We start from the raw sequence: 56,060 nt of genomic DNA, 5'->3' as shown, positions 1-56,060 counted from the left end.
TGTCCGCCGACCAGATCCAGGTCGGCGGCGGCGATCTGCGCCTGTACGTCCGACGGCCTCTCGGCCGCCTCCTGACGGACCTTCTGCGGATCCATACCCTGCACCCGCTGCAGCAACTCGGCCTGCGCGAGACCGAGCAGGGCCTCGGGGTGGGCCGGGTCGTCGGCCAGCACGTTGCGGTAGGCCTGGACGGCCCCGCCCAGGTCGCCGGCGTCCAGCGCCAGCGCGGCGGCGTTCAGGGCCGCGTCGTACGGCCCCGCCGTGGGAGCCGTCTGCGGGGCACCGCCCGGCTCGGCGTCCGGGTCGACGGTCAGACCGGTCAGGCCGAAGCGCTCCTCGGCGACCGCCACCAGCTGGTCCAGCGTCTGCCGGATCTGCTGCTCGTCGGCCGCCCCCTGGAACAGCGGCAGCGCCTGCCCGGCGACGACCGCGAAGACGGCCGGGACGCCCTGGATCCCGAACTGCTGCATCAGCATCTGGTTGGCGTCGACGTCGATCCGGGCGAGGAGGAAGCGCCCGCTGTACTCGACGGCCAGCCGCTCCAGGACCGGGCTCAGCTGCTTGCAGGGCTGACACCACTCGGCCCAGAAGTCGATGACGACGGGTACTTCGGCGGAGCGCTGGAGGACGTCGCGCTCGAAGCCCGCCTCATCGACGTCGATGACGAGGTCGGCCGGCGAGACGGCCCCCGTCCCGCCCCGTCGGGCGGCTTCGGCGCGCGCCTGCTCGGCCTTGGCCTTGGCCTCTTGGGCCGCCTTCACCGCGGCGAGGTCGACGACTCCGCTCATGGACATGTTCCGTGGCTGCATGCGTCTATCCTCCCCCGATCCCGCGCCGGAACGAAAAATGCGTCGTAGCGGCGCCGGGTCCCCACCCCACGCCCGTGGTCGTCGCCCGTGTACGTCCCGCACGAGCTTTCGCTACGACCCGTAGCGTAATGCCATCGGGGCGGCCGGCGACACCCCGCCCCGGTGATCTCCCTCACGGCACCACAGGATCCGCCGGTTATGGTCGATGACATGCAGAGCCGCACCCCCGCCGGCCGTCCCGGACGCCCGCGCAGCGCCACCGCGGACGCCGCGATCCTGGCCGCGACCCGGGAGGTTCTCGTCGACCTCGGCTGGTCCAAGCTCACGCTGGGGGACGTCGCCACGCGCGCGGGGGTCGCGAAGACCACGCTCTACCGTCGCTGGGCCGGCAAGAACGAACTCGTCGTGGACGCCGTCGCGGAACTCTTCGACGAACTGCGGCTGCCCGACTGCGGCAGCCTCGCCGACGACATCGAGGGCGTCGTCCTCCAGTTCGCGGCCATCCTCGCCCGGCCCGAGGCGAAGAGCGGCCTGATGGCGGTGATCGCCGAGTCCACCCGCGACGACGCCCTGCGCGAACGCATCCGCGCCTCCATCGTGGACCGTCAGATGCGCTTGGTCCTGGAGGGCCGCGCCCGGGCACAGCAGCGCGGCGAACTCCCCCCGGAACCCGATCCGCGGGAGTCCGCCCGCACCGTCGACCTGATTTTCGACGTGGTGGCCGGCGCGGTCGTCCACCGCACCCTGGTGAGCGGCAAACCGGCGGACGGGGAATGGGTCCACAGCTTCACCCGGGTCCTGCTCCACGGCTTGGCGGAGGCCCCGGGGGACGACTAGGCCGTGTCGTCGCCGCGGGCGGATCCCGCGGGCCGGCATCGCGTGCCGACGCCGCACTGCCCGCCGGCTGTCGGGCCGGCGGGCAGTGTGGCGGGAACGGGCTCGTCAGAAGCCCGGGGGCTCCGTGTACACGCCCCACTCGTCGCGCAGTACGCCGCAGATCTCGCCCAGCGTCGCCTCCGCGCGTACGGCGTCCAGCATCGGTTCGATCATGTTGGCGCCGGAGCGGGCGGCGGCCAGCATGCCGTCCAGGGCGCCGCGCACCACCGCCTCGTCGCGCGCGGCCTTGCGTCCGGCGAGCGCCCGCACCTGCTCCCGCTCCACCTCGTGGCTGACGCGCAGGATCTCCAGGTCTCCGGTCACCGAGCCGGTGGCGACGTTGACGCCCACGACCCGCTTGTCGCCCTTCTCCAGGGACTGCTGGTAGCGGAACGCCGACTCGGCGATCTCACCGGTGAACCAGCCGTCCTCGATGCCGCGCAGGATGCCGGAGGTGATCGGGCCGATCGGGTGCCGCCCGTCCGGGTGGGCCCGCAGGCCCCGCTCCCTGATCTGCTCGAAGATCTTCTCCGCGTCCGCCTCGATCCGGTCGGTCAGCTGCTCGACGTACCAGGAGCCGCCCAGCGGGTCGGCCACGTTGGCGACCCCGGTCTCCTCCATCAGCACCTGCTGCGTGCGCAGGGCGATCTCGGCCGCCTGCTCGCTGGGCAGGGCCAGGGTCTCGTCCAGGGCGTTGGTGTGCAGCGAGTTGGTCCCGCCGAGCACGGCGGCCAGCGCCTCCACGGCCGTACGCACCACGTTGTTGTAGGGCTGCTGCGCGGTCAGCGAGACGCCGGCGGTCTGGGTGTGGAAGCGCAGCCACTGCGCCTTGTCGCTCTTCGCGCCGTACACGTCCCGCATCCAGCGCGCCCAGATGCGCCGGGCGGCCCGGAACTTGGCGATCTCCTCGAAGAAGTCGACGTGCGCGTCGAAGAAGAAGGACAGGCCGGGTGCGAAGACGTCGACGTCCAGTCCGCGGCTGAGGCCCAGTTCGACGTACCCGAAGCCGTCCGCGAGCGTGTACGCCAGTTCCTGCGCGGCCGTGGCCCCGGCCTCGCGGATGTGGTAGCCGGAGACGGACAGCGGCTTGTACGCCGGGATGCCCGCCGCGCAGTGCTCCATCAGGTCGCCGATCAGCCGCAGATGGGGCTCCGGCTGGAAGAGCCACTCCTTCTGGGCGATGTACTCCTTGAAGATGTCGGTCTGGAGCGTTCCGTTGAGCACGCCCGGATCGACGCCCTGGCGCTCGGCGGCGACCAGGTACATGCAGAAGACGGGCACGGCGGGCCCGCTGATGGTCATGGAGGTCGTGACGTCCCCGAGCGGGATGTCCTTGAACAGCACCTCCATGTCGGCGGCCGAGTCGATGGCGACCCCGCAGTGCCCGACCTCGCCGAGCGAGCGCGGGTCGTCGGAGTCGCGGCCCATCAGCGTCGGCATGTCGAAGGCGACGGACAGGCCCCCGCCGCCGGCGGCGAGGATCATCTTGTACCGCTCGTTGGTCTGCTGGGCGTTGCCGAACCCGGCGAACTGGCGGATCGTCCAGGTACGGCCGCGGTAGCCGGTCGGGTGGAGCCCGCGCGTGAAGGGGTACTCCCCGGGCCAGCCGATCCGGTCGAAACCCTCGTACGTGTCGCCCGGGCGGGGCCCGTACACCGGCTCCACGGGGTCGCCGGAGAGCGTGGTGAAGTCCGCGTCGCGCTTGCGCGCGGCGTCGTAGCGGGCCTGCCAGCGACGGCGGCCCTCCTCGATGGCGTGAGCGTCCATACCCTTGAATTTACTAGGACGTCCTAGTAAATGTCGATGGCTGGCCGCCGTACGGCAGCCGTACGGCGGTGTGCGCCATGTCTCGGTGCGGGGCGCGCCGCGCCCCGGTGCGCGGGGCGCCACGCCATGGTCCGCGGTGCGCTACGCCTTGGCGACGGCAGGGGCGCGGTCGCCGACCTGGGCGTCCAGCTCGCGGCTGATCTTCCGCTCGACGAAGAAGGCGGCCGTCGGAATGGTGCCCGCGAGCAGCACCCACAGCTGCTTGCCGACCGGCCACTTCGCCTTGGAGCCCAGGTCGAAGGCGAAGATCAGGTAGACGACGTACAGCCAGCCGTGGGCGATGGCGACGACCCGGGTGAAGTCGGCGGCACCGTCGACGCCCAGCCCGTACTTCGCGATCATGCTCAGGCACAGCAGCACCAGCAGGACGCCGGTGGTGTAGGCCATGACGCGGTAGCGGGTCAGCACGCTCTTTTTCATGGAGTCGAGCGTAACCACCCGTTCCGGGAGATCTTGCCCCGGGTCACTCCTCGTCGAAGTCACGCGCCGCGATCCGCAGGGGCCGGAGCATCGCGAAGATCTCCTGGCACTCCTCCGCGTCGTACACGCCGAGTCCGAAGTCCATGGCCATCAGGTCGCGGGTGGCCGCGTCGACCACCTCGCGGCCCTTGTCGGTGATGACGGCGAGGGTCCCGCGGCCGTCGTTGGGGTTGGGCCGCTTGGCGACCAGCCCCGACCGCACCAGCCGGTCGACGGTGTTCGTCACCGACGTGGGGTGCACCATCAGCCGCTCGCCGATCTTGGACATCGGCAGCTCACCGGCCTTGGAGAAGGTGAGCAGTACCAGTGCCTCGTACCGGGCGAACGTCAGCCCGTACGGCTTGACCACCGCGTCCACCTCGGCGAGCAGGATCTGCTGCGCCCGCATGATCGACGTGATCGCGGCCATGGACGGCACGTTTCCCCAGCGCTGCTTCCAGAGCTGGTCGGCGCGGTCGATGGGGTCGAACGGAAGGCTGAGAGGCTTCGGCACGTCGTCAGACCCTACCGGCCGGTCATATGCCGGTCAGCTCCGTCTCGGCTTTCGGTCACCCGGGCCCGGAATGTCGTCTGCGCCTCAGCGTCCGGACCGCCGCAAGCGGTGCCGTACCGCCCGCTGTGCCACCGGCCCGAGGTCCTCCAGCGCGGCCACCAGCGCGCCGAGCTGCTCCAGCGCGCCGAGCGCCGCGTGCGCGCCCTGGTCGTCGACCCCCTCGTACAGCTCGATCCCGACGAAGGACGCCGCGACCGCCCGTGCCAGGCCCGCCGGGTCGACGAACTCGCCTAACGGCGTCGGAGCGAGCAGACGGGTGAGCACCCGCTCGATCTCGGTGATCCACAGCCGCAGCCCGTCGGCGGTGGCCGGTCCCAGCGCGGGGTGCGTCGGCGCCCCGGCCAGCAGCTGGCCGAGCAGGGCCACATGCCCCCCGGCCCGTTCCCGCTCGTGGATCTCCCGCCCGAGAGTGAGCAGCTCGGACAGGGAGGAGACACCGGCGAGCCGTTCCCGGTAGCCGGCCACGGCCTTCTCCGCCCCGTACCGGCAGGCCGCGGCGAGCAGTTCGTCCACCGATCCGAAGTGGTAGAAGACCAGCGCCTGATTGACTCCGGCCGCAGCCGCCACCGTCCGCGCCGACGTCCTGGCGATGCCCTGGTCGGTGAGCGTCCGCAGGGCACCCTCCAGCAGCTTCGACTTGGTCTCCTGCGCCTTCGCCGTCTCCGGGCTCATGCGCGCGCCTCCTCCCGCACCGGCCGCAGCCCGGGCCGCACCCCGTGGACGCGTACATCCGTGTACGACGCCGTGAAGGATCCCTCGTAGCCGAAGAGCGGCCCGGCGTACCGGTTCACCACCCGGACCCGGATGCGGAAGCGGCCGGCCGCCTCGTCGTAGGACTCCCGCACCTCGGCCGTGGCGCCGATGATCTCGGGGACGCGGACGTCCACCGGGCCCTCCCGGAACCGGTGCTCGCCCGAGCGGATGAGCAGCGAACCGTCGGGTTCGGCACGCAGGTGCAGGTCGCTGGCGAGGTGCTGGTGGGTGCCGAGGTAGTCGAGGATCCGGTCGCCCCGGGGGCTCAGCACCATCTGCGCGTCGAAGCGGCGGGTGCGGCCGGGCAGGTCGAAGGTGCGCACGAAGCTCACCGTCTCACGGCCGAAGGTGTCGGCGTAGGGCACGTTCTCGATGACGAACGGGATGTTCCGGCCGGCCCGGGGGACCAGGATGTTGCGTACGGCGCCCAGGGCCAGGAACGGCCGCACGAACGCCGGGCCGTGCCAGATCCGGTCCATCACGCCCCGGCCCGTGCAGGCCTCACCGCTCGCCAGGCCCACCGAGAAGCGGCGGCGCAGCGCGGGGTGGAGGCGGTCGAAGTCGGCGCCCAGCACGCTCTGGAAGATCGACGTCATCCGTGCTTCTCCAGGGTGCGCAGGAGACGGGGTGCCCGGGTGCGCGTGGCGGGGGCGCGCAGGCAGCGCCGGGCGGCCGGGGTCCCGGCGAGCGGGGCCTTGAACAGGGCGAGGGAGACGCCGACGACCAGCAGCAGCGGGCACAGGTAGGCCATGGCGTCCGTGAGGGGGCCGAGCGGGCCGGGGAGGGCGCCCTGCCCGAGTCCGGTCAGGCACAGGGCGAGCAGCAGCGTGCGGACCGTGAGTTCGGCGAGCCAGTGGACGAGGGCGCGCTCGGGGGTGATGCCCCGCTCCAGCCAGAGCCGGAGGCGGTCGAAGGACCAGGCGGTCGCCCAGCCCATGAGCGGACGCAGGAACAGGCGGTCGGCGAGGGTGCCGAGGGCTCCCCAGCGGGGGCGGTAGTCGTAGCCGGTGAGGAAACGGACGCCGTGGGCGTCGGGCACGTAGCGCCAGTAGCCGCTGCCCTCGGCGATCAGTGACAGGGGGTGCGGGGAGGAGAAGCGCAGGGCGGAGGTCCGGGTGCCGTCGGGGCGCTCCCGTTCGCCGGCCGCGACCCCGGTGCCGGAGACGGTGAGGAACGGCAGCACGCGGGTGGCGTAGCGGAAGCGCTGCGGCTCGCCCTCCGTGCGCGGGAGGTGGTGGATCTCGGTGAAGCGCAGGTCCCAGCGCTGGTGAGACGCCGGGTCCTGAGTGCGGGCCCATAGCTCTTCGAGATCGGCGCGGATGTGCGTCTCTAGGTACAGACCCATGTGTTCCCCCACGTCAGCATGGTGTTTGAGCGACCGCTCAAACCGTCTGCCGCTGAACGTACCGCTCTTTGAGCGATCGCTCAAACCCCTGTGCACGAAAAACCCCGGCCGGTGCGGGCCGGGGTGGGTGTGCGCGGGGAGGGCGGGGTTACCGCGCCAGGTGCCGCTCGACGGTCTCGACCTTGGAGGTCAGTCCGTCGGTCACACCGGGCCGGATGTCCGCCTTGAGGACGAGCGAGACGCGCGGCGCGCGCCGCTCGACGGCGGCGACGGCGCGCCTGACGACGTCCATGACCTCGTCCCACTCCCCCTCGACGGAGGTGAACATGGCGTCGGTGCGATGAGGCAGGCCCGAGGCGCGGACCACGCGGACGGCGTCGGCGACGTACTCCCCCACGTCCTCGCCGACACCGAGGGGCGTCACGGAGAAGGCGACGATCATGCGTTCACTCCTTCGCGGCGGGCGCGGGCGGCGATGACGGCGTCCTCGGCCTCGCGGCGCAGCTTGCGCTCGGCGAAGAAGCCGCCGGTGGGCAGCACCGAGAGGACGAAGTAGAGGGCGGCGGTCCCGAGCGGCCACTTGGTGCGGTTCCAGGCGTCCGCCCAGAAGAGGACGTACAGCACGAAGAGGACGCCGTGGATCGCGCCCATGACGGGGACCGCGTTGAAGTCCGTGGTCCGCTTCAGCACCGAGCACAGGAGCAGGACCAGGAAGGACACGGCCTCAGGGGCCGAGACCAGGCGGAGACGGCGGAGGGCGGTGGCGGTCTTGATGTCCACGGGTCACCTTCGATGGGAGTAATCGTTTGTGAACGCACGCACAAGCGTCCCCCCATTGTGGCAAACGGCGCCCCTAGGGGTCCGGCCAGGGTGGGTGTCCACCCATAGGCCCTGTTCGGTCCACCCGCCCGGCGGCTACTTTCGCAGCGTGGCGATGTTCCGGCTCCAGGGGAGCAAGGTGCTCGCCGTCGACATGACCGATGACGCCGTGAAGGCGAAGAACGGCTCGATGGTCGCGTACGACGGGCGGATGACCTTCAAGAAGCTGAGTGGTGGCGGCGAGGGGCTGCGCGGGATGGTGACCCGGCGGCTCACCGGCGAGCAGATGACGGTGATGGAGGTGAGAGGGCACGGGACCTGCTGGCTGGCGGACCGGGCCTCCGAGATCAACCTGGTCGCCCTGCGGGGCGACAAGCTGTACGTCGAGTCGGGCAACCTGCTGGCGACGGACAGCCGGCTGCGGACGGGCACGACCTTCACGGGCCTGCGCGGCGCCTCGCAGGGCACCGGGCTGTTCACGACGACCGTGGAGGGGCACGGCCAGGCGGCGATCCTCTCGGACGGGCCGGCGGTCGTGCTCCGGGTCACCCCGCAGTACCCGCTGGCCGTGGACCCGGGCGCCTACGTCGCCCACCAGGGCGAGTTGCGGCAGTCCTTCCAGTCCGGTGTGACGTTCCGCACCCTCCTCGGGGAGGGCGGCGGCGAAGCCTTCCAGATCCGCTTCGAGGGCGACGGCCTGGTGTACGTGCAGCCGAGCGAGCGCAACACGATCGCGGGGGACCTGTGAGATGACGTTCCGGGAGATCAACTCCAAGATGGTCGAGGCGACCGTGCTGCCGGGGCGGCGGCTGTTCAGCCAGCGCGGGGCGATGCTCGCCTACAAGGGGGACGTGGCCTTCACGCCCAGCGTCCAGGGCGGCCAGGGCGGGGTGATGTCCATGATCGGGCGCCGGGTGGCCGGCGAGGCGACCCCGCTGATGACCGTGGAGGGCAGTGGCACGGTGTTCTTCGGGCACGGCGGTCATCACGTGCACGTCATCGGCCTCACCGGCGACACGCTGTACGTGGAGGCCGACCGGTTGCTCGCCTTCGAGGGCACGCTGCGGCAGGGCACGATGTTCATGGGCGCCCAGGGCGGGGTGATGGGCCTGGTGCGCGGCCAGGTCACCGGGCAGGGCCTGTTCACGACGACCCTCCAGGGGCACGGCTCGGTGGCCGTGATGGCGCACGGCGGCGTCTTCGCGCTCCCGGTCACCCCCGAGCGCCCGGTCCATGTGGACCCGCAGGCCTACGTCGCCCACCACGGCGAGGTCCGCAACAGACTGTCCACCGCGCTCGGCTGGCGCGACATGGTGGGCCGGGGTTCCGGTGAGGCCTTCCAGCTGGAGCTGAGCGGCAGCGGCACGGTCTACGTCCAGGCATCGGAGGAGAAGCTGTGAGCACCCACGCAACGGCGGGCGACGGGCCGGTCGTGTACGACCCGATGACGCTGCCCGCCGACGACAACGTGAACGCGTACACCTTCTGTGTCGAGCTGAAGAGCGGCCAGTGGTTCCTCCAGAAGGGGAAGATGATCGCCTACTACGGGGCGATCGAGTTCGACGGCATCGGGCACGGGCGACTCGACCGGCTTGTCCGTACGTCGTTTCATTCGCCACTGCACGCGAGCGACTGGGTCGTGGCGGCGGGCTCCGGGAAGATGCTGCTGGCCGACCGGGCCTTCGACGTCAACTCCTTCGACCTGGACGACGGGAACTTGACCATTCGCGCGGGCAATCTGCTTGCTTTTCAGCCAACTCTTGCGCTCAAACAATCGATCGTGCCGGGTTTCCTGACCCTTATCGGAACCGGGAAGTTCGTGGCCGCATCTAACGGGCCGGTGGTGTTCATGGAACCTCCGATCCGGGTCGACCCTCAGGCGCTCGTCGGGTGGGCCGACTGCCCGTCTCCGTGCCATCACTACGACCACGGGTATCTGACGGGTGTACTGGGCGGTCTACGTGCGATGACGGGCTTCGGCGGGGTTTCCGGCGAGGAGCACCAGTTCGAGTTCGCCGGCGCGGGGACGGTGTTGCTGCAGTCGACGGAGACCCTCATGGCCGAGGTCGCCACGGGGGCGGTTCCGCCCGATCCGGGGGTCCCCGGAGGTGGCGGAGTGACACCGTCCGGGCACGGTCCGCAATCGTCGGCCGCACCGCGCCTTCCCGGACAGCTCGGAGACCTCCAGCGTCGCTTCGGGCTGTGAGCGGTAGTCTGCGGAGTGTGACATCGAACGCGTGCGCACAGTCACACCATCCGAATTAGTTCGCCATTCAACTTCTTAGGTAGACTTCATTCATGGAGACCGAGACGGCCACGCGCTGGCTGACCGATGCGGAGCAGTGCGCCTGGCGCACCCACCTGGAGGTCAACAGGCTGTTGACGTACCAGCTAGAGAAGGATCTCCAGCCGTTCGGCCTGACAATGAACGACTACGAGATCCTGGTGAACCTGTCCGAGTCGGACGACGTACGGATGCGGATGAGCGACCTCGCCTCCGCGACCCTCCAGTCCAAGAGCCGGCTCTCGCACCAGATCACGCGGATGGAGAACGCGAATCTGGTGCGCCGGGAGAACTGCGAGTCCGACCGGCGGGGACTGTACGCCGTGCTGACCGAGCACGGCATGGAGACGATGCAGAAGGTCGCACCGCACCACGTGTCCTCGGTACGGCGGCACTTCATCGATCTGCTGTCCCAGGATGCCCTGATCGACCTGGACAAGGCGCTCCGGCCGATCGCCGAGCACCTGAGAGGTCAGCGGGGACGCCCCTGAGCCTCCCGGGAGACTCAGGGGGGTGACAGCAGGGCGGAGGGTGGGGTGCGCGGCCCGTTCCTATCGCGGTGCCGCCGCACCCGCTTCCGCGCACCCGCGGACCGCACAGGCGAACCGGCCGCTCCCGCTTCCACCGGACACGTATCCACGCGGCTCGCCGCCACCGGTCCCGCTCCGCCGGACGCGCTGCCGCTGCCCCCGGCCCCGCCGGCCGGGCTGCCGCTGACCCTGGCCCCGCCGGCCGCGCCTCGGCTGATCCCGGCCCCACCGACCCCGCTCCGGCCGACCACGCCTCCGCTGACCCGAGCCCCGCCGATCCCGCTCCGGCCGGACGCGCTGCCGCCGGTCCCGCTCCGACCGGACGCGCTTCGGCCGGACCCGTATCCACGCAACCCGGCCCCGCCGATCCCGTGACACCCGGACCCGCGCCGGACGAACCCGCCTGCGCGGAGCCCACCTCCCCGCAGCGCGCTCTCAGCGAACCCACCTCCGTGGAACCCGTCCCCACGGACACCGGCCCCGCCGATCCCGCTCCGACCGGACCCGTTGCCGCCGATCCCGTTCCCGCCGGACGCGCGCGGAGCCCGCTTCCACCACCCCGCGGCTCGCTCTCAGCGAACCCACCCCCACGGGACCCCACCTCCGCCGGACCCGCGTCAGCCGAACTCGTCTCCACGGACACCGGCCCCGCCGATCCCGCTCCGGCCGAACCCGCCTGCGCCGAGGCCACCTTCACGCAGCCCGCGCCACCTCCCAGCAGCTCGCTCTCACCGAACCCACGTCCGCGGAACCCACCCCCGCCGGACCCGCGTCAGCCGAACCCGTCTCCACGCGCCCCGGCCCCACCGGGCCCGCGACACCCGGACCCGCGCCGGCCGAACCAGCCTGCGCCGAGCCCACCTTCACGCAGCCCGCTTCCACCCTCCCCGCGGCTCACTCTCACCGAACCCACCCCCGCCGGACCCGCGTCAGCCGAACCCGTCTCCACGCGACCCGGCCCCACCGGGCCCGCGACACCCGGACCCGCTGCCGCCCATCCCGTTCCCGCCGGACGCGCCTCCGCCGACCCCGGCCCCGCCGAACCCGCTCCGGCCGATCCCGCTCCGGCCGGACCCGCTGCCGCTGGTCACGCCTCAGCTGATCCCGTCTCCGCCGTGGACGCCTCCGCGCGGCTCGCTCGCGCTGGCGACCTCCCGGCGCAGCGCGCTCGCGTGGAGCCCGCCTCAGCCGGATCCGTACCGGCCGAACCCGTCTCCGCCTCTGCCGGGCCCTCCCTCGCGGAGTCCGTGTCCGTTCCCGCCGCCCAGGTGGCGCGGCCGGTCGCGGCCAGGGCGGACAGGAGGGCGATGACGCCCGCCAGGGCGAAGCACACCGCCGAGGACAGCCGGCCGGCCAGCAGCCCGGCCACCAGCGCTCCCGCCGAACTACCGGCGTTCACGCCCATGTTCACCCATGCCCCGGCCTGGGTGCGAGCGCCCTCGGGGGCCGTTTCGTCGGCCAGGAGGTACGCCGTCGTCAGGGCCGGGGCGACGAACGCGCCCGCGACGAGCATGGCCCCGGTGAGCGTCCACAGGCCCGGCGCCAGACCTGCCGGGACGAGCACCAGGCCGAGGCCCGCCGCGAACCGGCACAGGCGGACGCGGGTGGACGCGCGCCACCGCACCGCCCCGTGGGCCAGTCCGCCCAGCGCGCTTCCCGCGGAGAGCGCGCCCAGCACCCAGGGGACGAGTGCGGTGTCGTAGGAGCGTTCCGTGGCGAAGGCCATTACCAGCAGTTCGACGGCGCTCAGGGAGAGCCCCGTGCCCAGGGCGACGACGACCGGGGGCAGCGCCTGGCGCAGACCGCCGTGCCGACGCCGGCCGGGAGCGGGAGAGGGGCCGGGCAGGGCCGGGGACCTGACGAAGACGCAGGTGCCGGCCACGTTCAGGACCGCGCTGAGCAGGATGCCGGCGGCCGGCGGGGCGAAGCCCACGAGGACGCCGACCAGCGCCGGGCCGGAGACGAACAGCAGTTCCTCGGCGACCCCGTCGAGGCTGTAGGCCCGCCGCAGCAGGTCCCGGTCCTCGACCAGCCGGGACCACAGCGCGCGCATGGTCGGACCGAGCGGGGGCGCGCACGCACCGGCCAGGGCCACGGAGACGGCGATGAGCGGCGCCGGTGCGCCGGGCCGCCAGGTGAGGACCGCGAGGACGCACAGCAGGGCGCCGTACAGCGCCGACATGGGCAGCAGAGCCCGGCGCGGGCCGTGGCGGTCGATCAGCGCGGCCCGCAGCGGCATGAGGAAGACGGTCGTGGCGCCGAAGAGGGCCAGCACGGCGCCGGAGACGGCGTAGGACCCGGTGGCCCGGGTGACGGACAGCAGCAGCGCCAGGCCGACCGTGCCGTAGGACAGGCGGGCGGTCAGGGCGGCGGTGAAGGTGCGGCGCGCATGGGGGACGCGCAGGACGGCGGCGTACGAGGGCCGCGGAGGGTGCGTGGACACGCGGACGTTCCTCCGGAAGAGGCGGAAGAGGGGACACCGAGGGCGGCGGTGGCCGGTGGCCGGTCACCGCGCATCCGGTGCGCTCTACGCCAGGAGGAGGAACGACATGGGGAGCAGGCTAGCGGTTCGGGGGCAGGGGCGGCAGGGGTCAGCCCTGCGTCAGGCCCGCGACCAGCTCGTCCGCCGCCCGGTACGGGTCCAGTTCGCCGGTGACGATCCGCTCGGCGAGGGCGCTGAGACGGCGGTCGCCGTGCAGGTCGCCGATGCGTTCCCGCAGTGCCGTGACGGCGATGGTCTCCACCTCGTGGGCCGCGCGGGCCCGGCGGCGCTCGCCGAGGACGCCGCGTTCCTCCATCCACGCCCGGTGCTTCTCCAGGGCCTGCACGACCTCGTCGACGCCCTCGGCGCGGGCCGCGACCGTCTTGACGATCGGCGGGCGCCAGTCGCCGGGGCCACGGGACTCGCCCAGGCCCAGCATGTGGTTCAGCTCGCGGGCGGTGGCGTCGGCGCCGTCCCGGTCGGCCTTGTTGACGACGTACACGTCACCGATCTCCAGGATGCCGGCCTTCGCCGCCTGGATGCCGTCGCCCATGCCGGGGGCCAGCAGGACGACGGAGGTGTCCGCCTGGGAGGCGATCTCGACCTCCGACTGGCCGACGCCGACGGTCTCGACCAGGACCACGTCGCAGCCCGCCGCGTCCAGCACCCGGATGGCCTGGGGCGCCGCCCAGGCCAGGCCGCCGAGATGGCCGCGGGTCGCCATCGAGCGGATGTAGACGCCGGGGTCGGAGGCGTGCTCCGACATCCGGACCCGGTCGCCGAGCAGCGCGCCGCCGGAGAACGGCGAGGACGGGTCGACGGCCAGGACGCCGACCCGCCTGCCCTGCTTGCGGTACGCGGTGACGAGCGCGGAGGTGGAGGTGGACTTGCCGACGCCCGGTGAGCCCGTCAGGCCCACCACATAGGCGTTGCCGGTCAGCGGCGCCAGGGCCGCCATGACCTCCCTGAGCTGCGGGGACGCCCCCTCCACCAGCGAGATCAGCCGGGCCACGGCCCGCGGCCGGCCCTCTCTCGCCTGGGCGACCAGCGTGGCGACGTCCTGCATCACAGCTCCGTTCACTTCACCGACGTACCGGAACACGGCCCTACCGGACCTCAGGCCCTCGGCACCCGCACGATCAGCGCGTCACCCTGGCCGCCGCCGCCGCACAGCGCCGCCGCGCCGACGCCGCCGCCGCGGCGCTTCAGCTCCAGCGCCAAGTGGAGCACGAGACGGGCGCCCGACATGCCGATCGGGTGGCCGAGCGCGATGGCGCCGCCGTTGACGTTCACCTTTTCCGTGGACACGCCGAGGTCCTTCATTGACTGCACGGCGACCGCGGCGAAGGCCTCGTTGATCTCGATGAGGTCGAGGTCGGAGACGTCCAGGCCCTCCTTCTTCAGGGCGTGGCGGATGGCGTTGGACGGCTGGGACTGGAGGGAGTTGTCCGGGCCGGCCACGTTGCCGTGGGCGCCGATCTCGGCGAGCCACGTGAGGCCCAGCTCCTCCGCCTTGGCCTTGCTCATCACGACCACGGCCGCCGCACCGTCCGAGATCTGCGAGGCGGAGCCGGCGGTGATGGTGCCGTCCTTGGCGAAGGCCGGGCGCAGCCTGCCCAGGGACTCCGCGGTGGTGTCGCCGCGGATGCCCTCGTCCTTGCTGAACAGCACCGGGTCGCCCTTGCGCTGCGGGATCTCCACCGGTGTGATCTCGGCCTCGTACAGGCCGTTCTTCTGCGCGGCGGCGGCCCGCTGGTGGGACAGGGCGGCGATCTCGTCCTGCTCGGCGCGGCCGATGCCGAGCCGGGTGTTGTGCTTCTCGGTGGACTCGCCCATGGCGATTCCCTCGAAGGAGTCGGTCAGGCCGTCGTGGGCCATCGCGTCGAGCATCTCGACGGCGCCGTACTTGAAGCCCTCGCGGGAGTTCGGCAGCAGGTGCGGGGCGTTGGTCATGGACTCCTGGCCGCCGGCGACGACGATGTCGAACTCGCCGGCCCGGATCAGCTGGTCGGCCAGCGCGATCGCGTCGAGGCCGGACAGGCACACCTTGTTGATGGTGAGCGCCGGGACGTTCATCGGGATGCCGGCCTTGACCGCCGCCTGGCGGGCCGGGATCTGGCCCGCGCCGGCTTGCAGCACCTGGCCCATGATCACGTACTGCACCTGGTCGCCGCCGATCCCCGCACGGTCGAGGGCGGCCTTGATCGCGAAGCCGCCCAGGTCGGCTCCGGAGAAGGACTTCAGCGAGCCCAGCAGCCGCCCCATGGGCGTACGTGCGCCCGCGACGATCACCGAGCTGGTCGTTCCAGAAGACATGAGGTGCGATCCCCTTCCAGCTGACGAGCAGCCGAGGAGTGAACGAGGGTTTACTTCGAATGTACTGAGCCGGTGAGCACGCCGTCACCGGCCTGTCGGTGTGATCGCGCGCACGTTGCGTAACCACCCCGGGAGCGCTGCACTGAATCCATGCTGACGCGAATCGACCACATCGGGATCGCCTGCCACGACCTCGACACGACTGTCGAGTTCTACCGGGCCACGTACGGCTTCGAGGTGTTCCACACCGAGGTCAACGAGGAACAGGGCGTGCGCGAGGCCATGCTCAAGATCAACGAGACGTCGGACGGCGGCGCCTCCTACCTCCAGCTGCTGGAGCCGACCCGCGAGGACTCCGCGGTCGGCAAGTGGCTCGCGAAGAACGGGGAGGGCGTCCACCACATCGCTTTCGGTACGGCGGATGTGGACGGCGACGCCGCCGACATCCGCGGCAAGGGCGTACGCGTGCTGTACGAGGAGCCACGACGCGGCTCCATGGGGTCCCGGATCACCTTCCTGCACCCCAAGGACTGCCACGGTGTCCTGACAGAACTGGTCACTTCGGCCCCTGTTGAGTCGCCCGAGCACTGACCCCCGTACATAAGGGCCGGTAGGGTTGGGGGCGGTCGTCCCCGCACCCGGGGGCGACCGCATGCCGGGGTCCGGGTTTCGGGGGACGAGCGTCGGGGCGGCAGCCCGTGCTCCGCCGTTGATCTGACACCATTCCCCGGGGGTCCCGTCCGGCCGATGGACGGGGCTCGTTGCAGAAGCTGACCAGGGGACGGATGGGACCGCGCAGTGCGGGGCTACGAGAGCCAGGAGCGAGAGCCGGCGGCTGACGTCGACCACCTCTCTCGGTTCGAGGCCGAGATGAAGCGGCTGAGGACCGAGCGGGAAAAGGCGATCCAGCACGCCGAGGACCTCGGCTACCAGGTCGAGGTGCTGCGCGCCAAGCTGCACGAGGCGCGCCGCACCCTCATGACCCGGCCCGCCTACGACACGGGCGATCTCGGCTACCAGGCCGAGCAGTTGCTCCGCAATGCCCAGATGCAGGCCGAGCAGCTGCGCCAGGACGCCGAGCGGGAGCTGAGCCAGGCCCGGGCGCAGACCCAGCGCATCCTCCAGGAGCACGCCGAGCAGGCCGCCCGGCTGCAGGCCGAGCTGCACCAGGAGGCGGTGACCCGGCGCCAGCAGCTCGACCAGGAGCTGGCCGAACGCAGGGCCACCGTCGAGTCGCACGTCAACGAGAACGTGGCCTGGGCCGAGCAGTTGCGGGCCCGGACCGAGGCGCAGGCCCGCCGGCTGCTCGACGAGTCCCGCGCGGAGGCCGAGCAGGCCATGGCGACCGCCCGCGCGGAGGCCGAACGGCTGACCCGGGAGGCCCGGGAGCGGCTCCAGAGCGACGCCGAGAGCGCCCGCGCGGAGGCCGAGCAGATCCTGCGCCGCGCCCGCACGGACGCCGAGCGGCTGCTGAACGCCGCCTCCAACCAGGCCCAGGAGGCTACCGAGCACGCCGAGCAGCTGCGCACCGCCACGGTCACCGAGTCGGACAGCGCCCGCCGGCAGGCCGCCGAGCTGAGCCGGGCCGCCGAGGAGCGGATGACGGCGGCCGAGGAGGCGCTGCGCAAGGCGCAGGCCGAGGCCGACAAGGTGGTCACGGAGGCGAAGGAGGCCGCCGCCAAGGCCCTCGCGAGCGCCGAGGCCGCCAACGAGACGCGCACGCGCACCGCCAAGGAGCAGGTCGCCCGGCTGGTCGAGGAGGCCACCAAGGAGGCCGAGCACACCCGGTCCGAGGCCGAGCAGCTGGTCGCCGACGCGCGGGCCCAGGCCGAGAAGCTCGTCGCCGAGGCCGCCGAGAAGGCCCGCTCGATCACCGCCGAGGAGACCGCCACCCAGCTGTCCAAGGCGGCCAGGACCGCCGAGGACGTCCTGAACAAGGCCTCGGAGGACGCCCGGAGGACCACCAGGGCCGCCGCCGAGGAGGCCGAGCGGATCCGCAGCGAGGCCGAGGCCGAGGCGGACCGGCTGCGCGCCGAGGCGCACGACATCGCCGAGCAGCTCAAGGGCGCGGCGAAGGACGACACCAAGGAGTACCGCGCCAAGACGGTCGGGCTCCAGGAGGAGGCCCGCCGGCTGCGCGGCGAGGCCGAGCAGCTGCGCGCCGACGCCGTCACCGAGGGCGAGTCGATCCGCGCCGAGGCCCGCCGCGAGGCGGTCGCGCAGATCGAGGAGGCGGCCAGGACCGCCGAGGAACTGCTGGCCAAGGCCAAGGCGGACGCCGACGAGCTGCGGCAGTCCGCGACCGCCGACAGCGAGAAGGTCCGCACCGAGGCCATCGAGCGTGCCACGGCACTGCGCCGGCAGGCCGAGGAGACCCTGGAGCGTGCCCGCAAGGAGGCCGAGCGGCTGCGCGCCGAGGCCGCCGAGCAGGCCGAGACGGTCGGCGCGGACGCCGAGAAGGCCGCCCGCGAGCTGCGCGAGGAGACCGAGAAGGGCCTGGAGGCCCGCCGTACCGAGGCCGCCGAGGAGCTGGGCCGCCTCCAGACGGAGGCGCAGGAGCGGCTGGCGGGGGCCGAGAAGGCGCTGGCCGACGCCCGCGAGGAGGCCGCCCGGATCCGCCGGGAGGCCGCCGAGGAGGCCGAGCGGCTGCGTACCGAGGCCGCCGAGCGGATCCGTACGCTCCAGCAGCAGGCCGAGGCGGAGGCGGACCGGCTCCGCGACGAGGCCGCGTCCGACGCGTCCGCCTCCCGCGCCGAGGGCGAGGCCATCGCCGTACGGCTGCGTTCCGAGGCCGCCGCCGAGGCCGAGCGGCTGAAGGTGGAGGCCCAGGACACCGCCGACCGGGTGCGCGCGGAGGCGCAGGCCGCCGCCGAGCGGCTGGGCACCGAGGCGTCCGAGACGCTGGCCGCCGCCCAGGAGGAGGCCGCCCGGCGCCGCCGCGAGGCCGAGGAGCTCCTCGGCGCGGCCCGCGAGGAGGCCGGCCAGGAGCGGCAGCGGGCCCGCGAGCAGAGCGAGGAGCTGCTCGCGTCGGCGCGCACGCGGGTCGAGGAGGCCCAGGCGGAGGCGACCCGGCTGGTCGAGGAGGCCGACCGGCGCGCCACCGAGATGGTCGCCGCCGCCGAACAGCACGCCCAGCAGGTACGGGACTCCGTCGCCGGGCTGCACGAGCAGGCGCAGGAGGAGATCGCCGGGCTGCGTTCGGCCGCCGAGCACGTGGCGGACCGTACGAAGCGGGAGGCCCAGGAGGAGGCGGACCGGGTCCGCGCCGACGCCTACGCCGAGCGGGAGCGGGCCGGCGAGGACGCCTCCCGGGTGCGGCGCGAGGCGCACGAGGAGACTCAGGCCGCGAAGGCGCTGGCCGAGCGGACGGTCGCGGAGGCGATCGCGGAGGCCGAGCGGCTGCGCTCGGACGCGGGCGAGTACGCCCAGCGGGCGCGCACCGAGGCGTCGGACGCCCTGGCCGAGGCCGACCAGGCGGCGGCCCGTACCCGGGCGGACGCCCGCGAGGACGCCAACCGCATCCGTTCGGACGCGGCCACCCAGGCGGACACGCTCATCACCGAGGTCCGCAACGAGGCCGAACGGCTCCAGACCGAGACGGCCGCCGAGGCCGAGCGGGTGCGCACCGAGGCGCTGACCGAGGCCGAGCGGCTGCGCACGGAGACGGCCGCCGAGGCCGACCGGGTGCGCACCGAGGCGCTCACGGAGGCGGAGCGGCTGCGCGCCGAGGCCCTCGCCGAGGCCGACCGGGTCCGGTCGGAGGCCGTCGCGGGCGCCGAGCAGCTCATCGGGGACGCCACCGGCGACGCCGAGCGGCTGCGCGCCGAGGCCGCCGAGACCGTCGGTTCCGCGCAGACGCACGCCGAGCGGCTGCGGGCGGAGGCCGAGCGGCTCAGGACGGACGCGGAGACCGAGGCCGAACGGCTCGTCAACTCCGCGCGCGAGGAGGCGGAACGGACTCTGGACGAGGCCCGCGCGGAGGCCAACAAGCGGCGTTCGGAGGCGGCGGAGCAGGTCGACACGCTCATCACGGAGACCGCGGCCGAGGCCGACAAGCTGCTCACCGAGGCGCAGCAGCAGGCGCTGAAGACCACCACGGACGCCGAGTCGCAGGCCGACACGATGGTCGGCGCGGCCCGCAGCGAGGCCGAGCGGATCGTCTCCACGGCGACCGTCGAGGGCAACTCACTGGTGGAGAAGGCCCGTACGGACGCGGACGAGCTGCTGGTCGGCGCCCGCCGGGACGCCACCGCGATCAGGGAGCGCGCGGAGGAGCTGCGCGACCGCGTCACCACCGAGATCGAGGAACTGCACGAGCGGGCCAGGCGTGAGGCCGCCGAGACGATGAAGTCGACCGGCGACCGCTGCGACGCGCTCATCAAGGCCGCCGAGGAGCAGCTGGCGAAGGCCGAGGCGAAGGCCAAGCAGCTGGTGTCGGACGCCGATTCGGAGGCGGGCAAGGTGCGCATCGCCGCGGTCAGGAAGGCGGAGGGGCTCCTCAAGGAGGCCGAGCAGAAGAAGGCCCGCCTCATCAAGGAGGCCGAGGAGCTGAAGGCGGAGGCGATCCGCGAGGCCCGGCGCACGGTGGAGGAGGGCAAGCGCGAGCTGGAGATCCTGGTGCGCCGGCGCGAGGACATCAACACCGAGATCTCCCGAGTCCAGGACGTCCTGGAGGCGCTGGAGTCCTTCGAGGCCCCGGTGGCCGGCAAGGACGGCGGAGTCAAGGCGGGCGCCACCGTGGGTGCCCCCCGATCGGGTGGCAAGTCGTCGGACGGCTAGCGGGAAGGGTGGATTCCGGTGTCTTCTGGCGGCTTTGCCCGGGTCCTGGGCCGGCCGTACGCCGGTCAGCCACCCGAAAGTGGTGCCATTCTCCAGATCAAAACCGTATCCGCTCGATGACACACCGCTTCGGCCCCTAGGATTCCCCTTATCACCTCACCGGTCTCATTCGACAGGAACCCCATGAGCGACACTTCCCCCTACGGCTTCGAGCTTGTGCGGCGTGGGTACGACCGCGCTCAGGTGGACGAACGTATCTCCAAGCTCGTCTCCGACCGTGACAGCGCTCTCTCCCGTATCACCGCCCTGGAGAAGCGCATCGAGGAGCTCCACCTCGAAACGCAGAACGCCCAGGCCCAGGTCAGCGACGCCGAGCCGTCGTACGCGGGTCTCGGCGCGCGGGTCGAGAAGATCCTGCGCCTGGCCGAGGAAGAGGCCAAGGAGCTGCGTGAGGAGGCCCGGCGCGCGGCCGAGCAGCACCGCGACCTCGCCGAGTCGGCGGCCCAGCAGGTCCGCAACGACGCCGAGTCCTACGCCACCGAGCGCAAGGCCAAGGCCGAGGACGAGGGCGTCCGGATCGTCGAGAAGGCCAAGTCCGACGCCTCCCAGCTGCGTTCCGACGCGCAGAAGGACGCGCAGTCCAAGCGGGAGGAGGCGGACGCCCTCTTCGAGGAGACCCGCGCCAAGGCCGCGCAGGCCGCCGCCGACTTCGAGACGAACCTCGCCAAGCGCCGCGAGCAGTCCGAGCGCGATCTGGCCTCCCGTCAGCAGAAGGCCGAGAAGCGCCTCGCCGAGATCGAGCACCGCGCCGAGCAGCTCCGCCTGGAGGCGGAGAAGCTGCGTACCGACGCCGAGCGCCGCGCCCGCCAGACGGTGGAGACGGCCCAGCGCCAGGCCGAGGACATCGTGGCCGACGCCAACGCCAAGGCCGACCGCATCCGTTCGGAGTCCGAGCGGGAGCTGGCGGCACTCACCAACCGCCGCGACAGCATCAACGCCCAGCTGACGAACGTCCGCGAGATGCTCGCCACGCTGACCGGCGCCGCGGTGGCCGCGGCCGGCACGTCCACCGACGACGAGCCGGTCTCCCGGGGTGTGCCGGCACAGCAGTCCCGTTGAGTCCGGGGGGCCGTACCGCACAGTGAGGCCGTGAGGGGCGGTGGGGACCTTCCCACCGCCCCTTTCGCCTTCCCACCGCCTCTTTCGCCATCCCACCGCCTCTTTCGCCCTCCCACCGCCCCTTTCGCGCTCCCGCGCGCCGTCGCGCGGGTAGCCTGGAGCACGAGGACCGGGCCTCGCGGAAGGGGGCGACGGTATGGCGGTCAGTGAACGCGACCTCGAGGACGCCGTCCGCGGCCTGCTCGACCGCAGGGCCCCGGGGGCGTCCGTCTGCCCCTCGGACGTGGCCCGCGCGGTCCACCCGCGCGCGGACGAGGGATGGCGGGAGCTGATGGAGCCCGTCCGCCGGGCCGCGGCCCGGCTCGCCGCCCGGGGTGAGGTGGAGATCACCCAGCACGGCACGCCCGTCGATCCCGCCCGCGCCCGCGGTCCCGTCCGCATCCGCCGCCCCGCCTGACGGAAGTCGTCCGGCCCGACGGAAGTCGCCCCGACACCGCATCCGGCGTCACCTCCGTCCCCCGCGCCGCCCCTGGCCGGGCGGGACTCGCGGTGGACGCACAGACACCGCGCGTGACGTCCCGGCTTTACCCGCTCTTGAGCGGAACCGTCAGCGCCCCGATATCCTCCTAACCCTTACGGGGGCGTGTGCCCCGCTGTCCTGAACCTTTTGATGGGTGCGGAGCATGATCGAGGCTGTCGGCCTGACCAAGCGCTACGGCGACAAGACCGCCGTGTACAACCTTTCCTTCCAGGTGCGGCCCGGCGCCGTCACCGGCTTCCTCGGCCCCAACGGCTCGGGCAAGTCCACGACGATGCGGATGATCCTCGGTCTGGACAACCCCACGTCCGGTGCGGTGACGATCGGCGGCTATCCCTACCGCAGGCTGCCCAACGCCCCCCGGCAGGTCGGCGCGCTGCTCGACGCCAAGGCCGTGCACGGTGGCCGCAGTGCCCGCAACCATCTGCTGAGCCTCGCCCAGCTGTCGGGCATCCCGGCCCGCCGGGTGGACGAGGTGCTCGGGGTCGTCGGCCTCCAGGACGTGGCCAGGCGGCGCTCCAAGGGCTTCTCGCTCGGCATGGGGCAGCGCCTCGGCATCGCCGCCGCACTGCTCGGCGACCCCCAGGTGCTGCTCTTCGACGAGCCGGTCAACGGCCTCGACCCCGAGGGCATCCTCTGGGTGCGCAACCTGATGCGCGCGCTCGCCGCCGAGGGCCGTACGGTCTTCGTCTCCTCCCATCTGATGAGCGAGATGGCGCTGACCGCCGACCACCTCATCGTCATCGGGCGCGGACAGCTGCTCGCCGACATGAGCGTGCGGGACTTCATCTCGGCCAACTCCGCCGACTTCGCGCGCGTCCGCACCCCCGACACGGACCCCCAGCTGCGCGAGAAGCTGACCTCCGCGCTCACCGGGGCGGGCGGGCACGTCATGCCCGAGCAGGACGGCGCGCTGCGCGTCACCGGGCTGCCACTGCCCCGTATCAGCGACCTGGCCCACGAGACGGACGTACGGCTGTGGGAGCTGTCGCCGCACCAGGCCTCGCTGGAGGAGGCGTACATGCGGATGACGCAGGGCGCCGTGGACTACCGCTCCACGATCGACCAGAAGGCGGGCCTCCAGCAGCCGCTGCCGCCCGGCGCCCAGCCGCCCATGCCGGTCCCCGGCCAGGGCCAGCCCGGCTGGTACGCCCCGCCGCCGCCCCAGCAGGGCGGCCGGCCGTTCGCGCCGGCGGCGTACGGCGCCCCGGGCGCGGGCACCGCCAACCCGTACGCCCAGCAGCCCGCGCAGGCACAGCCGTCCGCGCCGGCCCCGGCGGCCCCGGCCTCGCAGGCCCCGGTCAGCCCGCCCGCGCCGCAGCAGGCGCCCGCCGACGCGGCCCCCGCGCCCGCCGCCGATGCCGCGCCGGCCGCCTCCGTCACCGCCGACCCGACCCAGCCCGAGGACGCCCGATGAGCACCCCGCAGCCCCCGATGCCACAGGCCCCCGCCGCCGTGCCCCACTGGCAGGCGGCGCCCGGTGGGCCGTACCCCGGCTACACCTCGCCCATCCCGGTCGTGCGCACCCACCTCGGACACGCGCTGGCCTCCGAGTGGACGAAGATCAGGTCGGTGCGGTCGACCATGTGGACGCTCGGCGTCTTCGTGCTGCTCGTCCTCGGTATCGGTCTGCTGGCCGGCGCCCTGGTCGACGCCCACTCCGACTCCTCGAGCATGTCCGGCGAGAACCCGCTGTCCTTCGGCCTCTTCGGCCTGCTCCTCGGCAGCATCTGCATCATGACGCTCGGCGTGCTGACCACGGCCTCCGAGTACGGCACCGGCATGATCCGTACGACGATGACCGCGTGCCCCAGCCGGGCCCGGGTGCTCGCCGCCAAGTCGATCGTGTTCTTCACGGTCGCGTTCGTCGTCACCCTGGTCTCGTCCGGCTTCGTGGCCATGGTCCAGGCGTCCATGCTGGCGGACACCGGCGCCCGGTCCCCCTCCGGGGGCGAGTGGTTCAAGGCCACCGTCGGCATCAGCCTCTACATCGCCCTGCTGGGGCTGTTCTCGCTGCTCGTCGGCTCGGTCATCCGGCACTCGGCGGGCGCCGTCACCCTCATGATCGGCGTACTGCTCGCGCCGCTGGTGCTCGCGCTGTTCATGGCGACGGAGTCCCTCAGCAAGGTGCGCGAATGGCTCTTCGAGTACTCGATCCCGAACCAGCTGAGCGTCTTCTACGCCAACTCCCTGAGCGAGTCCGGCCCCTCGGGCTGGGACCCGCTGTGGATCATGCTGGGCCTGACCGCGGTGATGTACGCGGGCGCGTACGCGCTGCTGCGGAGCCGGGACGTGTGAGCCACCGGTATCCGAGACCCAGGGGGCCGAGACCCCCGGCCGACGGGCCGGCCTAGAACCTCGGAGCGTTACGGGACCGCTGCACCCGCGTGGTGCGGCGGTCCTTCGCGTTCCAGCACGCCTTGTGCCAGTGCCGGCGTTCGTCGACGCCCGAATACTCCGGCCAGGCCACCACATGCGGCACCGCGGAGGGGATCAGCTGGTCACAGCCCGGGCAGCGGTACATCTTGCCCTGCGCGCTCGCCCCGGCGACCTGCCGCACGCTCCACTGCTCGCCCTGCCAGTCCTCGCTGGACTGCCAGCCGCCGTACCGGCCGGCGCGGTCGTCCTCGGCGCTCCGGCCCGGTGATCCGGCTGCGTTCGGTCGGTTACGACGCGGAGACACGGGACACCTCTCGGGGCTATACAGGAAGCACGGGCCGCCTCCAGCCTACGCGCCGCCGGGCCGGGTACGCGTAGGGAACCAACCCGTACAAGTCCCCCTCCAGGGCCACCCATTCTAAAGACAATCCGCAAATCTTTCCGCGAGGCCGTGTCCTGCGCACGTGTCAGACGGTTATGCCGGGCGGGGGAGCTCCGGGTCGGAGCCAAGGAAGCAGGAATGCGATGCGCGTAGGTAGTTTTGTGCTGGCGGCCCAGTTCCCGGGCCAGGGCCCCGGGGAGGCCCTGCACCGGGCGGTCCGCTCCGCGGAGGTCGCCGAGCAGGCCGGGCTGGACGCGGTCTGGCTGGCCGAGCACCACTTCGTGCCCTACGGCACATGCCCGTCCGCCGTCACCCTGGCCGCGCTGCTGCTCGGCCGCACCGACCGCATCCAGGTCGGCACAGCGGTCAGCGTACTGCCCACCGCCCACCCCGTCGCCCTCGGCGAACAGGCGGCACTGCTGCACCTGACGAGCGGCGGACGGTTCACGCTCGGCGTCGGACGCGGCGGCCCCTGGGTGGACCTGGAGGTGTTCGGCACGGGCCTCCAGGCGTACGAACACGGGTTCCCGGAGTCCCTCGATCTGCTGCTGCGCTGGCTGACCGAGCCGTCGGTCGGGGCCTCGGGCGCACGGTTCTCCTTCCGCGAGGTGCCGGTCGTCCCCCGCCCCTGCGAGGCCCTGACGGACACCCCCGGCCCCGAGGTCGTCCTCGCCTGCACCTCGCCGGGGAGCGTACGGCTGGCCGCCGAGCGCGGGCTGCCGATGCTCCTCGGCATGCACGTCGGTGACGAGGAGAAGGCCGAGATGGTCGCCCTGTGGCAGCGCTGCGCCCGTGCGGCCGGAAGGACGGGCGAGGAGATCGCGGCCGCCGCCCATGTGTCGGCCGGCGTCTGCCAGCTCGCCGACCGGCGCACGGACGCGGTGGAGACCCTGACGAAGGCGATGCCGGACTGGCTGAGCCAGGGCCTCCAGGCGCACGTGACGGTGGACGGACGGGCGCGCGCGATGCGCGACCCGCACGCCTACACCGAACTGCTCTGCGGGCTGCACCCGGTCGGCACCCCCCGGCTCGCCGCCGACCGGCTCGCGGCCACCTCCGAACGCACCGGCATCTCCCGCTTCGCCCTCCTGACGGAGGGCTCCGGCGATCTCGCGGCCACGGAGGAGAACCTACGGCGCCTCGGCGCCGAGGTGCTGCCCCAGGTGCGCTGAGCCGCTTAGCACGCGCAGGCCACCTGGGGGGCTTGCCGCCCCGGGACGGGAAGGGTGCTCCCGTGGGTGGAGCGGCAAGCGGACGGCTCACCGAAGCGGCCGTACCGAGGCGTGCGTCAGCAGTCCCGGAACTCCGGCGACTGGTTCAGCAACTGGCTGCGTACCGAGGTGAAGCGGGCCAACGTCTCGTCCACCGAGGCGTCCAGCGGGAACACCGCCACCCGGTGGCAGTTCTGGAAGGCCAGCCGCACACCGAAGTGCCGCTGAAGCGCGCCGCGTATGGCATCACTCGCGAGCGCACGCAGCAGCTGACCGCGTGCCCGCTCGTCCGGCGGAGGCGTCTGGTTGTCGGCGAAGGAGCCACCGTCCACCTTCAGCTGGGCCACCAGGGAGCTGATCATCTCCCATGCGTAGGGCAGGGAGGTCCGGACGCAGTCGACGAATGCTGCTTCGTCGACCTCGCCTCGCTCGGCCTGTTCGAGTAGGGCCGGTGAGACGTCGAGCGACATGGGTTCTCCTCTCGCACCCCCGAAGAGCAGGGGTTGCCGGACAGGTAAGGGAGTTCACGATCCGGAACACGCTCAGTACATGCGCCGCGACCTCCCGTTCTCTACGGTAGGCAACGGTCGGTGACCACACCAGCAGAATGCGTATATGGGGCGGTCCCGTTGCGCCCACAATCGGCCAGGGATGAACAAGAGTTTCCAGGGACAAAGGGGACGATCCACTGGGAGCGGGGCGGGTGGATCGCGAGCACCTGCGGGTGTCGAGTAGCGTTGCCGACCATGCGTCTCGTCATTGCCCGATGCTCGGTCGACTACGCCGGCCGGCTCACCGCCCATCTGCCCTCGGCGCCCCGACTCATCCTGGTCAAGGCGGACGGCAGCGTCTCCATCCACGCCGACGACCGGGCCTACAAGCCGCTCAACTGGATGTCGCCGCCCTGCGCCCTGAAGGAGGGCAAGGGCGAGGACGAGGGCGTGTGGACCGTCGTCAACAAGGCGGGCGAGAAACTGATCATCACGATGGAGGAGATCCTCCACGACTCCTCGCACGAACTCGGCGTGGACCCGGGTCTGATCAAGGACGGCGTGGAAGCGCACCTCCAGGAGCTGCTCGCCGACCGCATCGAGACGCTCGGCGAGGGCTACTCGCTCATCCGCCGTGAGTACATGACCGCGATCGGCCCGGTGGACATCCTCTGCCGGGACGCCGACGGGCAGACCGTCGCCGTCGAGATCAAGCGGCGGGGCGAGATCGACGGCGTGGAGCAACTCACGCGGTACCTGGAGCTGTTGAACCGCGACCCGCACCTCGCCCCGGTCCGCGGTGTGTTCGCCGCCCAGGAGATCAAGCCCCAGGCCCGCGTCCTCGCCACCGACCGCGGCATCAACTGCCAGATCCTGGACTACAACGCCCTGCGCGGCATCGAGGACGACAAGCTCCGCCTCTTCTGACCCGGTTCACCCGACTCCGCCGCGCGTCCGCGGCACGCTCCCGCGCCGCCCGCGCTCCGGCGCTACCGCGCGTCTGCGGTCACCGCCCGCGGCGCGTTCCGGCGCGATTGCCGTTGCCCTTGCGGAGGAGGGCCGCCCCTCTCTCCCCGCCGCGACGGCGGGGCGAGAGGCAGCGGCGGGGAGAGGGCGGTGTCCGGCGTCAGATCATCGTGTCGGTCGTCTCCGGTGCGCTTCCCGACGCCGACGCACTGCTCGACGTTCCTCCTGCGGAGCCGCCCGTCGTGCCGCCTCCGCCGCCGCCCGTCGTGCCGCCCCCGGTGGACCCGTCCGTCGAGCCACCGCCGGTCGTACCGCCGTCGGTGCCCGTCGTACCGGTGGAGCCTCCCGTACCGGTGGTGCCGGTGGAACCGGTCGTGCCTGTCGTGCCGCCGGTGGGCGTGCCTCCCGTGGACGTACCGCCCGTGGGGCCACCGGACGTGCTCCCCGTCGTACCGCCGGTCGTGCTCCCGGTCGTACCCCCTGTCGTCCCGCCGGAGGACGGGGCGCTCGAGCCGCCGCCCGGCCGGGGGGACCTGGACGGGGTGCCGGAGGGAGTGCCGGAGCCGGTCGGGTCGGCACTCTCCGACGGCCGGGGGGTGTCCGCCGGCGGCGTGGGGTCGTCGGCGGTGCCGTACGTGCCGTCGGGACCCGGTGACGTGGGCCGGGCGCCGGCCGAGCCGGTGCGGCCGGTGCCGCCGTTCCCGTCGCTGTCCACCGGGTCCGCGACGACCCCGCCGTCGTCGGCGCCCTGGCTCGCGGACGGGTTGACGCCGCCCCTGCCGGCCGGGTCGCGCCCGGTGTCGTCGGGGGACGTCATGCCGAGCGTGACGACCGTGCCGAGGACGGCGGCGAGGAGTGCGCCGGAGCCGGCCGCGACCATGTTGCGGCGGGCCACGCGCTGGAAACGGCCGCCCCGTGGCGCAGGCTGCGGCGCGGGCTGCGGCGCGGGCAGCGCGAGCCGCTGGGTGGCCGAGGCGGCACCGGCGGGGCCGTACGGCGGCCAGGCCGGCTCCCCGCGCTCCGTCTCCGGAGGCTCCGGTGCCGGCGGCCCGGGCACGTCGCCCGTGCGGTCGGCGAGCAGCGCCAGCGCCCGGCGACCGGCGACCGCGCCCCGCTTGTCGGCGAGGGCGCCGCGCAGCCCGCCGGAGGCCTCCAGTTCGGCGCGGGCCCGGTCGAACTGTCCGGTGCAGAGCGCGAGGATGCCCAGCTCGTGGTGGAAATAGGCTTGTTCGGACACCTCGCCGGCCATCCGGGAGGCTTCCGCGCCGGACCGCAGGGCCCGTTCCCAGGCGCTCCAGTGGAGTCCGGCGGCGAAGGCGGGCGCGGCGGTGCGGGCGAGCCGTACGGCGGTGCTCTCCTCCTCCTCGGCGGGCGGGGACGTCTGGGGTACGACGGCGGCGAGCGCGGCCAGCACCGCGTCGGCCTCCGCGCACACCCGCTCCGGGGTGACCGAGGGGTGCCCGGCCCACCAGGCGTAGTGCTGGGCGGCGGTGACGGCCCGGTCGGCGGCGTCGTCGGCGTATCCGGCGGCTTCCAGCTGGGTCTGTAGGCCGGCCGCGAGGCGGTAGCGGGAGCCGGCCGGGGAGACCAGGCCGCAGGCGGCCAGTTCGGCGAGGGCGGCGTCCGCGTGCGTGTCGCCGACCAGGGCGGGCAGGTGCGCCTGGTGCGGCACCTCGCCGCCGAGGGCGACGGCGAAGCGGAGGGCGGCGCGGGCGGAGGTGCCGAGCCGGGAGGCGAGCAGCGGGGCGGGGGCCGCGGCCTCGCCGAGGGACGGCAGGGGTATGTGCTCGTGCTCCGTGTCCGGCTCCGGGTCGGCGGCGGCCCGTACGTCCTCGAAGACGCCGTACTCGTCGACCGCTCCGGTGGCGGCCCGCAGCTGGTCGCGCTGCCTCAGGAGGGCGCCCGCCTGTACGAAGCGCAGGGGCAGTCCCTCGGACTCGAACCAGAGGTCGCCGGCCCAGTTGGCCTCCTCCTCGGTGAGGACCCGGCCGACGGTGCGCTCCAGGATCTCCACGCCGCCGGCGCGGTCGAGGCCGGTGAGGAAGACCTCCTCGATGTCCGACTCGGCGGAGGGCGCGGGCACGTCCGGGGTGGCGCCGAGCAGGAAGGCGCACTCGGGGGTGGCGTCGAGCAGTTCGTCGAGGGCGGCGCCGCCGAACTCGAGGTCGTCCAGGACGACGACCGCGCCGATCTCGCCGACGCAGGCGAGCAGTTCGTCCTGGTCGGGGCGGTGACGGGGGGCGTGGTGGACGGCGTGGAACAGGTCGTGGAGGAGGTCGCCGGCCGTGCGGTGGTGGCCGTTCAGGCGCACCACACCGTCGGGGGCGAGGTCCAGGCAGTCCTCGGCGACCAGGTCGAGCAGGGCGGTGCGGCCGGAGCCGGCCGGGCCGGTGAGGCGGACGGAGCGGCCGCGGGCCAGGAGGCGGACCAGGCGTTCGCGTTCGTCCTGGCGTTCCAGCAGGGAGAGGGGCGGTTCGGCGGGGCCGGGCGGGGCCGGCGGCCGGGCCGCGCGTTCGGTGCCGGCGCGCTCGTCGGCGGTGCGTTTGCGGGGCCGGCCGGGCCGGTCGGCCGGCGGGCAGGGCTCTATCTCGCTGCCGTCGACGGGGTTGACGGTCAGCTGGAGGTCGCCGGTGACGAGTTGGGCCATCCGGGCGGGTGCCGCTGCGCCCGGGGCGAAGTCGGCGGTGAGGGATTCCCGGGGCGGGCGGCGGCTGTGCGCCGCTCCGTGCTCCTCGGGTCCGGGGTTCGTCGGGTCCATGGGTTCAAGCCCCCCAGTAGCGTCGTGCACGTGTCCGGCCCTCCCGGCCGTGTCGCACACCGCGCTGTCGCTTCTGGTCCGGGCCCGCTCGGCCGAGTGTCGCGAGGCAGCGGGCGACCGAACCCTAAACCGTCACCCGGTGTCTCCGACAGGGCGGGGTGCCGTGCGGTCCGAGACGTCACGGTCTCGTGAGGATTGCCCCCGACGGGTGCCGCGGCGGCCGTGTCCGGGTGTCCCCCGTCGGCCGGTTCAATCCCGTGCGCGGCTCACACGCGGGGAAGCGACTCCACTCCGATGCCGCCCTCGATGGCGAGGATGCGGTGCAGCCGGGTGGCCACCAGCAGGCGCTGCATCTGCGGAGGTACGTCCCGCAGCACCAGGCGGCGCCCGCAGCGGCCGGCCCGCCGGTGGGCGCCCATGATCACCCCGAGTCCGGTGGCGTCCCAGGAGTCCAGTTCGGACAGGTCGAGCACCAGGTCGCCGACTCCGTCGTCGACGGCCGAGTGCAGGGCCGTACGGGCGTCCGCCGCGCTGCGGACGTCGAGGCGGCCCCCGACGACCAGCTCGGCGTGGTCGCCCCTGATGAACATATGCGCTCCCCGTTGGCTGCGGTTGGCGTACTTCGTGACGATGCTGTGCAACGTCTGACTGCTTGGGTGGCGGTGCGGTTGCTGCTTGTAAGCGAACCGATACCGAATTCACCCCGGGGAGTGATACTCCCGGGGCGGCTGTGCGTGGGCGGGTGAATCAGTACGTGTAGAAGCCCTGCCCGCTCTTGCGGCCGATGTCACCGGCATCCACCATCCGGCGCATCAGCTCCGGCGGGGCGAACTTCTCGTCCTGGGACTCGGTGTAGATGTTGCTCGTGGCGTGCAGCAGGATGTCCACGCCGGTGAGGTCGGCGGTGGCGAGCGGGCCCATGGCGTGACCGAAGCCCAGCTTGCAGGCGAGGTCGATGTCCTCGGCGGTGGCGACGCCGGACTCGTAGAGCTTGGTCGCCTCGACGACGAGGGCGGAGATCAGCCGGGTGGTGACGAAGCCGGCGACGTCCCGGTTGACGACGATGCAGGTCTTGCCGACGGACTCGGCGAACTCCCGGGCGGTGGCGAGGGTCTCGTCGCTGGTCTTGTAGCCGCGGACGAGTTCGACGAGCTGCATCATCGGCACCGGCGAGAAGAAGTGGACGCCGACGACCCGCTCGGGGTGCTCGGTGGCCGCCGCGATCTTGGTGATCGGGATGGCGGAGGTGTTGGAGGCGAGCACGGTGTCCTCGCGCACGATCTTGTCGAGCGCGCGGAAGATCTCGTGCTTGACCTCCAGCTTCTCGAAGACGGCCTCGACGACGATGTCGGCGTCGGCGGCGGCGTCCAGGTCGGTCGTCGCGGTGATGCGGGCCAGGGCGGCCTCGGCGTCCTGCGCCGCCAGCTTGCCCTTGCCGACGAACTTGTCGTATGAGGCCTTGATGCCGTCGGTGCCACGCCTCAGTGCCTCGTCGGTGACGTCCCGCAGGACGACGTCCCAGCCCGCCTGGGCGGCGACCTGAGCGATGCCCGATCCCATGAGACCGGCCCCGATGACGGCGAGCTTCCGTGCCACTCCGACTCCTCTGAACGCGCTGTAGGTCTGCCTCTCTCCGGCGGACCATAGCGCTCCGACGCCGCTGTGTGACCGGTAAGTAACGCGCGTCACGTCTCATTTGACGGACATCACACCGGCAGGGGTCAGGACGGCCCACGGACGGCGCAGTTGAGGACCTTCTCGTCCAACAGGTCCTCGATGTCGCCCAGGAGGACGAGTACGTCTCGTGACACTTCGGCCGGTTTGTGACCGGCGAGCATGCGGCGGCCGACGGCGTCGAGGACCGTCCGGCGGATCCCGCAGATCTGACCGGCGATCAGGCCGGGCAGCGGGCCGTCGGCGCCGGTCTCCTCACGGCCTCCTCGCGCAGTTCACGCCGCACGGCCCGGACGGCGCACAAGGGGTCCTCCTCGGGGGGAAGCAGTTGTGGACGGTGTTGACGCAGACGTCGGCCACGTCCGCCATGGTGGGCTTCCTCGGCCCCGACGGCGCGGGGACCACCACCCCGCGGATGCTCACCACCCCGCTGAAGCCCACCGGCGCCGCCGCCGTCGCCGGGCACGACCGCCGGCCGCCTGGTGATCGTCGACCGGGGCACGGTCGCCGCCGATGCGGGTGACCCCGGCCAGCCGGCTCGCCCTGCTGCTCGGGCGGGTGCTGCGCGACGCCGCCCCGTGTCGATGCCGTCGATGCTGCTGTGCGGGCTGATGCTCCGAGGTCCCTGGCGCCGGGCCGGCTGGACGTGCTGTCGCACTTCGTGCCTTTCCGCTATCCGGTGGACGCGGTCCGCGACGCCTGCGTCGGCCGGTGCGGCACCGCGCACATGCTCTACGGCGTCTCGGTCGCCGTCGGGTTCTCGGTGCCGGCCGTGACGGTGGGCACACGGGTGTTCCGGACGGCCGGAGCGTAACTACGCTGGCCGCATGGTCAATCTGACACGCATCTACACCAGGACCGGCGACCGGGGCACCACCAGCCTCGGCGACATGAGCCGGGTGCCCAAGACGGACCTCCGCATCTCCGCGTACGCGGACACCAACGAGGCCAACGCGGTCATCGGCACCGCGATCGCCCTGGGAGAGCTGCACGAGGAGATCGTCACGGTCCTCACCCGCGTCCAGAACGACCTGTTCGACGTGGGCGCGGACCTGTCGACACCGGTGGTGGAGAACCCCGCGTTCCCGCCGCTCAGGGTGGAGCAGTTCTACGTCGACAAGCTGGAGGCGGACTGCGACCGCTTCAACGAGCGGCTGGAGAAGCTGCGTTCCTTCATCCTGCCCGGAGGCACGGCGGGTGCCGCCCTGCTCCACCAGGCGTGCACGGTCGTACGGCGGGCCGAGCGCTCCACGTGGGCGGCCCTGGAGGCGCACGGCGAGACGATGAACCCGCTCACCGCGACCTACCTGAACCGCCTCTCGGACCTGCTGTTCATCCTGGCCCGCAGCGCCAACCGGGAGGTCGGCGACGTGCTGTGGGTGCCGGGCGGGGAACGCTAGCCCCCGTGGCCCGGCCGGGCGCCGGTACGGTCAGGAGCCGGTCCGGCCGTCGGCCAGCTCGCGCAGGATGTCGAGGTGGCCGTTGTGCCGGGCCGTCTCCTCGATGAGGTGCAGCACGATCCAGCGCAGGTCGAACACGCTGCCGTCGTCCCGCTTCCGCCGCGCCTTGGTGCCCAGGTCGTGCGCGGCGATCAGCTCGTTGTGCCGCGCGGACTCCTCGGCGTACTCGTCCAGCAGCCGGGACAGCGGGAAGTCGACGGCGATGCGCATCTCGCGGTCCGGGTCCTCGTCGGTCCAGGGGCCCTCGTCCTCCTCCCATAGGAAGATGACCCGGAACCAGTAGTACTCGACCCAGCGCAGATGGTTGATCAGCCCGTTCACGGTCATCAGCGGCGAGCCGGGGAGAGGAGCGTTGCGGGCGTCCTCCTCGGAGAGTTCCTCGCACTTGGCGCGCGCGGTGGCGCGGACGTAGTCGAGGAAGGTGGTCAGCTGGGTGCGCTCGTCCCAGGGGAGGCGTGTCGGTGCGTGTCATCGCCGGAATGATCCACCGGCGTCCTTCTCCGTGTCGACAGGGTTTCCGGCGGCCGGCAACACCCAGAACGCCACCTCGGCGGCGCTCACCAGCGCGACGATCACGGCATGCTTCCCTCGTTCACCCCACCAGGTTCCCGTGCCCGCGGAGGGCGCGGTGAAGACGCACGTCAGCCGGTTGCCGGCCGAACTGGAGCCGAGCAGCCGGGTGCACGCGGCGGTTCTGGCGCGTGAGCGGGGGCTGTGAGGGGACGGCTCCAGAATGGTCCAGACCTATTGACGAGTGGTCCAGACCTTTCTACCCTCGCAGCACTCGGGCATGGAGGCTCAGTCATGCCCCTGACACCCCCGACGACGAGGGAGGCGCAGCATGCGCTTCAGATACAGAGCCGCGGCAGGGTTCGCGACCCTGTTGCTCCCGCTGGCCGGCCTGGTCGGCCTCGCGAGCCCCGCCCAGGCCGCGAGCAACGCCACCGCCACCTACACCAAGTCCAGCGACTGGGGCACCGGCTTCGGTGGTCAGTGGACCATCAAGAACACCGGCAGCTCCAGCATCAGCTCCTGGACCATCGAGTGGGACTTCCCCTCCGGTACGTCCGTCACCTCCTCCTGGGACGCGGACGTCACCAGCTCCGGAACCCACTGGACCGCGAAGAACAAGTCCTACAACGGCAGCATCGCCCCCGGCGCGTCGCTCTCCTTCGGCTTCAACGGCGCGGGCTCCGGCTCCCCGTCGAACTGCAAGCTGAACGGCGACAGCTGCGACGGCACGACGGTCCCCGGTGACGCGGCACCCTCCGCGCCCGGCACCCCCACCGCCTCCTCCGTCACCGACACCTCGGTGAAGCTCGGCTGGAGCGCGGCCACCGACGACAAGGGCGTCAAGAACTACGACGTCCTGCGCGACGGCAAGGTCGTCGGCACGGTCACCACCACGTCGTACAGCGACAGCGGTCTGACCGCCGGCACCGACTACTCCTACACCGTGCAGGCCCGCGACACCGCGAACCAGACCGGTCCGGTCAGCGGCGCCGTCAAGGTGCACACCACCGGCGGCGGCACCACTCCCCCGCCGCCCACCGGTGACAAGGTCAAGCTCGGTTACTTCACCGAGTGGGGCATCTACGGCCGGAACTACAACGTCAAGAACCTGGTGACGTCCGGCTCCGCCGCCAAGATCACGCACATCAACTACGCCTTCGGCAACGTCACCGGCGGCAAGTGCGCCATCGGCGACTCCTACGCCGACTACGACAAGGCCTTCACCGCCGACCAGTCGGTCAGCGGCGTCGCCGACAACTGGGACCAGCCGCTGCGCGGCAACTTCAACCAGCTGCGCGAGCTGAAGGCCAAGTACCCGAACATCAAGGTGCTGTGGTCCTTCGGTGGCTGGACCTGGTCCGGCGGCTTCGCGGACGCGGCCAAGAACCCGGCCGCCTTCGCCCAGTCCTGCTACGACTTGGTCGAGGACCCGCGCTGGGCCGATGTCTTCGACGGCATCGACATCGACTGGGAGTACCCGAACGCCTGCGGTCTGACCTGCGACACCAGCGGGGCGGCGGCCTACAAGAACCTGATGGCCGCCCTGCGTGCCAAGTTCGGCTCGAACAACCTGATCACCGCCGCCACCACCGCCGACGGTTCCGCCGGCGGCAAGATCGAGGCGGCCGACTACGCGGGCGCCGCCCAGTACGTCGACTGGTACAACGTGATGACGTACGACTTCTTCGGTGCCTGGGACGCCAAGGGCCCCACCGCCCCGCACTCCCCGCTCACCTCGTACAACGGCATCCCGAAGGAGGGCTTCACCACCGCGGACGCGCTGGCCAAGTTCAAGGCGATCGGCGTCCCCGCGAAGAAACTGCTCATCGGCATCGGCTTCTACGGCCGCGGCTGGACCGGCGTCACCCAGGACGCCCCGGGCGGCACGGCCACGGGCCCGGCGGCCGGCACCTACGAGCAGGGCATCGAGGACTACAAGGTCCTTAAGTCGTCCTGCCCGGCCACCGGCACCGTCGCCGGCACGGCCTACGCCCACTGCGGCAGCAACTGGTGGTCGTACGACACCCCGGCCACCATCAAGGCGAAGATGGCCTGGGCCAACAGCCAGGGCCTCGGCGGCGCGTTCTTCTGGGAGTTCAGCGGCGACACCAGCGACGGTGAACTGGTGAGCGCCATCAGCAACAACCTGTAACCGTCACACACCAAGCACTAAGCACTGAGCACTAAGCAACGTTGACGCGCTGTCCGGGCGGGGCTGCTTCCAGCCACGCGAGAAAACCGGTCAGCGCGTCTTCGCTCATGGCGAGTTCGAGGTGCGCGTCCCGGTGCGCACAGGCCAGCACCACCGCGTCGGACAGCAGCGCCAGTTCCTCCTCGCCCTCGGGCAGCCGGCGGCCGGCCACCTCGATCTGCGCGCGCTCCAGGACGCGGCGGGGGCGGACGGCATAGGAGAAGACGCGGTACCACTCGATGCGGTCACCGTTGTAACGGGCGACGCCGTAGCTCCAGCCCTTGCCGCCCGCGTCCGGTTTCCCGGGTACAGCCCAGCGCAGCGAACAGTCGAACGTACCGCCGGAGCGCTGGATCAGCCTGCGGCGCAGCCCGAAGAGGAACAATCCCACCGCCACGAGCGCGACCACGATCCCGCACACAGTCAGAGCGAGGATCATCGGCACCGACCTCCTCGTCTCTCAGGCAGTGGCACCGCTGGCGTCACTGAGTAATGAAACGGAAAAAACACCCACATCTGCCTCAGCCGCGACCGGCACCGGATTGCTCCGGGCCGGCCGCGGCTGAGTGACGTCAACGTACAGGGCGGCTGGTTCAGCGCGCCGCCGCCGCGCGCAGTCGGACGTCCGCGCGGCGCTCGGCACCGGCGTCGCCCTCCGCCTTCGCGCGCTCCAGCTCCCGCTCCGTGCGCTGGACATCGATCTCGTCCGACAGCTCGGCGATCTCGGCCAGCAGCGACAGCTTGTCGTCCGCGAACGAGATGAAACCGCCGTGCACCGCGGCGACGACCGTTCCGCCTTCACTGGTACGGATGGTCACCGGGCCCGACTCCAGCACACCGAGCAGCGGCTGGTGACCGGGCATGACGCCGATGTCGCCGGACGTGGTGCGCGCGACGACCAGGGTGGCCTCGCCGGACCAGACCTGTCGGTCGGCGGCGACCAGCTCGACATGCAGCTCAGCAGCCAAGGGTGGCTCCTCGGGTCACCACCCGGCGGTAGTGCCGGGTGTTGGGGTCAATTCTAGTAGGCGTGGGTGAGGGGGCGGGACGCGCCCGCCCCCTCAGCCGAGCACGAGGCTCAGGAGACGCCCAGCTCCTTGGCGTTGGCCTTGAGGTCCTCGAGGCCACCGCACATGAAGAACGCCTGCTCGGGGAAGTGGTCGTAGTCGCCGTCGCAGATCGCGTTGAACGCGGCGATCGACTCGTCGAGCGGCACGTCCGAGCCGTCCACGCCGGTGAACTGCTTGGCGACGTGGGTGTTCTGGGACAGGAAGCGCTCCACACGACGGGCACGGTGGACGACGAGCTTGTCCTCCTCGCCCAGCTCGTCGATACCGAGGATCGCGATGATGTCCTGGAGGTCCTTGTACTTCTGGAGGATCGTCTTCACGCGCATGGCCGCGTTGTAGTGATCCGCCGTGATGTAGCGCGGGTCCAGGATCCGGGACGTGGAGTCCAGCGGGTCCACGGCCGGGTAGATGCCCTTCTCCGAGATCGGACGGGAGAGAACCGTCGTCGCGTCGAGGTGGGCGAAGGTGGTGGCCGGGGCCGGGTCGGTCAGGTCGTCCGCGGGGACGTAGATCGCCTGCATCGAGGTGATCGAGTGACCGCGGGTCGAGGTGATGCGCTCCTGGAGGAGACCCATCTCGTCGGCCAGGTTCGGCTGGTAGCCCACCGCGGACGGCATACGGCCGAGCAGCGTGGAGACCTCGGAACCGGCCTGCGTGAAGCGGAAGATGTTGTCGATGAAGAACAGCACGTCCTGCTTCTGGACGTCACGGAAGTACTCGGCCATGGTCAGGCCGGCCAGCGCGACGCGCAGACGGGTGCCCGGGGGCTCGTCCATCTGACCGAAGACCAGCGCGGTCTTGTCGATGACGCCCGAGTCGGACATCTCCTCGATGAGGTCGTTGCCCTCACGGGTGCGCTCACCGACACCGGCGAACACGGAGACACCGTCGTGGTTGTTGGCGACGCGGTAGATCATCTCCTGGATGAGCACCGTCTTGCCGACGCCGGCACCGCCGAACAGGCCGATCTTGCCGCCCTTGACGTACGGGGTGAGCAGGTCGATGACCTTGACGCCCGTCTCGAACATCTCGGTCTTCGACTCGAGCTCGTCGAAGTTCGGGGCCTTGCGGTGGATCGGCCAGCGCTCGCCGGTGTAGGTCTCGTCGACGTTCAGCACCTCACCGAGGGTGTTGAACACCTTGCCCTTGGTGAAGTCGCCGACCGGGACGGAGATGGCGGAGCCGGTGTCCGTCACGGCGGCCTGGCGCACCAGGCCGTCGGTGGGCTGCATGGAGATGGTGCGGACCAGGCCGTCACCCAGGTGCTGGGCGACCTCCAGGGTCAGCGTCTTCTTCTCGCCCGCGTTCGCCGGGTCGGCGACCTCGACGTGCAGGGCGTTGTAGATCTCCGGCATGGCGTCGACGGGGAACTCCACGTCGACGACCGGGCCGATGACCCGGGCGACGCGGCCCGTAGCCGTCGCGGTCTCAACAGTGGTGGTCATTTATCGGTCACTCCCCGCGGTCGCGTCGGCCAGGGCACTGGCGCCACCGACGATCTCGCTGATTTCCTGGGTGATTTCGGCCTGGCGGGCCGCGTTGGCAAGGCGGGACAGCGTGTTGATCAGCTCGCCCGCGTTGTCGGTGGCCGACTTCATCGCGCGCCGCGTGGCGGCGTGCTTCGAAGCGGCCGACTGGAGCAGCGCGTTGTAGATACGGCTCTCGACGTACCGCGGCAGCAGGGCGTCGAGGACGTCCTCCGCCGACGGCTCGAAGTCGTACAGCGGCAGGATCTCGCCCTGGGGGGCGCTCTCCTGCGCGACCTCGTCGAGACGCAGCGGCAGCAGCCGGGCGTCGAGCGCCGTCTGCGTCATCATCGAGACGAACTCGGTGAAGACGATGTGGAGTTCGTCCACACCACCCTCGGCCGTGTCCTTCTCGATCGCCTCGATCAGAGGCGCCGCCACCTTCTTGGCGTCCGCGTACGTCGGCTCGTCGGTGAACCCGCTCCACGACTCCGCGATCTTGCGCTCACGGAAGTTGTAGTGCGCGACACCGCGCCGGCCGACGATGTACGTGTCGACCTGCTTGCCCTCGCGCTCCAGGCGCTCGGTCAGCTGCTCCGCCGCCTTGATGGCGTTGGAGTTGAAGGCGCCGGCGAGACCGCGGTCACTCGTGAGGAGCAGAACCGCGGCGCGGGCCGGGTTCTCCGCCTCCGTGGTGAGCGGATGCCTGGTGTTCGAACCCGTACCGACCGCCGTGACCGCGCGCGTCAGCTCGGTCGCGTACGGCGTGGAGGCCGCCACCTTGCGCTGCGCCTTGACGACGCGCGAGGCGGCGATCATCTCCATCGCCTTGGTGATCTTCTTGGTCGCGGTGACGGATCGGATGCGACGCTTGTAGACCCGGAGCTGGGCTCCCATGAGTCAGGTCCCTTCCTTACGTCACTTGGCGGCAGCGGCAGGAGTGTCCTCGCCGAGCAGCTTGCCGTCCGAGGTCTCGAACTGCTTCTTGAACTCGGCGATGGCGTCCGCGATGGCCGTGAGCGTGTCGTCGGACATCTTGGCGCCCTCGCGGATGGAGGTCATGAGGCCCTGCTCCTTGCGGTGCAGGTACTCCAGGAGCTCCTTCTCGAAGCGGCGGACGTCGGCGACCGGCACGTCGTCCATCCGGCCGGTGGTGCCGGCCCACACGGAGACGACCTGGTCCTCGGTGGACATCGGCTGGTACTGGTCCTGCTTCAGCAGCTCGACCATGCGCTGACCGCGCTCCAGCTGCGACTTCGAGGCCGCGTCCAGGTCGGAACCGAAGGCGGCGAACGCCTCCAGCTCACGGTACTGGGCGAGGTCGACACGCAGTCGGCCGGAGACCTGCCTCATCGCCTTGTGCTGCGCGGAACCACCGACTCGGGAGACGGAGATACCGACGTTCAGCGCGGGGCGCTGACCGGCGTTGAACAGGTCCGACTCCAGGAAGCACTGGCCGTCGGTGATGGAGATGACGTTGGTCGGGATGAACGCCGAGACGTCGTTGGCCTTCGTCTCGACGATCGGCAGACCGGTCATCGAGCCGGCGCCCTCGTCGTCGGAGAGCTTGGCGCAGCGCTCCAGCAGACGCGAGTGCAGGTAGAAGACGTCACCCGGGTAGGCCTCACGGCCCGGCGGGCGGCGCAGCAGCAGCGACACGGCGCGGTAGGCGTCGGCCTGCTTCGACAGGTCGTCGAAGATGATCAGGACGTGCTTGCCCTGGTACATCCAGTGCTGGCCGATGGCCGAACCGGTGTACGGCGCCAGGTACTTGAAGCCGGCCGGGTCGGACGCCGGGGCGGCGACGATGGTCGTGTACTCCAGCGCGCCGTTCTCCTCCAGCGCGCGGCGCACGCCGGCGATGGTGGAGCCCTTCTGGCCGATGGCGACGTAGATGCAGCGGACCTGCTTCTTCGGGTCGCCCGTGCGCCAGTTGTCGCGCTGGTTGATGATCGTGTCGACGGCCAGGGCGGTCTTGCCGGTCTGGCGGTCGCCGATGATCAGCTGACGCTGACCACGGCCGATCGGGGTCATCGCGTCGACGGCCTTGTAGCCCGTCTCCATCGGCTCGTGCACCGACTTGCGCTGCATGACCGTGGGGGCCTGCAGCTCGAGGGCGCGGCGGCCGTCGGTCTCGATCTCGCCGAGGCCGTCGATCGGGTTGCCGAGCGGGTCGACGACGCGGCCGAGGTAGCCCTCGCCGACCGCCACGGAGAGGATCTCACCGGTGCGGTGCACCGGCTGCCCCTCCTCGATACCGCTGAACTCGCCGAGGACGACCGCACCGATCTCGCGCTCTTCCAGGTTCAGCGCGAGACCGAGGGATCCGTCCTCGAACTTCAGCAGTTCGTTCGCCATGGCCGAGGGCAGGCCCTCGATCTTGGCGATGCCGTCGCCGGCGACGGTGACCGTACCGACCTCCTCGCGCGAGGCCGCGTCCGGCTTGTACGACTGGACGAAGTTCTCCAGCGCGTCCCGGATCTCATCCGGCCGGATCGTGAGCTCCGCCATCTGGGTTCCCTGCTCTCCTTGTTGGGCCCGAAGTTTCACTTTGGGGGGGTGGGGACTCCCCCCAACAGGAGGTGAATCCTCTGCACGGCCCAACCAGGGCCGTAATTACGTTCTGCTTTTCTCGACGTGTTGCCGAGGTGCTGCTAGCTCGCCATGCGGCGGGCGGCCTCGTCCAGCCGGTCCGCGATCGAGCCGTTGATGATCTCGTCACCGACCTGCACCCGGACGCCTCCGACGACCTCGGGGTCGACGTCGAGGTTCAGGTGCATCCGACGCCCGTAGAGCTTGGTCAGGGCGGCGCCGAGGCGCTCCTTCTGCCCGTCGCTCAGGGGCACCGCCGAGGTGACGACGGCGACCATGCGGTTCCGGCGCTCGGCGGCAAGCCTGGACAGGGACTCCAGTCCCGCCTCCAGGCTACGTCCACGCGGCGCGGTGGCGAGGCGCGTCACCAGACGCTCGGTGACCGGCTTGGCCCGGCCGCCGAGGAGCTGGTGCAGCAGCTCGGTCTTGGCCGGGGCGCCGGCGGCGCGGTCGGTGAGCGCGGCACGCAGCCCGGTGGCGGAGGAGACGATCCGACCGAACCGGAACAGCTCGTCCTCGACGTCGTCGAGGGTGCCGGACTTCTCCGCGGCCGTGAGGTCGGCGATGCTCGCCAGCTCCTCGACCGCGTCCACCAGGTCGCGGGACTGCGACCAGCGGGACCGGGCCAGCCCGGACACCAGGTCGGCGGTGCTGCCGCTGACCTGGCCCCCGATCAGACGCTGGACCAGCTGCGCCTTCGCCTCTCCGTCCTTGCCCGGGTCGGTGAGGGCCCGGCGCACGCCGGCCTCGCGGTCGAGCAGCGCGGTGACGGCCGCCAGCTCGTCGGCGAGCTGCGCGGCGTCCACGGCCGTGGAGTCCGTCAGCGCGTCGAGACGCCCACGGGCGGCTGCCAGGGCCTCGCGGCTCGCTCCGTTCATCGCGTGGCCTCGGCCTTCTCCTCGAGCTGGTCGAGGAAGCGGTCGATCACACGGCTCTGCCGGGCGTGGTCCTCGAGGGACTCGCCGACGAGCTTGCCGGCCAGGTCGGTGGCGAGCTTGCCGACGTCCTGGCGCAGCGCGGACGCGGCGGCCTTGCGGTCGGCCTCGATCTGCGCGTGACCGGCGGCGACGATCTCCTCGCGCTGACGCTGGCCCTCGGCCCGCATCTCGGCGATGAGCACGGCACCCTGCTCCTGCGCCTCCTGGCGCAGACGCGCGGCCTCGTGCCGGGCCTCGGCGAGCTGGGCCTTGTACTGCTCGAGGACGCTCTGGGCCTCGGTCTGTGCGGCCTCGGCCTTTTCGATACCGCCCTCGATGGCCTCGCGACGCTCTTCCAGAACCTTGTTGATGTTCGGGAGAAGCTTCTTGGCGAGGAAGCCGAAGACGATGACGAAGGCGATCAGACCGATGACAAGCTCGGGGATCGGCGGGACGAGCGGGTTCTCCGACTCGGCCGCGATCGTGAGCAGCGGGCTCATGTGTGTGCCTTTCGTCTAGTCGGCTGGACGTGAATCAGCTGTTCACTTGCCGTAGACGAACGGCATGACCAGACCGATAAGCGCCAGCGCCTCACAGAAGGCGAAGCCGAGGATCTGGTTGGCGCGGATCAGGCCGGCGGCCTCGGGCTGACGGGCGAGCGCCTGGGTGCCGTTACCGAAGATGATGCCGACGCCGACGCCGGGGCCGATGGCAGCGAGGCCGTAACCGATGGAGCCGAGCGAGCCGGAAACAGCGGCAAGGGTCTGGGACATGCCAGTTCTTCCTTCTTCTTTACGGACCGGTGGGGGTTGGCCACCGGACGATGGGGGTGTGGGACGAGGCGCTCAGTGGTGCTCGGCCAGGGCGCCCTGGATGTAGGTGCACGTCAGAAGAACGAAGACGTACGCCTGAAGAGCCTGGATGAAGAGCTCGAAGGCCGTCATCACGAGGGTCATGATGAAGCTGACGCCGGCGTAGGCGATGCCGATGCCGTTCAGCAGGTACCAGCTGGCGATCGTGAAGAGCAGCAGCAGGGTGTGGCCCGCGAACATGTTCGCGAAGAGTCGCACCGCGTGGGTGAAGGGGCGCACCAGCAGGTTCGAGAAGAACTCGATGAGCATGGCGAGCGGCAGCACCGCACCGAGCGACTTGTCGTAGCCCGTGACGTTCTTGAAGAAGCCGACGAAACCGTGGCGCTTGAAGGTCAACGAGACCCAGAGGACGTAGACGATCAGCGCCAGGACCAGCGGGTAGGAAATGATCGACGTCACCGGGAACTGGGCGATCGGAACGATCGACCAGAGGTTCATCATCCAGATGAAGAAGAACAGCGAGACGACCAGCGGGACGTACTTCTCGCCTTCCTTCTTGCCGATGGTCTCGTAGACGACACCGCGACGGATGAAGTCGTAGCCGGACTCGGCGACCATCTGGAGCTTGCCGGGGACGACCTTCGGCTTACGGAAGGCGGCCCAGAAGAAGCCGACGATGATGATCGAGCCGAGCAGCGCCAGCAGCATCGTCTTGTTGAAGTACACGTTGCTGTCGCCGTCACCCCAGAGGGGCTTGAACAGGAACGAGTGCAGGCCGGGAGCCGGGAAGCCACAGCCGTCGAAGATGTGGCAGTCGGTCTCGAAGGCGAGCACCTGCGTCGGATCAGCACTCACCGCGGGCTCCTTCAGCGTGGCGCATAGGTACGGCAACCTCGTTGTGTCGGCGCGGCGTACGACCGCGGGTCGGCACGGGACTGGTGTTACGGATGTGGGGGCGGCTTGGGGGCATCTCGCCTCGCGAATGAGCAGGCGTCAGCTCAGATGCCCGCGCCCGCGATGCCGCAGTTGGCACCGGACGATAGCAGGAGATCTCGTGCGCCTTTATCCCGGCCCTACCCCTCACGACGAGTGCCCCGACTTGTGGGACTTTCCGTCGCTCGTGGAAACGGTCGATTCGGGTTCGACGTACAGGATCTTGGACTTCATGTGCGCACGCGTCTGCGCGGCGATCCACGCGAGGGTGCCGGCGAGCAGCGTGAGCGCGAAAGCCTTGGGATTGAACAGCGTCGTGTGCTTGAACGCGGCCATGAACACGAACAGCAGCAGGATCTGTGCCGCGTAGAGCATCAGCCCCATGGCCTGGAACAGATGCGGAAGCGATTTGGCGGTGCGCTGGAGTACGTACAGACCGATACCCATGAACAGGATCACGATCACCGTCGCGACGACGGCCCCGATCGCCCCCTTGCCACCCGCGACCACACCGCTGACGACGGCGGCAATCGCGCCGACGGCAACCGTGGGTACGGCGGCCTGGGCCAGGATCCGGGCGTCATTGGACGGCATGGCGGCAACTCCGCTTTCACAGGGGGCAGGTGTCGTCATGGACGAGCGTAGTCCCGGGCCGAGGGGGTCGAGACCTCACACCGACGGACCAACGCACTGGGTCCTTCGGCTCTCTCCGGGGTTCTCGTGAACCGTATCACAAACTATTTGATGAGGTCTTTACCTGCTTGGTGTGCTTGCTGTCACACATGAGAGTGACAGTGCCCGTCTGTGCAAAAACCGAGCCGAGTTGTCTGGTATCGGGGATTTTGCTCCCCCACGACTTGGCAATGCTCTAGTCAGATTCTTACCTTGTCCGTCTCAGCGGCGGTGGGCGAAACGGGACCGGGAACCGATGGCGGTCGCCCCGTTGACGCCCGCGGCACCGGCCACGACGGGGTCCCGTTCCGCGGATTCCCCGGGCTCCCGCACAGGATCGCCGGACCCCTGTGACGCCTCGTGCGAGGCCTCGGCCTCCTGCCCGGACACGGCCGGCTCCTCGCTCCGGCGGCGCCTGCGGTAGCGCGGCGGCACGAACCGCTGGGCCCACACCGGTACCCGCGGGGTGAAGCGCGGGAGGAGCAGCAGGACCAGACCGATCGCGCTGAGGAACACCACGCCCAGCACGATCCACATCGACGCCGAGTTGACCGAGTAGGCGAGAGCGCCGAAGCCGATCAGGGCCGACCAGAAGTACATGATCAGCACGGCCCGGCTGTGCGAGTGGCCGATCTCCAGCAGCCGGTGGTGCAGATGGCCGCGGTCGGCGGCGAACGGCGACTGGCCGCGCCAGGTGCGCCGGACGATCGCCAGCACGAGGTCGGCGGCCGGCACGGCGATGATCGTCAGCGGCAGCAGGAGCGGGATGTAGACCGGCACCGTCTGGTGGACCGCCGCCTTCTCCGACCCCGTGAACAGCGCCAGCGCGTCCGGGTCCACCTGGCCGGTGATGGAGATCGCGCCCGCCGACAGCACCAGGCCGATCAGCATCGAGCCGGAGTCGCCCATGAAGATCCGCGCCGGATGCATGTTGTGCGGCAGGAAGCCCAGGCACATGCCCATCAGGATCGCCGCGAAGAGGGTCGCGGGCGCCGCGGACTCGATGCCGTACGAGTACCAGATCCGGTAGGCGTACAGGAAGAACGCCGCCGCCGCGATGCACACCATGCCGGCCGCGAGACCGTCCAGGCCGTCCACGAAGTTCACCGCGTTGATCGTGATCACGACGAGCGCGACCGTCAGGAGCGTGCCCTGCCACTGGGTCAGGGCGACGTTGCCGACGCCCGGGATGGGCAGCCACAGGATCGTCAGACCCTGCATGACCATCACGCCCGCGGCGATCATCTGACCGCCCAGCTTGATCAGCGCGTCGATCTCGAACTTGTCGTCCAGGACGCCGATCAGCCAGATCAGGGCGGCACCGGAGAGCAGCGCCCGTGGCTCGTTCGACTTGGCGAAGACCTCGTTGAGGTTGGTCAGGTGGTCCGCGACCAGCAGGCCCGCGCACAGCCCGAAGAACATGGCGATACCGCCGAGCCGCGGAGTGGGTTCCCGGTGCACGTCACGGGCCCGGATCTCCGGCATCGCCCCGGCCACGATCGCGAACTTCCGTACCGGCCCTGTCAGCAGATACGTCACCGCGGCCGTGATGCAGAGCGTCAGCAGGTATTCACGCACGGGCTTCCCCACAGGTCTCGCTGGCCATCACAGCCTCACACCCTAGCGACGGACGCATACGGTTGAGGACTTCCGGGTAGCGACGATGGTTGCACGGGTGGCTGTGTGCCACGGTCCACAGGGGTCCACACCGGGAGGTACGGGACGGTGCCGGGCCCCGTTCAGCCGGGATACGGCGGGAACTCGCCGGTGAGGGCGCGCACCTCCTCCCGGGCCGCGGCCGGCTCCGTACCGCTCCGCAGCACGGCCGCCAGCAGCGCCGCGATCCGCACCATCTCCGGCTCGCCCATGCCCTGCGTGGTCACGGCGGCCGTCCCCAGGCGCAGGCCGCGGCCGTCGTCGTGCGGCAGCGCGCAGCAGTCCAGGACCAGGCCGGCCGCCAGCAGGCGGCCACGCGCGGTGCGGCCGTCCACGCCGAGCGGGGCCGGGTCCGCGGTGATCAGGTGGGTGTCCGTGCCGCCGGTGGTGACGGCCAGCCCCTCCGCGGCCAGGTGCCCGGCGAGCACGCGCGCGTTGGCGACGACCTGACGGGCGTACGCCGCGAACGCCGGTGTCGCCGCCTCACCGAACGCGACGGCCTTGGCGGCGATGGTGTGCATCTGGGCGCCGCCCTGGGTGAAGGGGAAGACGGCCCGGTCCACGCGCTGGGCCAGCTCGGCACCGCACAGGAGCATCCCGCCGCGCGGGCCGCGCAGCACCTTGTGGGTGGTCGCGCACACGATGTCCGCGTACGGCACCGGGTTCGGCGCCGCGCCGCCGGCGACCAGCCCGATCGGATGCGCGGCGTCGGCGATCAGATAGGCCCCGACCTCGTCGGCGACCTCACGGAAGAAGGCGTAGTCGATGTGACGGGGGTAGGAGATGGAACCGCACACGATGGCCTTGGGGCGGTGGTTGCGGGCCAGGTGGCGCACCTGGTCGTGGTCGATCAGACCGGTCTCGGCGTCGACGCCGTAGCCGACGAAATCGAACCAGCGGCCGGAGAAGTTCGCCGGTGAGCCGTGGGTGAGGTGGCCGCCGTGGGGCAGGCCCAGGGCGAGGACCGTGTCGCCGGGGCGCAGCAGGGCCGCGTAGGCGGCCAGCACGGCCGAAGAGCCGGAGTGGGACTGCACGTTGGCGTGCTCGGCGCCGAACAGGGCCCTGGCCCGGTCGACGGCGGCGCGTTCGGCGACGTCGACGATCTCGCAGCCGCCGTGGTGCCGGGCCCCGGGATACCCCTCGGCGTACTTGTTGGCGAGCGGCGAGCCGAGGGCGGCCAGCACGGCCGGTGAGCAGAAGTTCTCGGCGGCGATCAGCTGGAGCGTCGTCGACTGCCGCTGAAGCTCCCCCAGCAGGATCTCGGCCATCGCCGGATCCTGCCGCCGCAGGGCATCGGTCTCATGGACGGTGGTGACCGACATGACGGACTCCGGGCGGTCGACGGTGACGTATCCCCAATGTAGGCCCGCCCCCCGGCGAACGCGCGACCGTCACGCCCGCACGGTGCGCCTGTGTACGAGCGGGTACTCCCGTCAGCGCAATCGGTGGCCGGCCGCGCACCGCAGCCGCACGCACAACGCGGGCGGGACCCCTCCCCGGCGCGTCTCGCGCGCGCTCGGCCCTGGCGGGCCTGCCGGCTTCCAGACGCTGCGGCGGACTCCGTCCACCGGGTCACCGCACGTGGCCGTCACGCGCGCGCCGGGACCCCTGTCAGCGCGGTGACGACCGGGTCCAGGGCGTCCCGTATCTCGTCGCCGATCGAACGGAAGAACGTCAGGGGCGCGCCGTAAGGGTCGTAGACCTCGTCCGCCTCCGCCGTCGGGGCCAGCAGCCAGCCCCGCAGCGCCGCAGCCGCCCGCACCAACGCCCGCGCCCGCATCACCACCCCGTCCTCCAGCGGCGGCAGCGTGGTGGGGTCTATGGCGCGGACCAGGCGGGTGAACTCCTTGAGGGTGAAGGTGCGCAGCCCCGCGGAATGGCCCATGGAGATGACCTGGGCGCGGTGGTCGCGGGTGGCGGTCAGGACCAGGTCGGCCATGATCACGTGTTCGTCCAGCAGCTCCCGGCCGACGAAGCCGGAGGTGTCCGCGCCGAACTCGGCCAGCACGGTCTCCGCGTGGGACTCCATGGACGCGCCCTCGTGGCCCCAGGTGCCCGCGCTCTCCACGATCAGCCCGCCGCCCAGCACGCCGAGCCGCTCCGCGACGAAGTGGCGGGTCAGCCGCTCGGTGATGGGTGAGCGGCACACGTTGCCGGTGCTGACGTGGAGGATGCGGAAGGTGTCGCGCGGAAACCCGAACGTCGTCGTCTCCTCCGCGCTGTAACCCCCGCCGCCTATGCCACGCCCCGCTTCAGGGGCCGTCAATTCGCCACCTCGAGATCGGGTACCACCTTGCGCAGCTCGTCAGGGGAGATCGCGCCCTCGCGCAGCAGCAGCGGCACCTCACGGGAGACGTCCACGATGGACGACGGCACGATGCCCGGGGTGGGCCCGCCGTCGAGGTAGACGGAGACGGAGTCGCCGAGCATCTGCTGGGCGGCGTCGCAGTTCTCGGGCGCCGGGTGACCGGTGAGGTTGGCGGAGGACACGGCCATCGGACCGACCTCGGTGAGCAGCTCGATGGCGACCGGGTGCAGCGGCATGCGCACGGCGACCGTGCCGCGGGTGTCACCGAGGTCCCACTGGAGGGACGGCTGGTGCCTGGCGACGAGCGTCAGGGCGCCCGGCCAGAACGCGTCGACCAGTTCCCAGGCCAGCTCGGAGAAGTCCGTGACGAGGCCGTGCAGGGTGTTCGGGGAGCCGATGAGGACGGGGGTGGGCATGTTGCGGCCCCGGCCCTTGGCGGCGAGCAGGTCGCTGACGGCCTCCGAGGAGAACGCGTCGGCGCCGATCCCGTACACCGTGTCGGTCGGCAGCACCACCAGCTCGCCCCGGCGGACGGCGGACGCCGCCTCGCGCAGACCCGTCACGCGGTCGGTCGCGTCGTTGGTGTCGTATCGCCGTGCCATGACTAACTGGCCTCCTCGTACACGTACTGCGGGGTGGGGGTCTGCGGGGTGCTCACGGCAGCGCCTTGCGGGCCGTCGCGAAGCGGGGGCGGTTGTTGAGATCGGGGTGGTCGGCCGCGTCGGCCCAGCCCCGCTCCTCGGTGAAGATCCACGGCACCTGGCCGCCCTGGGTGTCGGCGTGCTCGATGACGACGACACCGCCGGGGCGCAGCAGCCGGTGCGCGGTGCGTTCGATGCCCCGGATGAGGTCGAGTCCGTCCTCACCGGAGAACAGGGCCAGCTCCGGGTCGTAGTCGCGGGCCTCCGGGGCGACGTACTCCCATTCGGTGAGCGGGATGTACGGCGGGTTGGAGATGACCAGGTCCACCTGGCCGTCGAGGTCGGGGAAGGCCGTGAGGGCGTCACCCTGGCGCAGGTCGACCCGCGACCCGGACACGTTCTTGCGCGTCCACACCAGGGCGTCCTCGGACAGTTCCACGGCGTGGACGCGGGAGCGCGGCACCTCCTGCGCGAGGGCCAGCGCGATGGCGCCGGAGCCGGTGCACAGGTCGACGATGCACGGCTCCACGACGTCCATGGCGCGTACGGCGTCTATGGCCCAGCCGACCACGGACTCCGTCTCGGGCCGGGGCACGAACACGCCCGGCCCGACCTGGAGCTCCAGGTACCGGAAGTACGCCCGCCCGGTGATGTGCTGGAGCGGCTCGCGCTGCTCGCGCCGGGCGATGACCTCCCAGTACCGGGCGTCGAAGTCGGTGTCCTTCACGGAGTGGAGTCCGCCGCGCTTCACGCCGTGCACGAAGGCGGCCAGCTCCTCCGCGTCGTTGCGCGGCGAGGGCACGCCGGCGTCGGCCAGCCGCTGGGTGGCCTGGGCCACCTCTGCGAGCAGCAGGTTCACGCGAGTCCTCCGTGTCGTACTCGTGCGGGCGTACGGGTCTTACGCGGCGGCGAGCTTCGCCGCCGAGTCTGCGTCGACACAGGCCTGGATGACCGCGTCGAGGTCGCCGTCCAGGACCTGGTCCAGGTTGTACGCCTTGAAGCCGACGCGGTGGTCGGAGATCCGGTTCTCCGGGTAGTTGTAGGTGCGGATCTTCTCGGAGCGGTCGACGGTGCGGACCTGGCTGCGGCGGGCGTCGGCGGCCTCCCGCTCGGCCTCCTCCTGCGCCGCCGCGAGCAGCCTGGAACGCAGGATACGCAGCGCCTGCTCCTTGTTCTGGAGCTGGCTCTTCTCGTTCTGGCAGGAGGCGACGACCCCGGTCGGCAGGTGCGTGATCCGCACGGCGGAGTCGGTGGTGTTGACGGACTGGCCGCCCGGGCCGGAGGACCGGTACACGTCGATGCGGAGGTCGTTGGGGTTGATCTCGACGTCGACCTCCTCGGCCTCCGGCGTGACGAGCACACCGGCGGCGGAGGTGTGGATGCGGCCCTGGGACTCGGTGGCCGGCACCCGCTGCACGCGGTGCACCCCGCCCTCGTACTTCAGCCGGGCCCACACGCCCTGACCGGGCTCGGTCGCGCCCTGGCCGCCCTTGGTCTTCACCGCGACCTGGACGTCCTTGTAGCCGCCCAGCTCGGACTCGGTGGCGTCGATGATCTCGGTCTTCCAGCCGACGCGCTCGGCGTAGCGCAGGTACATGCGCAGCAGGTCACCGGCGAACAGGGCCGACTCGTCACCGCCGGCGCCCGCCTTGATCTCCAGAATGACGTCCTTGTCGTCACTCGGGTCACGCGGGACGAGCAGCAGCCGCAGTTTCTCGGTCAGCTCCCCGCGCTGCTTCTCCAGGTCCTTGACCTCGGCGGCGAACTCGGGCTCGGCGGCCGCGTACTCGCGCGCGGTCTCCACGTCCTCGCCGGTCTGCTTCCAGGAGCGGTACGTGGCGACGATCGGGGTCAGCTCGGCGTAGCGCTTGTTCAGCTTGCGCGCGTGCGCCTGGTCGGAGTGGACCGACGGGTCGGCGAGCTTCTTCTCCAGGTCGGCGTGCTCGACGACGAGTTCCTCGACGGCCTCGAACATTCTGGGCTCCTGTACTGCGGTGAAGGAAAGGGCGGGCGACCAAAAACGCCGGTCCCGGGCACACCCCGCGAGTGGGCGTGACCGTGGACCGGCGATATGGGGCTCGCTACTTCTTGGAGCCGGCGGCAGCCTTGCCGAAGCGGGCCTCGAAGCGGGCCACACGGCCACCGGTGTCGAGGATCTTCTGCTTGCCCGTGTAGAACGGGTGGCACTCGGAGCAGACGTCGGCCCGGATGGCACCGGACTCGATGGTGCTGCGGGTGGTGAACGACGCGCCACAGGTGCAGCTGACCTGCGTCTCGACGTACTGGGGGTGGATGTCGCGCTTCAAGGTGTCTCCTAGGTATCGGGAGGGCGCCGGGTCGCCGCCACGGGATGCGGGAGCGTGAACCGGAGCCGACGTACCAGTCTGCCAGGACTGGGGCCATCCACCCAAACCGGGGGTGCGGTTGTTCTATTCCGGGAGCCGCCGCACAACCCCCCGCGGCGCTACGCCTAGCCGGTCACCACGCCCGTGGCCTCGCCCGTCGCCGTGCCTTCCGTGGCCGCCCGGGGGATCGGCCGGTCGTTCTTCAGGGCGTTCCACACCAGCGCGGCCTTGCTCCGCTCCAGGAGGACCCGGTTGGGGTTGGCCGGGTCGTACCGCACGGGCATCGTGACCATCTTCATGTGCGACGAGCCGATGCCCTTGAGGCCGCCCGCGAAGTCCATCAGGGAGTTGACGGAGCCGAGGTCGGAGTCGGTGGTTACGGCCTTGGTGGCGGTGTCGGCGAGGTCGAACAGCTTCTTGGGGTTCGTGAAGACGCCGACGTGCTTGACCTGGTCGATCAGTGCCTTGACGAAGGCCTGCTGGAGCTGGATGCGGCCCAGGTCGGAGCCGTCGCCCACACCGTGCCGGGTGCGGACCAGGCCGAGGGCCTGCTCGCCGTCCAGGGTGTGCGCGCCGGCTTTGAGGCGCAGGTGGCTCCGCGGGTCGTCGATGGCCTTGGTGGTCGTCACCCGGACCCCGCCGAGGTCGTCGATGAGTCTCTGGAAGCCCTCGAAGTCGACCTCCAGGTAGTGGTCCATGCGGATCCCGCTGATCGACTCGACGGTCTTCACCGCGCAGGCCGCGCCCCCGGTGGAGTACGCCTCGTTGAACATCACGCCGGACGCGACGGGGTGGGCGGTGCCCTTGGCGTCGGTGCATTCGGGCCGGTCGACGAGGGTGTCCCGGGGGATGGAGACCACGCTGGCCCGCTGGTGGCCCTCGTACACGTGGACGATCATCGCCGTGTCGGAGCGGGCGCTGCCGTCGTCGGCGCCGCCGCCGAGCTTCCTGTTCTTGCCGGCCCGGGTGTCCGAGCCGAGGACCAGGATGTTCTCGGAACCGTTGTCGATCTTCGTGGGCCGGTCGCTGCCGAGAGCCTGGTTGATGTCGACACTGCGGATGTTGCCGTTGAGCTTGACGTACACGAGCCCGGCGCCTGCGCCGCCCAGCACGACCACGCCCGCGGCCGTCCAGGCCGTCACGAGCAGGGCCTTGCGGTGCGTGCCACGGGCCTTGCGGCGGCGGCCCTTGCCTCCGCGGCGGGGTCCGGTCGTGCCCTGCCCGGTTATGGCGGGCTCGGGCGTGCTCTCGGCGGCCACAGCGCTCCTCGGTCTCGTCGGTCGGCTACCCCCTGCTGTCAGGGTCAGGCGCGGTTCTCACCGCTCCATCGTCGCTCCGCCGGGTCAGACGGAGAAACCGGGAAAAGGGTTGCACGACGCAGAGTGCACGACGCGTGCGGAAAAAGTCACCAAGTGTAGTCGCCTGTTCCCGGCCGACCGCCTTCACCTGCGGTTTCGCCGCCTGAGGCCGTGCGTCCGGACTTCGGTGCCCGTCCGGATTCCTGTGGCGAAGATCCCGGGTCGCAGGCCTTCCCCTCCCCCGGCGCAACGAGCCCGCCCCCCGTCCACAAGGGGACGGGGGGCGGGCTCGTGCGGTTCAGGGACGCGGGGACGTTCAGTCACCGTTTCCCGGCGTCGGCGTCGTCTTCTGGATCTGCATCAGGAACTCGCCGTTCGACTTGGTCTGCTTCATCTTGTCCAGCAGCAGCTCGATGGCCTGCTGCTGGTCGAGCGCGTGCAGCACCCGGCGCAGCTTCCAGGTGACGGCCAGCTCATCGCTGCCGAGCAGGATCTCTTCCTTACGGGTACCGGACGCGTCGACGTCCACCGCCGGGAAGATGCGCTTGTCGGCGAGCTTGCGGTCGAGCTTGAGCTCCGCGTTGCCGGTGCCCTTGAACTCCTCGAAGATCACCTCGTCCATGCGGGACCCGGTGTCCACCAGCGCGGTGGCGAGGATGGTGAGCGAGCCGCCGTCCTCGATGTTCCGCGCCGCGCCGAAGAAGCGCTTCGGCGGGTACAGCGCGGTCGAGTCGACACCACCGGACAGGATGCGGCCGGAGGCCGGGGCCGCCAGGTTGTAGGCACGGCCCAGACGCGTGATCGAGTCGAGCAGCACGACGACGTCGTGACCCAGCTCCACAAGGCGCTTGGCGCGCTCGATGGCCAGCTCGGCGACCGTGGTGTGGTCCTCGGCCGGGCGGTCGAAGGTCGAGGAGATGACCTCGCCCTTCACCGACCGCTGCATGTCGGTGACCTCTTCCGGACGCTCGTCGACCAGGACGACCATCAGGTGGCACTCGGGGTTGTTGTGCGTGATCGCGTTGGCGATCGCCTGCATGATCATGGTCTTGCCGGTCTTCGGCGGGGCCACGATCAGACCGCGCTGGCCCTTGCCGATCGGCGCGACGAGGTCGATGATCCGGGTCGTCAGCACGCCCGGGTCGGTCTCCAGGCGGAGGCGGTCCTGCGGGTAGAGCGGGGTCAGCTTGTTGAACTCCGGTCGGCCGCGGCCGTGTTCGGGCGCCATGCCGTTGACGGAGTCGAGGCGGACCAGCGCGTTGAACTTCTCGCGGCGCTCGCCCTCCTTGGGCTGGCGGACCGCGCCGGTGAGGTGGTCACCCTTGCGCAGACCGTTCTTGCGGACCTGGGCGAGGGAGACGTACACGTCGTTCGGACCGGGCAGGTAGCCGGAGGTCCGGATGAACGCGTAGTTGTCCAGGATGTCCAGGATGCCCGCGACGGGGATCAGGACGTCGTCGTCGGTGACCTGCGGCTCGGCGATCTCGTCGCGGCCACGACGGCCACGGCGGTCGCGGTAGCGGCCCCGACGGCCGCGGCGGCCGCCCTCGAAGTCGTCGTCGTCCTGCTGCTGCTGGCGGTCGCGGTCCTGGCGGCCCCCGCCCTGCTGCTGGCCCTGCTGCTGACGGTCCTGACGGCCGCCGCCCTGGCCCTGCTGCTCGTCGCCCTTGCCACGGCGGTCGCCACGGTCAGCGCGGTCGCCGCGGTCGCGGTCCCGGCCGCGCTCACGGCGGTCGCGGCGGCCACGGCCCTCGCCGTCACCCGCGTCGCCCCTGGCCTCACCCTGCTGCTGCGACTGCTGCGCGGGCGTCTCGGCCTTGGGCTCGCTCTTGGCCTCGGCGGCGACGGTGTCGGCACCGCTCCCGGCCGGGCTGCCCGCATCGGCGGTGGCACGGCGGCGACGGCGCTCGACCGGGGCGTCGTCTCCCCCGCGCTCGGCCTCTCCCCCACGCTCGGCTGCGCTCGCGCGGGAGGTGCCCCCATCACGGGAGGGGCCCCCGGCGGGCTGGCCGGGGATCTCGATCTGCTGCTGGGCCACGGCCTTGTCGGCGGGCGCCTCGGACCGGGTCCCGGCGTCCTTCTCCGCACCCTCGGCGGAGTCGCCGGTGCGGGCCTTGGAGGTGGCCCGGCGCTTCGGCTTGGTCTCGGTGGCGGTCTCGGCCTTGGGGGCGGCGCCCCCGGAAGCCTGCGCCTCCTTGATGACCTCGATCAGCTGGCTCTTGCGCATCCGCGCGGTGCCCCTGATACCGAGGCCCGAGGCGACCTGCTGAAGCTCGGCCAGCACCATGCCCTCGAGGCCGGTACCGCGGCGCCGCCGGGAGCCGGCACCGGTGGCAGGCGCGGAGGCGTCCGTGGAGGGCGCGGCAGCGGTCTCCTCGACACGTGCGCCCATCAGATCGGTGGTGTCGCTCACGAAGGGTCCTTCCCTGGAGCGGACGTCGGCCTGTCTGGCTCGGCGACCGGTTGTGCTGTCCGGCTACGGTCCTGTCTTCTGTGAACCGTGCCGGGGCGGTGGTCCGCCAAAGCGGCGGAAGAAAATGTGCGGTGATGGCGCTTCCGCGAGCCGTGGCACCCTGTGTCACGTGGCGTGGTAGCACCGGTTCCGGAGATCCCCTAGAGGGGGTACCCCCACCGGCGGCCCGCTCAGCGCTCGCATACGACGTACTGCCCAGGTACGGCGCAAGGAACACGGAGTGGCGCGGGAGGCTCCCGGAAGAATGTCTGTCCCCGACGGGGACACGAGGCACCTCGCCATGGTGAGGTCGGGTGCAGACTTGAGATTAACACTACCGGATCCAACAAACATTCCCCCTCTCCAAATCCGGCAACCGCGTGTCAGGGCGCAAGCGGCAGCACGCTCGCTCCCTGTACGTCGAGGTCCAGCCGGTTGGCGGCCCACTCGGCGCCGGCCAGGGCTTCCACCTTGTCGGCGGTGCCGGCGTCGGCGAGGGCCATGACGGTGGGTCCGGCGCCGGAGATGACGGCCGGGACGCCGTCGGCGCGCAACCGCTCCACCAGCGCCGCGCTCTCCGGCATGGCCGGGGCGCGGTACTCCTGGTGCAGACGGTCCTCGGTGGCGGGCAGCAGCAGCTCGGGGCGCCTGGTCAGCGCCTCGACGAGCAGGGCGGCGCGGCCCGCGTTGGCGGCGGCGTCGACGTGCGGCACGGAGCGCGGGAGCAGGCCGCGCGCGGTCTCGGTGAGGACCGGCTTCCCGGGCACGAAAACCACCGGAACGATGGAATGGTGGGGCTCCATCCTGATGGCCCGGGCGGCGCCGGCCTCCATCCAGGACAGGGTGAAGCCGCCGAGCAGACACGCGGCCACGTTGTCGGGGTGGCCCTCGATCTCGGTGGCCAGCTCCAGCAGCGCGGCGTCGTCCAGGCGGGGCTCGCCGCCTATGGTCACCGCGCGGGCGGCGACGATGCCGGCGCAGATGGCGGCGGATGAGGAGCCGAGGCCCCGGCCGTGCGGGATGCGGTTGGCGCAGACGATCTCCAGGCCCCGGGGCTGGCCGCCCAGCAGGTCGAAGGCCGTGCGCAGGGAGCGGACGAGGAGGTGGCTCTCGTCCCGCGGGAGGGTCTCGCTGCCCTCGCCCGCGATGTCGATGTGCAGCCCGGTGTCGGCCACCCGGACGACCACGTCGTCGTAGAGCCCCAGCGCGAGACCCAGGGCGTCGAAGCCGGGGCCGAGGTTGGCGCTGGTGGCGGGAACGCGCACCCGGACGGCGGCGGCGCGGAACGCTGGACCGGCCATCGCTCGTTGACTCTCCTTGAGCTGCGTGACTGTCGGATGACGCTCGATGGTTTCGAGGGTCG

Annotated in this window: 52 protein-coding genes and 4 pseudogenes (1 of these 56 only partly in view); 17 read left to right on the top strand and 39 right to left on the bottom strand. The window is 71.4% G+C overall.

Going from position 1 to position 56,060, the window contains the following annotated elements; translation table 11 throughout:
- A protein-coding gene (locus ABZ117_RS13240) for a tetratricopeptide repeat protein (protein ID WP_356820181.1) crosses the window boundary here: on the bottom strand, positions 1-809 show its 5' portion. The gene continues 163 nt to the left of window position 1, outside the view; the window shows 809 of its 972 coding nt (coding positions 1-809); its start codon is at positions 807-809; the stop codon falls past the left edge of the window.
- Between the two features lie 210 nt (positions 810-1,019).
- Between ABZ117_RS13240 and ABZ117_RS13235 the strand changes: the two genes are divergently transcribed.
- Positions 1,020-1,646, top strand: a complete 627-nt coding sequence (locus ABZ117_RS13235; protein ID WP_356820179.1) for a TetR/AcrR family transcriptional regulator — start codon at positions 1,020-1,022, stop codon at positions 1,644-1,646.
- Between the two features lie 105 nt (positions 1,647-1,751).
- Here the strand turns inward: ABZ117_RS13235 and ABZ117_RS13230 are convergent, their stop codons facing one another.
- The 8 genes from ABZ117_RS13230 to ABZ117_RS13195 all read right to left on the bottom strand — a co-directional run bounded on the left by ABZ117_RS13230 (position 1,752) and on the right by ABZ117_RS13195 (position 7,423).
- Positions 1,752-3,452, bottom strand: coding sequence for a methylmalonyl-CoA mutase family protein (locus ABZ117_RS13230; protein WP_356820177.1), 1,701 nt, complete (start codon positions 3,450-3,452; stop codon positions 1,752-1,754).
- A 141-nt stretch (positions 3,453-3,593) separates the two neighbouring features.
- On the bottom strand, positions 3,594-3,932 hold the full coding sequence (locus ABZ117_RS13225) for a DUF3817 domain-containing protein (protein ID WP_356820175.1): 339 nt from the start codon (positions 3,930-3,932) through the stop codon (positions 3,594-3,596).
- Between the two features lie 43 nt (positions 3,933-3,975).
- Positions 3,976-4,485: a MarR family transcriptional regulator gene (locus ABZ117_RS13220; protein ID WP_356820173.1), complete on the bottom strand. Its 510-nt coding sequence runs from the start codon at positions 4,483-4,485 to the stop codon at positions 3,976-3,978.
- A gap of 84 nt (positions 4,486-4,569) precedes the next feature.
- Positions 4,570-5,217, bottom strand: a complete 648-nt coding sequence (locus ABZ117_RS13215; RefSeq protein WP_356820171.1) for a TetR/AcrR family transcriptional regulator — start codon at positions 5,215-5,217, stop codon at positions 4,570-4,572.
- The gene (locus ABZ117_RS13210; RefSeq protein ID WP_356820169.1) at positions 5,214-5,894 is read right to left on the bottom strand and encodes a DUF4166 domain-containing protein; all 681 of its coding nucleotides are present in this window, start codon (positions 5,892-5,894) and stop codon (positions 5,214-5,216) included. Before ABZ117_RS13210 ends, ABZ117_RS13215 begins: the two co-directional genes overlap by 4 nt.
- Positions 5,891-6,643 carry a hypothetical protein gene (locus ABZ117_RS13205; RefSeq protein ID WP_356820238.1) on the bottom strand — a complete coding sequence of 251 codons (753 nt, stop codon included), beginning with the start codon at positions 6,641-6,643 and terminating at the stop codon, positions 5,891-5,893. Before ABZ117_RS13205 ends, ABZ117_RS13210 begins: the two co-directional genes overlap by 4 nt.
- Positions 6,644-6,791: 148 nt before the next feature.
- Positions 6,792-7,085, bottom strand: a complete 294-nt coding sequence (locus ABZ117_RS13200; RefSeq protein WP_356820168.1) for an MTH1187 family thiamine-binding protein — start codon at positions 7,083-7,085, stop codon at positions 6,792-6,794.
- The gene (locus ABZ117_RS13195) at positions 7,082-7,423 is read right to left on the bottom strand and encodes a DUF3817 domain-containing protein (protein ID WP_356820166.1); all 342 of its coding nucleotides are present in this window, start codon (positions 7,421-7,423) and stop codon (positions 7,082-7,084) included. The genes ABZ117_RS13200 and ABZ117_RS13195 overlap by 4 nt, the downstream gene beginning before the upstream one ends.
- Before the next feature lie 154 nt (positions 7,424-7,577).
- Here ABZ117_RS13195 and ABZ117_RS13190 point away from each other — a divergent pair, with 154 nt between their 5' ends.
- The 4 genes from ABZ117_RS13190 to ABZ117_RS13175 all read left to right on the top strand — a co-directional run bounded on the left by ABZ117_RS13190 (position 7,578) and on the right by ABZ117_RS13175 (position 10,237).
- Entirely contained in the window at positions 7,578-8,210 is a 633-nt protein-coding gene (locus tag ABZ117_RS13190) for an AIM24 family protein (protein ID WP_356820236.1), read from the top strand.
- A 1-nt stretch (position 8,211) separates the two neighbouring features.
- Positions 8,212-8,862, top strand: coding sequence for an AIM24 family protein (locus ABZ117_RS13185; protein WP_356820164.1), 651 nt, complete (start codon positions 8,212-8,214; stop codon positions 8,860-8,862).
- A 44-nt stretch (positions 8,863-8,906) separates the two neighbouring features.
- Entirely contained in the window at positions 8,907-9,668 is a 762-nt protein-coding gene (locus ABZ117_RS13180; protein ID WP_356820234.1) for an AIM24 family protein, read from the top strand.
- Positions 9,669-9,760: 92 nt separating this feature from the next.
- On the top strand, positions 9,761-10,237 hold the full coding sequence (locus ABZ117_RS13175) for a MarR family transcriptional regulator (protein WP_356820162.1): 477 nt from the start codon (positions 9,761-9,763) through the stop codon (positions 10,235-10,237).
- Positions 10,238-11,363: 1,126 nt separating this feature from the next.
- Here ABZ117_RS13175 and ABZ117_RS13170 read toward each other — a convergent pair.
- The 3 genes from ABZ117_RS13170 to ABZ117_RS13160 form a co-directional block, all read right to left on the bottom strand.
- On the bottom strand, positions 11,364-12,719 hold the full coding sequence (locus ABZ117_RS13170; protein ID WP_356820160.1) for an MFS transporter: 1,356 nt from the start codon (positions 12,717-12,719) through the stop codon (positions 11,364-11,366).
- A 148-nt stretch (positions 12,720-12,867) separates the two neighbouring features.
- The gene (gene meaB / locus ABZ117_RS13165) at positions 12,868-13,824 is read right to left on the bottom strand and encodes a methylmalonyl Co-A mutase-associated GTPase MeaB (RefSeq protein WP_356820159.1); all 957 of its coding nucleotides are present in this window, start codon (positions 13,822-13,824) and stop codon (positions 12,868-12,870) included.
- Between the two features lie 50 nt (positions 13,825-13,874).
- On the bottom strand, positions 13,875-15,074 hold the full coding sequence (locus ABZ117_RS13160; protein WP_356820157.1) for an acetyl-CoA C-acetyltransferase: 1,200 nt from the start codon (positions 15,072-15,074) through the stop codon (positions 13,875-13,877).
- A 150-nt stretch (positions 15,075-15,224) separates the two neighbouring features.
- Here ABZ117_RS13160 and mce point away from each other — a divergent pair, with 150 nt between their 5' ends.
- The 6 genes from mce (at position 15,225) to ABZ117_RS13130 (ending at position 23,808) form a co-directional block, all read left to right on the top strand.
- Entirely contained in the window at positions 15,225-15,665 is a 441-nt protein-coding gene (gene mce, locus ABZ117_RS13155) for a methylmalonyl-CoA epimerase (protein ID WP_356820155.1), read from the top strand.
- Positions 15,666-15,872: 207 nt separating this feature from the next.
- Positions 15,873-19,853, top strand: a complete 3,981-nt coding sequence (scy, locus tag ABZ117_RS13150) for a polarized growth protein Scy (RefSeq protein ID WP_356820153.1) — start codon at positions 15,873-15,875, stop codon at positions 19,851-19,853.
- A 183-nt stretch (positions 19,854-20,036) separates the two neighbouring features.
- On the top strand, positions 20,037-20,972 hold the full coding sequence (locus ABZ117_RS13145; RefSeq protein ID WP_356820151.1) for a cellulose-binding protein: 936 nt from the start codon (positions 20,037-20,039) through the stop codon (positions 20,970-20,972).
- 196 nt (positions 20,973-21,168) lie between these two features.
- Complete coding sequence (locus tag ABZ117_RS13140) at positions 21,169-21,429, top strand: DUF3253 domain-containing protein (RefSeq protein ID WP_356820150.1); 261 nt, start codon at positions 21,169-21,171, stop codon at positions 21,427-21,429.
- Between the two features lie 226 nt (positions 21,430-21,655).
- Positions 21,656-22,927: an ABC transporter ATP-binding protein gene (locus ABZ117_RS13135; protein WP_356820148.1), complete on the top strand. Its 1,272-nt coding sequence runs from the start codon at positions 21,656-21,658 to the stop codon at positions 22,925-22,927.
- Positions 22,924-23,808 carry an ABC transporter permease gene (locus ABZ117_RS13130; protein ID WP_356820147.1) on the top strand — a complete coding sequence of 295 codons (885 nt, stop codon included), beginning with the start codon at positions 22,924-22,926 and terminating at the stop codon, positions 23,806-23,808. The genes ABZ117_RS13135 and ABZ117_RS13130 overlap by 4 nt, the downstream gene beginning before the upstream one ends.
- A gap of 52 nt (positions 23,809-23,860) precedes the next feature.
- Here the strand turns inward: ABZ117_RS13130 and ABZ117_RS13125 are convergent, their stop codons facing one another.
- The gene (locus ABZ117_RS13125) at positions 23,861-24,193 is read right to left on the bottom strand and encodes an ATP/GTP-binding protein (RefSeq protein WP_356820145.1); all 333 of its coding nucleotides are present in this window, start codon (positions 24,191-24,193) and stop codon (positions 23,861-23,863) included.
- A gap of 221 nt (positions 24,194-24,414) precedes the next feature.
- Between ABZ117_RS13125 and ABZ117_RS13120 the strand changes: the two genes are divergently transcribed.
- Positions 24,415-25,443 (top strand): LLM class flavin-dependent oxidoreductase, encoded by a 1,029-nt coding sequence (locus tag ABZ117_RS13120; RefSeq protein ID WP_356820143.1) that lies wholly within the window; start codon positions 24,415-24,417, stop codon positions 25,441-25,443.
- A 116-nt stretch (positions 25,444-25,559) separates the two neighbouring features.
- On the opposite strand, the gene ABZ117_RS13115 is transcribed toward ABZ117_RS13120, so the two are convergent.
- Positions 25,560-25,952 carry an SCO5389 family protein gene (locus tag ABZ117_RS13115; RefSeq protein WP_121786857.1) on the bottom strand — a complete coding sequence of 131 codons (393 nt, stop codon included), beginning with the start codon at positions 25,950-25,952 and terminating at the stop codon, positions 25,560-25,562.
- Positions 25,953-26,228: 276 nt separating this feature from the next.
- Between ABZ117_RS13115 and nucS the strand changes: the two genes are divergently transcribed.
- The gene (gene nucS, locus ABZ117_RS13110) at positions 26,229-26,900 is read left to right on the top strand and encodes an endonuclease NucS (protein ID WP_121786858.1); all 672 of its coding nucleotides are present in this window, start codon (positions 26,229-26,231) and stop codon (positions 26,898-26,900) included.
- A 199-nt stretch (positions 26,901-27,099) separates the two neighbouring features.
- Here the strand turns inward: nucS and ABZ117_RS13105 are convergent, their stop codons facing one another.
- From ABZ117_RS13105 to ABZ117_RS13090, 4 genes and pseudogenes are all read right to left on the bottom strand, one after another.
- Entirely contained in the window at positions 27,100-29,697 is a 2,598-nt protein-coding gene (locus tag ABZ117_RS13105) for an ATP-binding protein (RefSeq protein ID WP_356820141.1), read from the bottom strand.
- A 266-nt stretch (positions 29,698-29,963) separates the two neighbouring features.
- Positions 29,964-30,287: an STAS domain-containing protein gene (locus ABZ117_RS13100; protein ID WP_356820139.1), complete on the bottom strand. Its 324-nt coding sequence runs from the start codon at positions 30,285-30,287 to the stop codon at positions 29,964-29,966.
- 157 nt (positions 30,288-30,444) lie between these two features.
- A complete protein-coding gene (locus ABZ117_RS13095) occupies positions 30,445-31,293 on the bottom strand; it encodes a 3-hydroxyacyl-CoA dehydrogenase family protein (protein WP_356820138.1) in 849 nt (282 codons plus the stop codon).
- A 125-nt stretch (positions 31,294-31,418) separates the two neighbouring features.
- Positions 31,419-31,631 (bottom strand): annotated as a pseudogene (locus ABZ117_RS13090) (TetR/AcrR family transcriptional regulator); the annotation flags it as partial.
- A gap of 68 nt (positions 31,632-31,699) precedes the next feature.
- Between ABZ117_RS13090 and ABZ117_RS13085 the strand changes: the two are divergent.
- From ABZ117_RS13085 to ABZ117_RS13075, 3 genes and pseudogenes are all read left to right on the top strand, one after another.
- Positions 31,700-31,840 (top strand): annotated as a pseudogene (locus ABZ117_RS13085) (ABC transporter ATP-binding protein); the annotation flags it as partial.
- Positions 31,841-31,887: 47 nt separating this feature from the next.
- A pseudogene (locus tag ABZ117_RS13080) lies at positions 31,888-32,185 on the top strand (ABC transporter permease); the annotation flags it as partial.
- Between the two features lie 13 nt (positions 32,186-32,198).
- A complete protein-coding gene (locus tag ABZ117_RS13075) occupies positions 32,199-32,771 on the top strand; it encodes a cob(I)yrinic acid a,c-diamide adenosyltransferase (protein ID WP_356820137.1) in 573 nt (190 codons plus the stop codon).
- Between the two features lie 30 nt (positions 32,772-32,801).
- Here the strand turns inward: ABZ117_RS13075 and ABZ117_RS13070 are convergent.
- Positions 32,802-33,303: pseudogene (locus ABZ117_RS13070) on the bottom strand (DinB family protein).
- Positions 33,304-33,672: 369 nt separating this feature from the next.
- Here ABZ117_RS13070 and ABZ117_RS13065 point away from each other — a divergent pair.
- Positions 33,673-35,496 (top strand): glycoside hydrolase family 18 chitinase, encoded by a 1,824-nt coding sequence (locus ABZ117_RS13065; protein WP_356820135.1) that lies wholly within the window; start codon positions 33,673-33,675, stop codon positions 35,494-35,496.
- A 31-nt stretch (positions 35,497-35,527) separates the two neighbouring features.
- On the opposite strand, the gene ABZ117_RS13060 is transcribed toward ABZ117_RS13065, so the two are convergent.
- The 20 genes from ABZ117_RS13060 to thrB form a co-directional block, all read right to left on the bottom strand.
- Positions 35,528-35,974, bottom strand: a complete 447-nt coding sequence (locus ABZ117_RS13060; RefSeq protein WP_356820133.1) for a DUF2550 domain-containing protein — start codon at positions 35,972-35,974, stop codon at positions 35,528-35,530.
- Between the two features lie 154 nt (positions 35,975-36,128).
- Positions 36,129-36,503, bottom strand: a complete 375-nt coding sequence (locus ABZ117_RS13055) for a F0F1 ATP synthase subunit epsilon (protein ID WP_121786871.1) — start codon at positions 36,501-36,503, stop codon at positions 36,129-36,131.
- Between the two features lie 110 nt (positions 36,504-36,613).
- Positions 36,614-38,050: a F0F1 ATP synthase subunit beta gene (gene atpD, locus ABZ117_RS13050; RefSeq protein ID WP_356820131.1), complete on the bottom strand. Its 1,437-nt coding sequence runs from the start codon at positions 38,048-38,050 to the stop codon at positions 36,614-36,616.
- Positions 38,051-38,968, bottom strand: coding sequence for a F0F1 ATP synthase subunit gamma (locus ABZ117_RS13045; RefSeq protein WP_356820130.1), 918 nt, complete (start codon positions 38,966-38,968; stop codon positions 38,051-38,053). It abuts the gene before it with no gap.
- A 21-nt stretch (positions 38,969-38,989) separates the two neighbouring features.
- Complete coding sequence (gene atpA, locus ABZ117_RS13040; protein WP_356820128.1) at positions 38,990-40,582, bottom strand: F0F1 ATP synthase subunit alpha; 1,593 nt, start codon at positions 40,580-40,582, stop codon at positions 38,990-38,992.
- A 143-nt stretch (positions 40,583-40,725) separates the two neighbouring features.
- On the bottom strand, positions 40,726-41,541 hold the full coding sequence (locus ABZ117_RS13035; RefSeq protein WP_356820127.1) for a F0F1 ATP synthase subunit delta: 816 nt from the start codon (positions 41,539-41,541) through the stop codon (positions 40,726-40,728).
- Entirely contained in the window at positions 41,538-42,080 is a 543-nt protein-coding gene (locus ABZ117_RS13030; RefSeq protein ID WP_356820125.1) for a F0F1 ATP synthase subunit B, read from the bottom strand. Before ABZ117_RS13030 ends, ABZ117_RS13035 begins: the two co-directional genes overlap by 4 nt.
- 42 nt (positions 42,081-42,122) lie before the next feature.
- Positions 42,123-42,353, bottom strand: coding sequence for an ATP synthase F0 subunit C (gene atpE / locus ABZ117_RS13025; RefSeq protein ID WP_024884520.1), 231 nt, complete (start codon positions 42,351-42,353; stop codon positions 42,123-42,125).
- A gap of 72 nt (positions 42,354-42,425) precedes the next feature.
- Entirely contained in the window at positions 42,426-43,247 is an 822-nt protein-coding gene (gene atpB, locus ABZ117_RS13020) for a F0F1 ATP synthase subunit A (RefSeq protein WP_356820124.1), read from the bottom strand.
- Positions 43,248-43,472: 225 nt separating this feature from the next.
- On the bottom strand, positions 43,473-43,919 hold the full coding sequence (locus tag ABZ117_RS13015; protein ID WP_356820122.1) for a hypothetical protein: 447 nt from the start codon (positions 43,917-43,919) through the stop codon (positions 43,473-43,475).
- A gap of 300 nt (positions 43,920-44,219) precedes the next feature.
- Positions 44,220-45,575: an MraY family glycosyltransferase gene (locus ABZ117_RS13010; RefSeq protein ID WP_356820121.1), complete on the bottom strand. Its 1,356-nt coding sequence runs from the start codon at positions 45,573-45,575 to the stop codon at positions 44,220-44,222.
- A gap of 161 nt (positions 45,576-45,736) precedes the next feature.
- Complete coding sequence (glyA, locus tag ABZ117_RS13005; protein ID WP_356820119.1) at positions 45,737-46,975, bottom strand: serine hydroxymethyltransferase; 1,239 nt, start codon at positions 46,973-46,975, stop codon at positions 45,737-45,739.
- A 266-nt stretch (positions 46,976-47,241) separates the two neighbouring features.
- Complete coding sequence (locus ABZ117_RS13000) at positions 47,242-47,919, bottom strand: protein-tyrosine-phosphatase (protein ID WP_356820117.1); 678 nt, start codon at positions 47,917-47,919, stop codon at positions 47,242-47,244.
- Complete coding sequence (locus ABZ117_RS12995) at positions 47,916-48,563, bottom strand: L-threonylcarbamoyladenylate synthase (protein ID WP_356820115.1); 648 nt, start codon at positions 48,561-48,563, stop codon at positions 47,916-47,918. The genes ABZ117_RS13000 and ABZ117_RS12995 overlap by 4 nt, the downstream gene beginning before the upstream one ends.
- Positions 48,564-48,615: 52 nt before the next feature.
- Positions 48,616-49,461: a peptide chain release factor N(5)-glutamine methyltransferase gene (gene prmC, locus ABZ117_RS12990; protein WP_356820113.1), complete on the bottom strand. Its 846-nt coding sequence runs from the start codon at positions 49,459-49,461 to the stop codon at positions 48,616-48,618.
- Positions 49,462-49,500: 39 nt separating this feature from the next.
- Positions 49,501-50,577, bottom strand: coding sequence for a peptide chain release factor 1 (gene prfA, locus ABZ117_RS12985; RefSeq protein ID WP_356820111.1), 1,077 nt, complete (start codon positions 50,575-50,577; stop codon positions 49,501-49,503).
- Positions 50,578-50,683: 106 nt separating this feature from the next.
- Complete coding sequence (gene rpmE, locus ABZ117_RS12980) at positions 50,684-50,908, bottom strand: 50S ribosomal protein L31 (protein ID WP_356820110.1); 225 nt, start codon at positions 50,906-50,908, stop codon at positions 50,684-50,686.
- Between the two features lie 164 nt (positions 50,909-51,072).
- Positions 51,073-52,206, bottom strand: coding sequence for an LCP family protein (locus ABZ117_RS12975; RefSeq protein ID WP_356820108.1), 1,134 nt, complete (start codon positions 52,204-52,206; stop codon positions 51,073-51,075).
- Positions 52,207-52,561: 355 nt separating this feature from the next.
- Positions 52,562-54,658: a transcription termination factor Rho gene (gene rho / locus ABZ117_RS12970; RefSeq protein ID WP_356820107.1), complete on the bottom strand. Its 2,097-nt coding sequence runs from the start codon at positions 54,656-54,658 to the stop codon at positions 52,562-52,564.
- Positions 54,659-55,080: 422 nt separating this feature from the next.
- On the bottom strand, positions 55,081-55,998 hold the full coding sequence (gene thrB / locus ABZ117_RS12965) for a homoserine kinase (RefSeq protein ID WP_356820105.1): 918 nt from the start codon (positions 55,996-55,998) through the stop codon (positions 55,081-55,083).
- Between the last annotated feature and the right edge of the window lie 62 nt (positions 55,999-56,060).

The organism is Streptomyces sp. NPDC006309, from assembly GCF_040613095.1.
GTDB lineage: Bacteria > Actinomycetota > Actinomycetes > Streptomycetales > Streptomycetaceae > Streptomyces.
The sequence above is the reverse complement of the archived record's forward strand: the minus strand, read 5'-3'. Positions and strand labels throughout refer to the sequence as shown.

What these genes read in the sequence shown, in the direction of transcription:
- ABZ117_RS13235 (WP_356820179.1), top strand. Translation starts at nt 1,020, where the DNA reads ATGCAGAGCCGCACCCCCGCCGGCCGTCCCGGACGCCCGCGCAGCGCC.
- ABZ117_RS13230 (WP_356820177.1), bottom strand. Translation starts at nt 3,452, where the DNA reads ATGGACGCTCACGCCATCGAGGAGGGCCGCCGTCGCTGGCAGGCCCGC.
- ABZ117_RS13225 (WP_356820175.1), bottom strand. Translation starts at nt 3,932, where the DNA reads ATGAAAAAGAGCGTGCTGACCCGCTACCGCGTCATGGCCTACACCACC.
- ABZ117_RS13215 (WP_356820171.1), bottom strand. Translation starts at nt 5,217, where the DNA reads ATGAGCCCGGAGACGGCGAAGGCGCAGGAGACCAAGTCGAAGCTGCTG.
- ABZ117_RS13210 (WP_356820169.1), bottom strand. Translation starts at nt 5,894, where the DNA reads ATGACGTCGATCTTCCAGAGCGTGCTGGGCGCCGACTTCGACCGCCTC.
- ABZ117_RS13205 (WP_356820238.1), bottom strand. Translation starts at nt 6,643, where the DNA reads ATGGGTCTGTACCTAGAGACGCACATCCGCGCCGATCTCGAAGAGCTA.
- ABZ117_RS13200 (WP_356820168.1), bottom strand. Translation starts at nt 7,085, where the DNA reads ATGATCGTCGCCTTCTCCGTGACGCCCCTCGGTGTCGGCGAGGACGTG.
- ABZ117_RS13190 (WP_356820236.1), top strand. Translation starts at nt 7,578, where the DNA reads ATGTTCCGGCTCCAGGGGAGCAAGGTGCTCGCCGTCGACATGACCGAT.
- ABZ117_RS13185 (WP_356820164.1), top strand. Translation starts at nt 8,212, where the DNA reads ATGACGTTCCGGGAGATCAACTCCAAGATGGTCGAGGCGACCGTGCTG.
- ABZ117_RS13180 (WP_356820234.1), top strand. Translation starts at nt 8,907, where the DNA reads ATGACGCTGCCCGCCGACGACAACGTGAACGCGTACACCTTCTGTGTC.
- ABZ117_RS13175 (WP_356820162.1), top strand. Translation starts at nt 9,761, where the DNA reads ATGGAGACCGAGACGGCCACGCGCTGGCTGACCGATGCGGAGCAGTGC.
- meaB (WP_356820159.1), bottom strand. Translation starts at nt 13,824, where the DNA reads ATGCAGGACGTCGCCACGCTGGTCGCCCAGGCGAGAGAGGGCCGGCCG.
- ABZ117_RS13160 (WP_356820157.1), bottom strand. Translation starts at nt 15,074, where the DNA reads ATGTCTTCTGGAACGACCAGCTCGGTGATCGTCGCGGGCGCACGTACG.
- mce (WP_356820155.1), top strand. Translation starts at nt 15,225, where the DNA reads ATGCTGACGCGAATCGACCACATCGGGATCGCCTGCCACGACCTCGAC.
- ABZ117_RS13145 (WP_356820151.1), top strand. Translation starts at nt 20,037, where the DNA reads ATGAGCGACACTTCCCCCTACGGCTTCGAGCTTGTGCGGCGTGGGTAC.
- ABZ117_RS13140 (WP_356820150.1), top strand. Translation starts at nt 21,169, where the DNA reads ATGGCGGTCAGTGAACGCGACCTCGAGGACGCCGTCCGCGGCCTGCTC.
- ABZ117_RS13135 (WP_356820148.1), top strand. Translation starts at nt 21,656, where the DNA reads ATGATCGAGGCTGTCGGCCTGACCAAGCGCTACGGCGACAAGACCGCC.
- ABZ117_RS13130 (WP_356820147.1), top strand. Translation starts at nt 22,924, where the DNA reads ATGAGCACCCCGCAGCCCCCGATGCCACAGGCCCCCGCCGCCGTGCCC.
- ABZ117_RS13120 (WP_356820143.1), top strand. Translation starts at nt 24,415, where the DNA reads ATGCGCGTAGGTAGTTTTGTGCTGGCGGCCCAGTTCCCGGGCCAGGGC.
- ABZ117_RS13115 (WP_121786857.1), bottom strand. Translation starts at nt 25,952, where the DNA reads ATGTCGCTCGACGTCTCACCGGCCCTACTCGAACAGGCCGAGCGAGGC.
- nucS (WP_121786858.1), top strand. Translation starts at nt 26,229, where the DNA reads ATGCGTCTCGTCATTGCCCGATGCTCGGTCGACTACGCCGGCCGGCTC.
- ABZ117_RS13105 (WP_356820141.1), bottom strand. Translation starts at nt 29,697, where the DNA reads ATGGACCCGACGAACCCCGGACCCGAGGAGCACGGAGCGGCGCACAGC.
- ABZ117_RS13100 (WP_356820139.1), bottom strand. Translation starts at nt 30,287, where the DNA reads ATGTTCATCAGGGGCGACCACGCCGAGCTGGTCGTCGGGGGCCGCCTC.
- ABZ117_RS13075 (WP_356820137.1), top strand. Translation starts at nt 32,199, where the DNA reads ATGGTCAATCTGACACGCATCTACACCAGGACCGGCGACCGGGGCACC.
- ABZ117_RS13065 (WP_356820135.1), top strand. Translation starts at nt 33,673, where the DNA reads ATGCGCTTCAGATACAGAGCCGCGGCAGGGTTCGCGACCCTGTTGCTC.
- ABZ117_RS13060 (WP_356820133.1), bottom strand. Translation starts at nt 35,974, where the DNA reads ATGATCCTCGCTCTGACTGTGTGCGGGATCGTGGTCGCGCTCGTGGCG.
- atpD (WP_356820131.1), bottom strand. Translation starts at nt 38,050, where the DNA reads ATGACCACCACTGTTGAGACCGCGACGGCTACGGGCCGCGTCGCCCGG.
- ABZ117_RS13045 (WP_356820130.1), bottom strand. Translation starts at nt 38,968, where the DNA reads ATGGGAGCCCAGCTCCGGGTCTACAAGCGTCGCATCCGATCCGTCACC.
- atpA (WP_356820128.1), bottom strand. Translation starts at nt 40,582, where the DNA reads ATGGCGGAGCTCACGATCCGGCCGGATGAGATCCGGGACGCGCTGGAG.
- ABZ117_RS13035 (WP_356820127.1), bottom strand. Translation starts at nt 41,541, where the DNA reads ATGAACGGAGCGAGCCGCGAGGCCCTGGCAGCCGCCCGTGGGCGTCTC.
- ABZ117_RS13030 (WP_356820125.1), bottom strand. Translation starts at nt 42,080, where the DNA reads ATGAGCCCGCTGCTCACGATCGCGGCCGAGTCGGAGAACCCGCTCGTC.
- atpE (WP_024884520.1), bottom strand. Translation starts at nt 42,353, where the DNA reads ATGTCCCAGACCCTTGCCGCTGTTTCCGGCTCGCTCGGCTCCATCGGT.
- ABZ117_RS13015 (WP_356820122.1), bottom strand. Translation starts at nt 43,919, where the DNA reads ATGCCGTCCAATGACGCCCGGATCCTGGCCCAGGCCGCCGTACCCACG.
- glyA (WP_356820119.1), bottom strand. Translation starts at nt 46,975, where the DNA reads ATGTCGGTCACCACCGTCCATGAGACCGATGCCCTGCGGCGGCAGGAT.
- ABZ117_RS12995 (WP_356820115.1), bottom strand. Translation starts at nt 48,563, where the DNA reads ATGGCACGGCGATACGACACCAACGACGCGACCGACCGCGTGACGGGT.
- prfA (WP_356820111.1), bottom strand. Translation starts at nt 50,577, where the DNA reads ATGTTCGAGGCCGTCGAGGAACTCGTCGTCGAGCACGCCGACCTGGAG.
- thrB (WP_356820105.1), bottom strand. Translation starts at nt 55,998, where the DNA reads ATGGCCGGTCCAGCGTTCCGCGCCGCCGCCGTCCGGGTGCGCGTTCCC.